Below are 57671 nucleotides of genomic sequence, written 5' to 3'. Positions count from 1 at the left end.
AAGTAAGCGCTGCTGAAGGTGAGTTACCAAAGGAAGCCGATAAACCTAAAGTTGTTCAAGCAAGTATTAGCGATAAGCCAATCTTTAGTATCCGTTTGCATGGGGATAAACCGCTTGCTGAACTAACGCGCTTAGCAAAAATTATCAAACATCAGTTCGAACGCGTTTCGGGTGTCAACAAAACCCAAATTACAGGTGATCGTGATGACATCGTTATGGTGCGGTTGATTGGCTCACGTTTGAATGCGCTTGGCATTTCTCCTGTAGATGTTCGTAATGCACTACAAGCGGCTAACTTGGATATGCCATGGGGGCGTTTTGACGGTGAACAAATTGGCGCGACGTTCCGTATTGCGGGACGATTTAGAAGTGTCGAGCAATTACAAGATCTACCAATTAAGCGTTTTGAGCAAAATCGTGTCGTTCTTTTAAAAGAAGTTGCAGAAGTAAAAAGAACACAAGCTGAAGAAAGAACCCGTACATTCTTTAGTACTGGTGGCAAAGATTTCACTCGTGCCGTTGGGGTGTCAATCACTAAGCAACCCGGGACGGATGCGATTGAAATTATCAATGAAACCAAACAAGTTCTTGAAGACCTAAAAACCAGCCCTGAATGGCCCAAAGGTGTTGATGCTTCAATTGTTGTTGATGAGTCAACCAATATTCATCGTGACTTGATGAACGTATTCAACAATGGTTGGCAATCGGTTATTGCTGTATTTGTTGTACTTTTGATTAGCTTAACCTGGCGTGAAGCGTTAATTGCTGGACTTGCAATCCCTGTCTCTTTTGCGGGTGGTTTAATCATCATTGCTGGTTTTGGTTATTCTCTAAACCAGATTGTGATTGTTGGTATGGTTATCGCGCTGGGTTTACTCGTGGATGTATTTATCATGATGATGGAAGGCATGCACGACAATATGTTTGTGAAGGGAAAAAATTTCGGGCAATCTGCACTAGCGACAGTTAAAACCTACGGAATACCGGCATTAACAGGACAATTAACCACAATTCTCGCAATGGCGCCATTACTTGGTATTTCTGGCATCGTTGGTAAATATATCAGTTCAATGCCGATGACTGCAATTGCATGTTTGATTGCTTCTTACGTTGTTGCATTGTTACTTTGCGTACCGTTATCAAAATATTTGCTGCCCAAAGCGGGGACTAAGCTTCAAAAGACCAAAGTTGATGTTATTACTGAGACATACAGCGCTAAGCTAGCGAATTTATTAGAAAGACGTTTCTTGGGTTCGAGAAAAATCGCACTAACTTGGATTGGGATTGCTGTTACTGCTTTCATTGCAAGTGTGGTGGCTTTGAGTACCTTACCTTCAGAAATGATGCCTAAAGCTGATGGCCGTAATATGGGTATTTTGGTTGAGATGGCCCCAACAACTTCTTTACTCGAAGCTCAACAATGTGCCAGGGCTGTAGGTGATAAACTAAGAAAGCAGCCTTATTTTGAAAGTGTAACTCAAAATGTAGGACAAAAGAGTCAGTTTAGTATGACTTCACCATCCGATCAGTTATTACCTTCTAAATCTCTTGGTTTTGTTGGGTTTACCACTATTTTTGTACCTAAGAATGAGCGTGAAAAGTTAGCTTATCAGTATGTACCAGAGATCAGTAAAGCGATTGATAGTGCGATTGATGTGTGCCCTGGAGGTAAAGTATTAATTACACCTGAATTAGGGGGTGCAGGTTCGGAGTCGCCCGTTCAAATTCAAATTGAAGGTGATAATATGGTTGAGCTGAGAACCATAGCGAACCAAGTCATCGAAGATTTGAAGACTATCAAAGGTGCAACTAACGTCCGTCATAACTTAGGTTTGCCAAATATCGAATTTAAAGCGACACCGAAAATGGAAGCTTTAAATTTTTATGGCATTAGTCTAGAAGATTTAGCTAACCAAACTCGCTTGTTAATGACTAGCGATAAGGTGGGTAAATTCGTATTGGGCGGCATTAAAGAAGATATTGATATTTTGATGGGTTACTCATGGCCGAGTCGAAATGGCGAAATTGGTGGGCCGACAAGCTTGTACGAAACCAACTTAATGAATATCACTTTACCTGATGGCCGAAGTGTGCCGCTATCTGAGTTGATCAATATTGAGCTTCGAGAATCTGCCACAGCGATTTTACATAAAGACAGTAAACGTACGGTTACCGTCCTTGCAGATACGGATAACAGAACGGCGAGTGAAATCAATGCTGATTTAGAGTCGATTTTACAGACGCAAATGAAATCTTGGCCAGTAGGTTATAAATACCGTTATGGCGGTGAAGCAGAAAGCAGTAAAGAAGTATTCGGCTCTGCTGGTGTGATGATGGTGCTTGCTCTGTTCTTGGTTTTTGCATTGCTTGTATTGCAATTTGATAGCTTTAAACAACCGGGAATTGTAATGGCTGTAATTCCACTTGCATTAACAGGCACTTTCTTTGGTTTCTACTTACTAAGCATGCCGTTCTCATTTATGGCAATGGTGGGAATTATTGCTTTGATCGGTATCGTAGTTAATGACTCAATCGTAATGATTGACACCATGAATACCTATCGTAAAAATGGCATGTCAGGACTTGAAGCATCAGCAAGAGGTGCAGCAGATAGATTACGTCCAATTTTAACCACATCACTAACAACCATTGCAGGTATGGTTACTTTAGCAATTGGTCAAGAAATGTGGTTACCGCTTTCTTGGGCAATCATCAGCGGCTTGACCTTATCTACTGTCTTGGCCTTGTTCATCGTACCTTGTTTGTATTTCGTCATTCCAAGCGATACTTCTGAGGAAGAAGCTGTTTAAGTGAATGCTAATATCTCATTTCCCCGCCGCAAGCAGCGGGGTATCGTTAGCATTATCGTCACTCCTGAGTATGCAGGAGTCCAGTGACTTTCATTTCTTAACAAAAAGTCACTGGATACCTGCCTTCGCAGGTATGACAAAACCAAAACATTACAAATTCGTTCGCCTCTAGAGGCAGGGTATCAAACCCAAGGTGATTAAATGAAGTCCACCGCTACAATGCGGTGGACAATTTAACCTAAAAACATCAGTTCAACGCTAAGCTAGGTATTAACCTTATCAAAGATAAAGAAATGTCTTTTTTGTTGGTTCACCCATTAGGTGAATCACTTCACGCTCACTGGCTTGCTAAAATCACCCCTAACGGCGTTGAGGCTTTTGCAAGTAGCACAACTACTTGCTACAAGTTTCGCCTTGTTATCAACAAACAAAGTAACAACAGCTTTGTTTGTCGCAATTTTATCTAAGCCTGAGAATGTGCCCAACTGATATTTTTAGGTTTAAGCCATATTACACACATTTGAATTATAGAATTGTTGGTTTACCTTTCATCATTTTAATTCCTTCCCTTTTTATACATTCGATGAGTGGATTTTCAGTCATATCTTTACGCCAGATAAATGAAAGGGTTCTTACCATGTTAAGTTCAGGGACATTAAGCGCTACTAGATGACCACTTTCAATAAAGCGTTCAACGTCAAGATATGGTAAACAGCTTAAATATGACCCACGTTCCACCATACTTCGAATAACCGGCACGTGTTCGTATTCCTTCCAGACATTCAAGTTTTCAAGTTTGTGATGAATAGAACTATCAAATGTTTTTCTAGTTCCACTGCCATGCTCTCTTAAAACCCATTTAGCCTGTTCGAGTTGTGCCATTGTGACGCTATCTTGTTTTGCATAAGGGTGATGTGCAGAAGCGATAACAATCAAATGATCTTGACACCAGGTTTTTTGATTGAGCCTGTTGTCATCACAGCGTCCCTCGATGATACCCAAATCAAAGTTATAGTTAACGATATCGTTAATTACGTTATCACTACTTTTCACATTTAAAGAGATCCGTAACTCAGGAAAAGCGTTATCAATAATACTTATGAGTTCAGGCACTAAATGTTCGGCGGGCGTTTGACTGGCACACAGGTTTATTTGGCCACAGAGTAAATGCTGATCTTGAATCCCCATTTCGATCTGTTCTGCATCTTGCAGTAATCTTTTGGCTTTAGGCCTTAACCATACTCCCCAATGTGTAAGAGCCATGAGCTTTCCTTGTCTCTCAAACAGTGGGTGTCCAAGCATTTTTTCTAACTGAGCCAGTGACATGCTTGTTGCCGATTGCGTTAATGCCAACTTATCTGCCGCTTGGCTGACACTTCCGAACTCAGCAACGGCATTAAACACTGCAAGTTGTTTTAATGAATAACGCATCTTAATCCTAATATTCTGTTATTTCTGGATTTTTCTATTTTCCTTATATGCTCTAACAACTGCAAAACCACTATCAATTTATTGAAAAATTATCGCACGTTTTATGGCATTACCAATATCATATTGTATGGGTTCCTAAGTATCGATTTAGAATACTTAAAGGGCAGGTAGCACATGAAGTGTTCAACTGCATTCAGATATATTGTGGTAGGTTAGATTGCCAAGTAGTCGAGCTGAATGTTCAAGAAGATCATGTTCACCTTTTAGTAAAAGTACCACCTAAATGCTCGGTATCAGACTTACTTGGAGCAGTGAAGGGTAGAACAGCGATAAGGATTTTTAAACAGTTCCCATACTTACGAAAGAAGCCCTATTGGGGTAATCACTTTTGGGCTAAGGGCTACTGTGTAGAAACCGTAGGTATAGATGCAGAAATGATAAGAAAGTACGTCAAATATCAGGAAAAGCTTGAAAACCGACAAGAAGGTTTTGATTCTTAATTCGTAAACTATCGGGGACAACAGCTTGTCTTCTATGAGGGTAAGCACCTCCTTATTAGGGGGCAAAAGCAAAGCCACCTTCTAAGAAGGTGGATTCTTTAACTGTTAAGTTCAAAAGCGATATACAAATTGTCAAATTTTGCGTTATCTTTTACTCGAAGGACAGTGCTCATAATATTACCCCTGTGTGATGATAACTAAAGGGTAGTTGAGTTACTGTCCTTCATAGTTTCTAGTAGTGCTCCTCGAACTAACTTGTTCAGAGATTCTTTAAAAGTAAGATTTGTCTCGAATATGCTTCAGCGTGTAATCTTTTATAATCATGAACTGAAAGCAAGATTACAATTACCCATAATGAATAACTCTAAATCAATTGAGCAACCCAATATCACTCGCCTAGGTCTAAGGGGCTTATTAATATCAATTTTAGTGATGATTGCTCTCATTCCATTTTCTAGTTTTTTACCGTTTTCTGGTTATTTTATTAGTTTCTGCATGAGTGTATTTTTACTGTTTTCAGTGTATACCGTAAGTCAAGAAAAACGCTCTCTTTGGATTGGGATATTTTTAGCTGTTCCAACGTTTATCAGTAGTTGGGCCTTGAATATAACTAATAATCCAACAACAGTATTAGTTGATAACATAACCAATATTTTGTTTGTTGGCTTCATAACTCTAGTATTGATGCAGGCCGTTTTTAAAGCGAAAAGAATTACCGGAGATATTATTGCTGGGAGCATCTGCATCTATTTACTGCTTGGTTTTCTATGGAGTTTTATCTATATCCTGTGTGACCTTATTTTACCTAACTCGTTTTCGATGAGTGTTGATACGGTTGAGTCTCAATTTAATTATTTTTATTTTAGTTTCGTAACTCTGACATCGTTGGGATATGGCGATATCTCTCCAACAAACGTATTTTCTGAAACATTTGCAATGCTAGAGGCCATTGTCGGACAAATCTATTTAACCGTAATGGTGGCGTGGCTGGTAGGGGTCCATGTTAGTCAACAGGGAGTCATCAAAGAGTAGGTTTTCCCCCAAAATTCGATATGCCTTCTCTCAATGCATAAGAAAAATAAATACTTTTCTTTTAATAAAGGTTTACAGTTTTATATTCATTTGTTCAAATATAAGAAAAACATGATAAATCAGGTAACTCGCTATGAAGCTAGATATTTACCGTTATGCGCTCCTTCCTTTAATTCTTTCTGTTCTGCTCTCTGGTTGTGGTAAGCAACCTGAGCAGAATCAGATTGCTGAAGTCTCAAGACCAGTTCAAGTTTATACTGTTAAAGAAGCCTCTAATCAGCAAAGCTGGACATTTCCTGCAACCATTTCAGCCTATAAATCAACCGAGCTAGCGTTTAACTCTGGTGGCAAACTGACCAGCTTTAATGTCACTAAAGGTGAGGAAGTTAAAAAAGGGCAGTTATTGGCAGGTATTGATGATAGAGATTTTCAGCTCAAATTAAATTCCGCTAAAGCTAGCTTTCAGACGGCCAAACTCAGTTATGAACGTGGTAAAAAATTAGTTAAGAAAAATATCATATCCCGCAGTGACTTTGACACTTTAGAGTCACAGTTTAAAGTTGCTCAATCTCAGTATGACAGTGCAAAAAAAGCATTAAAAGATACTAAGATTTATGCGCCTTATGATGGACTTATTGCAAGTAAACAAGCTGCCAATCATGACAATGTAGGTGGTGGTCAAACGGTGTTATCGTTAATCGATGCGAGTAAGTTTAGTGCAGATTTTGATATTCCACCGGCAAGACTGAATTACATAAATGAGAACCATCCTGATGCAGTTTATGTGGTATTTAAACAGTTTGATAATGCAAAAGCGGCAGCGGATTTTAAAGAGATTTCTTTGTTACCGAGTAAATCGTCGCAATCATATCAAGTGACCATGTCGTTTACGCCACCTAAAGATGTAGTGGTTTTACCGGGAATGAGCGCCGAAGTTCAAATTGACAATAAACTCAATGCGCAGCAATTAGATCTATTGATCCCAATCAAAGCGGTGCTCAGCATTGGTAATGATAAATTTGTCTGGAAGGTTGATCCGAAAACCATGACAACAATAAAAATACCAGTGAGTATCAAACAAGGTATCGGTGAATTTGTTGCAGTTAAAGCTGGCGTAAATACCGGCGATCAAATCATTACCAGTGGTGTTTCTCAAGCCGTTGAAGGAATGAAAGTTTCTATTTGGCAACCAAAATAATCGCAGGACAATGACATGAATATCGCAGAATTATCGATTCGCAATAAGGTCATTTGTACGCTTGCGATCATTATCACCTTAATCACGGGCTGGAATGCGTTCAAAACCATGGTGCGCTTAGAAGACCCTGAGTTCACCATTCGTCAAGCGCAAGTGATTACTTATTACCCCGGGGCGACGGCTAAACAAGTAGCACAGGAAGTCACTGATCCTATTGAAACGGCCATTCAGCAAATGGCCGAAGTCAAAACGATTCAATCAGTTTCTAGTCCTGGAAAGTCAGAAATTTCGGTAGAAATAAAATATAAGTTTTCTAAAAATAAACAACAACTGCAATCCATGTGGAGCAAGTTGCGCAACAAAGTGGACGATGCTAAATCCAAGTTGCCTCCAGGAGTTAGTTCGCCTTATGTGGCGGATGATTTCGGTGACTTATTTGGCATGTACTACTTTGTCTATGGTGACGATTACTCCATTCAAGAACTTAGGGATTATACCAAGACACTGAGAGACCAATTATTACAAGTTCCTGGTGTTGCGAGAGTTGGGTTAACTGGTGAATCTCAGCCAGCCATTTATATTGCTATTTCTCGTGCCAAAACCTTGGCTTTAGGTGTGTCATTAAATCAAATATATCAAAGCTTAAAACAACGCAATTTGATTGTTGATGCAGGCAATACTCGTGTCGGTGATCTCAGAATGACCATTACACCTTCGGGCGGCGTGGATTCTGTAACCGACATAAAAAACACGTTAATTAGTACATCTCAAGCTGGAAACCTTGTTCATTTAAGTGATATCGCTACTGTGACTCGTGGCGAGAAAACACCGGCAGAAAAATACGTTTATTTTAACGGTCAACGTGCAATTGGCATTGGCATCTCTGCTGCCAGTGGTGAAAATGTGGTTAAACTCGGTGAGCGGGTGACTCAAAAATTAACTGAGTCGGTGAATACTCGTCCGTTGGGTATCGAGATAGGCAAGTTTTATCAACAAGGTGAAGAAGTAAAAGCATCTATCGATAACTTTGTTTCTAACGTGATTGCCGCTTTGGCTATTGTTATTGTTACGCTTCTTATCTTTATGGGGTTACGGTCGGCAATAGTCATAGGTGCCATTCTGATCCTCACTATTTCAGCCACTCTGGCGGTGATGGATATCAGTGGCATTCCAATGCATCGAATCTCGTTAGGGGCGTTAATTATTGCGTTAGGGATGATGGTAGATAACGCCATTGTTGTTGCCGAAGGTATGCTGATTAGTATTAGCAAAGGCGAGAATAAACTGGCCGCTGCAAAGCGAATTGTTGGACAAACTATCTGGCCATTATTGGGTGGTACGCTGGTAGGGTGTTTGGCTTTTGCACCGATTGGATTTGCACCGGGCAGTACGGCTGAATTTACCGGAAGCTTGTTCTGGGTGATCTTTATTTCACTCATGTTTAGCTGGGTATTTGCCGTAACGCTAACACCGCTTTTCTGTCATGAACTATTCAAAGCTAAAGTAATAGGGAATGGTGAGGTACAAGAAAGTAAACTGACTCAAGGCTACAAAGGCTTTATTCGAACAGCAGTAAGACATCGCTGGAAAGTAGTAACTTTAACAGTCAGTTTATTTTTGGCTGCGGGTTACGGCTTTAGCTTTGTGAAGAGTGGTTTCTTTCCTGCATCTACAACGCCACAAATTGTAGTCGATTTTTGGTTGCCAGAAGGGACAGACATCAGTGATACCAAGTCACAAATGGGCAAGCTTGAGCAGTATTTACAAAAATTGAAGCATGTCAAAACAGTAGAAAGTTCTGTTGGTAGCGGTGGATTGAGATACATGTTGGTGTACTCACCACAGTCGCCGAATTCATCATATGGTCAAGCGTTGGTTATTGTGGATGATTATAAGCAAATTGATCATTTGATCCCAACGATTCAGCAGCATATTAACGATGAGTATCCAGCTGCACAATCAAAAGTCTGGCGTTTTCAACTTGGGCCTGGTGGTGGTTCTAAAATTGAAGTGGAGTTCAGTGGTCCTAACCCAGAAGTACTTCGAGATTTGGCGAACCAAGCTAAGGCAATTATGCATGAAAATGGTGAAGCTATTTCGATCAAAGATGATTGGCGCCAGCAAGTGGCGGCTATCGAGCCTATGTTTTCGGAGCAAAAAGCCAGTCAAGTTGGGATAACTCGCCAAGATATTGCAATGGCGCTGAAGCAAGTCTATACCGGACGTGATATTGGTGTTTACCGAGAAGGCAATCAACTTATACCGCTTATTGCTATCGCACCGGATTCTGAGAAGGTCGATATTCACTCGATTGGTCAAACACAGGTGGTCAGTAGTGCAACGGGTGCTGTTGTGAGTCTTGATTCTGTGGTTAATGGCTATAAAACCGTATGGCGTGATAACTTAATGCGTCGTGAAAATCGTAGCTGGATGATAAAAGCGCAAGCGGATCCGAAGCAGGGAGTATTAGCCTCTGAGCTTAGATTAAGTCTACTGCCTAAAATTGAAGCGATTAAATTGCCTGTTGGCTACAAAATGGAATGGGGAGGTGAGTATAAAGATTCAAAAGAATCAAACGATAACCTTGCTAGTACCTTACCACTTGGTTTAGCTTCCATGGTGTTAGTTGTGTTCTTATTATTTGGAACCGTTAGGCAACCAGTGCTTATTTGGTTAGTGGTTCCACTGGCGATAATAGGTGTTGTTATTGGCTTACTTGTGACTGGCTTGCCGATGGAGTTTATGGCAATCCTAGGTTTGTTATCCCTTTCTGGTCTTTTAATCAAAAATGCCATTGTTTTGGTGGATCAAATTGATTTAGAAATCAAAGAAGGAAAACCAAGACTTGATGCAATCGTCGATGCGGCGACTAGCCGTGTAAGACCTGTGTCTATGGGCGCTTTGACGACTGTATTGGGTATCATTCCATTGTTTTATGATGCCTTCTTTAAGGCAATGTCAGTTGTGCTTGGTTTTGGGTTAACTTTTGCAACGATATTGACTTTAGTCATCGTGCCTGTTTTCTATAGTATTTTCTTTAATGTGAAGAATGACGAAAGCAAGTTAGAAGTGTAGACAATATTGATTGAAGTGATGTTCATGCGAGCATCACTTCATTATTATGGTCAGTTACACGGATATTTGAATTATAGAATTGTTGGTTTACCTTTCATCATTTTAATTCCTTCCCTTTTTATACATTCGATGAGTGGATTTTCAGTCATATCTTTACGCCAGATAAATGAGAGGGTTCTTACCATATTAAGTTCAGGAACATTAAGCGCCACTAGATGACCACTTTCAATAAAGCGTTCAACGTCAAGATATGGTAAACAGCTTAAATATGACCCACGTTCCACCATACTTCGAATAACCGGCACGTGTTCGTATTCCTTCCAGACATTCAAGTTTTCAAGTTTGTGATGAATAGAACTATCAAATGTTTTTCTGGTTCCACTGCCATGCTCTCTTAAAACCCATTTAGCCTGTTCAAGTTGTGCCATTGTGACGCTATCTTGTTTTGCATAAGGGTGATGTGCAGAAGCGATAACAATCAAATGATCTTGACACCAGGTTTTTTGATTGAGCCTGTTGTCATCACAGCGTCCCTCGATGATACCCAAATCAAAGTTATAGTTAACGATATCGTTAATTACGTTATCACTACTTTTCACATTTAAAGAGATCCGTAACTCAGGAAAAGCGTTATCAATAATACTTATGAGTTCAGGTACTAAATGTTCGGCGGGCGTTTGACTGGCACACAGGTTTATTTGGCCACAGAGTAAATGCTGATCTTGAATCCCCATTTCGATCTGTTCTGCATCTTGTAGTAATCTTTTGGCTTTAGGCCTTAACCATACTCCCCAATGTGTAAGAGCCATGAGCTTTCCTTGTCTCTCAAACAGTGGGTGTCCAAGCATTTTTTCTAACTGAGCCAGTGACATGCTTGTTGCCGATTGCGTTAATGCCAACTTATCTGCCGCTTGGCTGACACTTCCGAACTCAGCAACGGCATTAAACACTGCAAGTTGTTTTAATGAATAACGCATCTTAATCCTAATATTCTGTTATTTCTGGATTTTTCTATTTTCCTTATATGCTCTAACAACTGCAAAACCACTATCAATTTATTTGATATCCCTCGTAAAAATTACCCATTTTACTATCAAGCAAGGGCTAATCATTATGACCAGCTTAAGAAATACTTTTCATTAAATAGGAGAAAAGAAAAATGAAATTTTTAGGTAGGAGTATTGATGCGTCAGTCTTTTCAGAGTCATAGCGATTTTACTCCGACTCAACTGCTACACGAAGCCGAAATATATGCTTTAAGTAAAGTAAATAAAAACAAAAAGACCACGCTTAGTCTGGCTGTCATGGCTGGTGTATTTATTGGTCTTGCTTTTATGTTTTACATAACGATTACGACGGGGAGTTCTGAAGTCAGTTGGGGCTTTAATCGTTTAATTGGCGGCATAGTATTCAGCATGGGACTAATTTTAACTGTTGTGTGTGGAGGCGAGTTGTTTACCAGTTCAGTGCTTTCAAGCATTCTCTGGGCAAAAAAGAAAATAGCGTTAACCCAAATGTTGTCTTACTGGTGTCGAGTTTATTTAGGCAATTTCTGTGGCGCTTTAGTACTTGTGCTCTTGGTTTTTGCTGCTGGCCTATACCAATTGGACAAGGGGAATTGGGGGTTAAATGCACTTGCTATTGCACAACATAAGCTAGAGCACTCTGTATTTGAGGCATTTGCTTTAGGTGTTTTATGCAACGTAATGGTGTGCTTGGCCGTTTGGCTAACCTTCAGCAGTCGAAATGTCCTCACTAAATCGGTGTTGATGATCTTACCTGTTGCAATGTTTGTATCCAGTGGTTTTGAACACTGCGTTGCTAATATGTTTCTGATCTCATTTGGAATTCTCATTTACAACTTTGCACCAGACAGTTACTGGCTAGAACTGGGCATTCAAGCAAGCCAATTCTCACATTTGACCATACAGCAGTTTTTCATATCCAACTTAATACCCGTCACATTGGGAAATATTGTCGGTGGAGCGATCTTTATTGGGTTGGGGAATTACTACGTTTATGGAAACCAAATAACGGACAACGATTCTCACGCAGATCCTGCACTCACCAACTCACTTCAAAACAATATGGATAATAAAATGAATATCAACTTAACAACTAAAAATATTATGGATACCAATCCGTTAACATTAAATTCTAAGATGAAGGTTTCAGAAGCAATTGATAAGCTTATATCGTGTAATGAATATGGAGCAGCCGTTTGTGATGAACATGGCAAGTTAATAGGCTTCTTTTCTACACATGATGTTATGGTTGATTTTTGGGGCGAGGATTATTTACCAAACAGAGAATCAGTAGTTGAAGAACTTATGTCGAAAGATGTAATTTCTGTTGGTATGAATGATCGATTAACCGATGTTTGGGAGTACCTGTGTATTGATAAATCTCAACTTTATCCTGTAACTGCCTCAGGAATAGCTACGTCACTCAATTCTCTGTCTGTAAAGGAAAAAGCAAAGAATATGAGAGTGAGCAGACCGCATGTGCTTCCCGTTGTCCATAATGAGCAACTGGTTGGGGTTTTGACCCGCAACTGTTTTCTTAAATCTCTTAGTAATACTTATGGTAATTAATTCTCTCTGAAATCAGGAATCTTGATCAACACAGTTAATTAACGCAAATAACGGTTAGCCTTATATCGAGAAGGGTGTGGGGCTTTCTAATCGTGTCATAAATTTTCTGAAATTAAATCGGCCATGAAAGTGTCTTTTAAATAAGTTACATTTTTGTAAATTAGAATTGGACATTTCATGGCTATGATTAAACCAATAATAATGGCAGGGGGCTTTGGTACTCGACTGTGGCCACTGTCTCGCCAATTATTCCCGAAACAATTTTTAGCGTTAGATGGTCAAAATTCACTATTACAGTCGACCATAAAAAGACTGCAAAACATTCCTCATGAAACGCCAACTATTATCTGTAATGAGCAACACCGATTTGTCGTTGCCGAGCAATTGAGAACATCTGATAGTTTATCCGTTAATATTCTGCTAGAACCTAAGGCGAGAAATACCGCTCCAGCAATAGCTTTAGCTGCTTTTGACGCTATACAAAATGGTGATGATCCGATTTTATTGGTTTTGGCTTCTGATCACATAATGAAAAATGAAGCTGCTTTTGTATCTGGAGTTGAGCAGGCAAAGCATTTAGCAGAACAAGGCAAATTGGTGACCTTTGGTGTCGTGCCAACACAAGCTGAAACAGGTTTTGGCTATATTAAGTCAGGTCAAGCTGTTGTTGGTGGTTTTGAAGTCGCACATTTTGTAGAAAAGCCTGATTTAGAAACGGCACAGCAGTACTTTGAGAGTAAACAATATTACTGGAATAGCGGTATGTTTATGTTCAAAGCCAGTGTTTATCTAAATGAACTCGAATCTTTTCGTCCTGAAATTTTTCAAGTGTGTAAAGCGGCATTTGAAACACAAAAAACGGATGTTGATTTTCACCGATACGACAGTGCCGTTTTTGAGACTTGCCCTGATGAATCTATTGATTATGCCGTCATGGAAAACACCAATGATGCTGTTGTTGTGCCATTAGATGCACAATGGAGTGACGTAGGTAGTTGGTCATCGCTTTGGGATATACAAAGCAAAGATGAGCATGGCAATGTATGCAAAGGCGATGTATTAACGCTTGATACTAATAACTCACTGATTTTTTCTGAAGATAGGTTAGTGACCACCATTGGTTTAGATGATTTAGTGATAGTGGATACTAAAGATGCTTTGTTAGTGTCTAAACGCAGTGAAGTTCAGAAGGTGAAGAGCATTGTCGCGGAATTAAATGCTCAAGATCGTAAAGAAGTGAAACATAACCGTGAGGTATATCGACCTTGGGGTAAATATGACTGCATTGATGTAGGAGAACGTTTTCAAGTTAAACGGATCACGGTAAAGCCCGGAGCAAAACTTTCATTGCAAATGCACCACCATAGAGCCGAGCATTGGGTCGTCGTTAAAGGTACCGCGAAAGTGACGAAAGATGATGAAGAGATCCTACTTACAGAAAATCAATCAACCTATATTCCTGTAGGCACTGTTCACGCACTCGAAAATCCGGGATTGGTAAATCTTGAATTGATTGAAGTTCAGTCTGGTTCTTATCTTGGGGAAGATGATATTGTCCGTTACAAAGATGATTATGGAAGAGCTTGAGGTATATGAAGTCATTAACTTGCTTTAAAAGCTATGATATTCGTGGTCGATTAGGCACAGAATTAAATGAAGACATCGCTCATGACATTGGTAGAGCTTATGCGAGAGAAATTAAGCCTAAAACGGTTGTCATCGGAGGTGACGCTAGAGCGACCAGTGAGTCGTTAAAGTTAGCTTTAGCTCAAGGTTTACAAGTTGAGGGGGTTGATACTATAGATATTGGCCTTGTAGGTACTGAAGAAATCTATTTCGCCACGCCATTTTTAAATGCAGATGGTGGAATAATGGTGACAGCGTCTCATAATCCTATCGATTATAACGGTATGAAGTTGGTACGAGAGCAAAGTATTCCTGTTTCTGGTGATACTGGGCTGTTATCCATTAAAGCCTTAGCTGAGTCAAAGCCTTGGATTGAAGAGGGTTTAAGCTCGAATCAATTGGGGAATTATCAAGTACAATCTATTTTACAGCCTTATGTACAACACCTTTTAACCTATGTTGATGCAGCCAAAATTAGTCCTCTTAAACTGGTTGTTAACTCAGGTAATGGCGCTGCGGGTCATGTGATTGACGCTCTTGAAGTTGAATTCAAAAAGCTAAACGTGCCTATTGAATTTATTAAGGTCTTTCATGAGCCTGATGAAACTTTTCCAAATGGTATTCCAAACCCAATATTAATCCAGAACCGTCAAGCTACGATTGATGCTGTTTTGGCTCACAAAGCCGATTTTGGCATTGCATGGGACGGAGACTTTGATCGCTGCTTTTTATTTGATGAAACAGGCCAGTTTATCGAAGGGTATTATATTGTCGGGCTTCTTGCTGAGATGTTCTTACTCAAGCAAAAGGGTGAGAAAATCATTCACGACCCAAGGCTCATTTGGAATACCCAAGATATTGTAACAAATGCTGGTGGCCACCCGATAATGAGCCAAACTGGCCATGCGTATATTAAAGAGCGAATGCGCGCAGAAAATGCAATATATGGTGGCGAAATGTCAGCTCACCATTATTTTAGAGATTTTCACTATTGTGACTCAGGCATGATCCCATGGTTACTTGTTGCAGAGTTAATATCGATTTCTGGTAAGTCCTTGTCAGAGCTGATATCTGAACGCATCTCGCTATATCCTGCTTCTGGTGAAATTAATTTAAAAATCACAGATCATGTATTAGCAAAGCGAGCTTTATTAGCTAAATATGGCTCTCAAGCTATTGAAATTGATAACACAGATGGTATCTCTTTAACTTTTGCTCACGCAGAGCAGAAATGGCGCTTTAATCTAAGATGTTCAAATACAGAGCCATTAGTTCGACTTAACCTTGAATCAAAAGGCGATAAAAGGTTAATGGAAGAAAAGACCAACGAATTACTGAATTTCCTTGCTCAATTTTCTACAAATAAGGAGTGCTAAGCCAATCACCAACGGCTTGGATGGCTTTGCCTTTGTATTCTACCCAAGCTAACCAAGCCAATTTTGGGGCTTGCTTAGATGATGTAGGAACTTTATCTAACTGACCAGAAAAGCTCAGATTATCACTTGAGTTAAAGCTTTTTAGCGATAGTGCGACGAAATCTTGTTGTAGCGTTTTATTGCGGTTTTCACCACGTGTAATTGGTGTATGGTAGCCACTGCCAATCAATGAAATGTACAATTTGTAATCTTCATGCTTATCGGTTTTTTTATTTGTTGGAGTGAACTGCGCATTTATAGTATTTCCATTTATCGTCACTTTTAACTTACCAACTTGGTTGCTAGGCAACTCTGTTATTTGCTTGGTATTCCTATCAAACCAACCGCGCCACTCGTGTCCGTTAACGACAAATTCGGGTGTATAAACTTGTCTTATATTGAGTGCATTAAGGTGCTTATATTGACGTTTACTAAATTGACGTTGAGAAAATGGATCTTTCCAACCTAAATAATTCCAATAGGTGACATGAAAGGCGATAGGGAAGTAGCGCTGCCATAATTGCTTGTTGTCGACAAAAGAAGATATCCAAGTTTCAGCTGGTGGGCAGCTGTTACAGCCTTGAGAAGTATATAGCTCCATAAACACAGGGGACTTAAGGCTGCTTTCTTTACTAAATTGCGATAGTGTTTGGCTGCTTGCCATACTACTCATACATAAGAGTGTCGCTAAAACTATCCACTTCATCATTATTTCTCGCTAAGACTTTCGTTATAAGACCTATGGAACTAGCAATAAATTTCCTGTTTCTGTACTTTATAGTTCGCAGAACAATATTAACCAAAGGATATAAAGATGCTAAAAAAAATATCAATAGGGATCTTAATACTTCTCGCCATTCCATTTGTTGCCGCATTATTTATCAAAACGAGCTATGAAGTAGAACGCAGTGTGATTATTGATAAGCCTGTCGAGCAAGTGTTTTCATACGTAAAAATGCTTAAAAACCAAAATCACTACGCAACATGGGGAATGAAAGACCCAAATATCAAACGTACCTATTCAGGTGTAGATGGCACAGTGGGTTTTATTTCTAAATGGTCTAGCGAAGATCCAGAAGTTGGCGTAGGCGAACAAGAAATTAAGGCTATTACGCCAAATAAACGAATCGAGTTTGAATTACGTTTTCTGAAACCGTTTGAAGCCACCGAACCTGCTTATATGCTGACTTCATCAAGTGGAGAAAATGTCACGAAAGTTAGCTGGGGATTTAAAGGGCATCTTGATTACCCAATGAACTTGATGTTCCTGTTCATTGATTTTGAAGCTCAAATTGGTAATGACTTACAAAATGGACTGAATAACCTAAAAAATATTCTTGATAAGCAATAGCTTGCGTTATAAGTTCGAGTCAATTTATAAGGAAAGGGCAGTTTTTTGACTGTCTTTTTGCTTTTACTGTGAATAATTCACCATAACTCATTAAGATATTGAAATAATCCTGCTTTTTTTCTGAAAAGTAAATTTTGTTAACTGATGTGTGTAACTTTGTATGTAGAATGTATTTGATTTAAAGGCCAGCCCTGAAGAGAGCTGGCCTTATTTTTACAATGGATTGAGGTTCGCAATGCGGTTTAGAAGAAGTTATTTAGCAGTAGTTATGATGCCTATGTTTGTTGGGTGTGGGGGCGGAAGTTCAGAACCTGAGCCTCCTAAAGCTCCTGAAAGTATAGATAAACCCAGTACTCCACCGGTGGAGACTAAGCTACCAGAGGTTGTCAGGGCATCAGGTGTTATTGAAGGTAACCAAGCAAAGCTAACTTGGACTCTACCAAATGATGATAGAGTCAAGAATATATTGCTAAACCGAAAAGAAGGAGTTGTGGCACCCGAAACATGTCAGCAAAATCATGGAGATGCTTTTGTTCGTTTAGATAAAAGCGATCAATACACATTTGCCTCATTAACCCCGGGTAAACAGTATAGTTTTAGGATTTGTACATCAGATGGCAATAAAGTCAGTGAAGGAGTAGCTGCTGATTTAACTGGCTTAAGAGTGGGTGTTGAAGATGTTACTAGTTTAAAAGCTGATGTAGATATCAATTCGGCAAATTTAACTTGGGCAACACCAGCTGCTGACCGCTACTCATCATTTAAGCTTGCTTATAGTAAAGGAAATGAAGCTCCTGCCACATGTAATATAAGTTCGTCTATTAACTTAGCTCACGGGAGCAAAAACCATAAATTAAGTAATTTAGAAGCTGACACGAGTTACAGTATTCGGTTGTGTTCTGTAGGTGCGGATGACTTTTCTAGTGAAGGTCAAACGATAAAATTCAAGACATTGCCCATTTTTGTAGTAACCCCTTTAGCTGAGGTTGCAAATGCTACAGTTGTAAATAATGGTAATGCAGCTAACTTAACATGGGATTTACCAAACGATGATCGAATCAAGCACGTTCTAATCAATCAAAAAGTAGGCTCAGTTTCACCGCTTAGCTGTGGCCAAAGTCAGCAAGAAATCTACGTTAAACTAGGGAAAGATAGTCAATATACTTTTAATGATTTAATTCCGGGTCAGCAATATAGCTATAGAATTTGTACGTCCGATAATGAAACCACAACTGCCGGTGTCACAACAAAATTAAGTGGTTCACGAATAAGTGTGGAAAATGTTAGTGATGTACAAACCGAAGTTGGTGAGGGCTTTATTAATTTGTCTTGGAGCGTTCCAACAGCTGAACGCTATCTGGCATTGAAGCTGGCTTATGCTAAAGGTGATGACGTGCCAACTGGGTGCAGTACAGATAACTCTATCAGGTTGGATAAAGGGACCAATAGTCACAATCTCAGTAATCTAGAAGGTAACACTAATTATACTGTTCGTATTTGCTCACTAGGTGCAGATGATTTTTCAACTGATGGTGTTGCGGCCCAAGCTACAACATTACCTATCCCACCAGATCAAGATAATGATGGTGTAATTGATGCTGAAGATGTAGATGATGATAATGACGGTTTGATTGAAATATCATCAATCGCAATGCTAAACAACATTCGAAACAATCTCAATGGCACTGGTTATGATGATGGAAATACCAACAACACTAATGGATGCGTATCTTCAGGCTGCAAAGGCTACGAATTAATTAACAATCTGGATTTTGCTGGTTCAGAATTCGCTGAAGGTGGATCTCAAACACAAGGCTGGCCTCCAATTGGGAATCATGCCATAAAAGCTGTGTTTAATAGTGTTTTTGAAGGTAATAACCATACTATTTCAAACCTTTATATTAACAGCTCAGAAAGTGCATTAGGGTTGTTTGGTTATATTAGAGATACCAAGATTACCAATATATCCATTATAAATGTCAATGTGAGCGGTTTTACTAATGAAAATGATCCAAGCGATAGAGCTCGTTATGTTGGAGGGCTCGTAGGACGAGTATTAACTCCTGATGATGAATCTGTAAAAGGGTTTGCAAGGATAGAGAAAGTATCTGTAAATGGTCAAGTAAAGAGTCAGTCTGGCGCCGCTGGTGGTTTGGTTGGTCAGATCAATCCGTCTTATTATTCGTGCGGGCAAACGCTATGTGATGATATTCCAAGAGTTTTTAAGTCTCCAGTGACGATTGCATTATCCAATACTAAAGGCAGCGTTTCATCATCTAGAGCAGGTGGTTTGGTTGGCATGATGTCGGGTGGAAATATTGTATCTTCATTTAGCGTGAGTCAAGTGACGGGTAGCCTTAATCCGGACTCAGGGCTAAAAACTGGGAGGCTTGGAGGGCTAGTAGGAATTCTAGAGAAAGGTACGGTTAAAGATATTAACGAGCAAGCTCCTGTACCTGCTAATATGATTATTAGCAGCTTTGCATCAGGTGAAATAAAAGAGGGGAGTTTAGCAGGTGGCCTTGTAGGTGAACAAAATGCTAAAACTTCAATTATTGCTAGCTATGCTGCAAATCCCAAAGTTAGTGCCAGAAATACTGCTGCAGGTTTGGTGGCGCAATGGAATTTAAAATCAGGTTTTGCGGAAGAGAAGCCCGTGGTAACTAATAGCTATACCCGAAGTAGTCAAGTCAGTGGGGGTAGCTTTCATCATGGGTTAGTCGCCAATAAACCTACTCGCGGTATTCCTGCTCAAGTAACTAATAGTCATTGGGATAGAAACACCACACAAGATGGCACAGTAAAATCTGGTGATGTATATGTAGTAAGAAGTATTGGTGGTTCAGGCTATACGAGTAATCAACTAAAAGGAAATGAAGTCGTAACAAATGAAAACCCTGGTTATCTCCCTGGTCCATCTTACAAAAATAACCTAACCACTGATTCCCCTTTTGGTGGCTGGTTACCTGTTCAAGACCAAAATTACAGCAATGAGCAAAAGCTAATGCTTTTCTGTGATGATAATGCAGATGGTGAGATTCAAGCTACTGAAACAACGCCAATTTGGAATATGGGCACGGTTAATGAGTACCCAGTAATTAACTGTATTCCCAAAGATGTGCAGATGTAATTAGTATTCTCTTCAAGTTTCAAACAGTCGCCGAGGCGACTGTTTTTTCTTTACTGGCTATAAGGAAATAAATTGAAACTCTTGTCATTATAAGGGTATAGCTTGCTTGAAATTGCTGTTGTCTCTATTTAGCTTTTTAACACAATATCTGGATGTTTCTCTATTAGCCAAATTATAAAGTTAGCAAATTCTGCATTCGCCCAAGCGAAATTCTCCCTTGTTATGTCTTGATAGTTTGATGATGAGTAACTCTCGTAAATCAATCCATTTTTTTGAGATGAATTGATGAGAGCCGAGAGCAATTGTTTAATTTCGTTTTCGTCAGTACTACTTTCTGCTCGGCTGATTAATGATAATGGCCAGATCCTGTTTTGGCCTGTATGCGGACTGCCAACTCCACTTTGAACTGAGTTACTGCCATCAAAAAAATATGGGTTGGTAGAAGCGTTTAAGATTTGCTTTCGAGTTTGCAAGTAAATATTGGCGTCGTATAAATCAGGGGCAATTACGGGTAATGATAATAGAGAGGGAATATTACCATCATCCATAAATTTTCTATTACCGAAACCATCTAACTCATACGAGTATCTAGTGTCTGTACCACTGACGTCTGCTGCGTTTGTTTTAAGGGATTGCAAAATTTTGTTCGATAAAGCAATTAACTCAGAAGTAACTTGAGTATTCATATTTGTAATAGAAGTATATTGAGTTGCAAGACGTTTTAACTCACTTGCTATCATGAAGTTAACTGGGACATTAAATGGAAGTGAGGTGGCATCGTCACTTGGTCTAAATAAAGTTCTTACTAACCCCGTTGTTTTACTTGGTTTTCCTACACCATTTTCAAGTGTGTTCAATGCGTTCGCACCCGGCCTAGAAAAGTAGTAATAGTACTGATTAGTCGGGTTTGTAAGGTTATCAAAATCACCTGTCCAAGCGCTGAACAAATTAACAATGGTATTGTCAGCTAATAACCAGTTCTTTTTTATGTCATCTGTTAGCTGTTGCTTTTGTTGAGTGCTTGCATTTTCAAGGATGATTCGTTGCAGCTTCAGCACAGCGGCCAGAGAATCTGGCTCAAACTTACGTTCAAATACAGGTGGATTCATAGCGTCTTGCTGATACTGCTTAAAAGTTTGATCACTATTATGTGTTGATTGAGGCCCATTAGGGACAATAAAGGCATTGGCAAAGCTATCTTTTAAAACAAATTCAGCTTGAGAGTTTGCAAGGCCAACTAATAGCTTGAACAATCGATCATCTTTCGAGATTAAGAACGCATACGGTGCAAGCTGATTGGAACTGTCCCTGAGCCACATAGCCTGTAAGTCGGAACCTGTAACTACATATGTCCTTAGGGAGCTTATGTCTGTTGCAGTATCAATGTTTTGTTGGAATACGGTGTTATCAAGTGAGTAAGGAAAGGTATGTGCAAATAAGGATGATAGCTCTGGAGAAGTAAATCTTTGCTGTTGTGATTTTATGTAAGCTTCAACTGCTTCTGATTTAAATTTTGGTGTTGTTGGTCTTTGATATGGCGTGTCAGCCTTTGCTGTCAAACTTATTATAAGTACAGTCATAAGCAGTATTACACATGAGAAAACCTTTTTTTCCATCGATTTAAAGACTCAGTAAATGTTGCTCTTATTATTTACTTATTTAACCTATGAGGATAGATAAAGTATAAAATGTGAACGACTCTTCATTTCTTATTCATGGTATTTCAATGAATACTTTTGAGTTTCTATTTTAACGTCGAAGCTATTCCTATCACTTTTATGCCTGAAACCTGTTTAGTTTTATAGAGCTATATAAGTTGCTAATCGACGAATGCAAAGAATATACATAAATTATTTAGTAGTTACACAACAGCCTTGTTAAAGCGAAAAAACAGTGTTAAATATATCCTATGAGTCAAACTAATTTGAGTGGCCTACATACAGCCACCTCTACGACAACTAAATGACTCGGAGGATAGTTGTTTGCACGTTCAATTAAAACCTCTGAGCTAAGCGGTCAGAGGTTTTTTTATGCCTCTATATCGCAAAAATAGCCCAAGTTAACAGCCTGCAAAAACCTAAATTCTTATCAAAATAAAAAAACACTATGTAAAAGAATGCGTTAAAAATGATAGAAACAGAAAGACTAATTTTGCGAGAAGTAGATGATAATGACTCTAGCGAGCTATCAAAAGTGTTGTCTGATTACGAGGTAATGGAATATTCTTTAAAGGGAGTTCATTCAGAAAAGCAGTTACTTGAATATATTGTAAGTTGCAAAGAATCATACAAATTCAATGGATTCGGGCATTGGTTAGTTAAACACAAATTATCTGGTGAATTCATTGGAATTTGTGGTTTGAATAAGCACAAAATAGACAATGAATCTATTAATCATATAGTTTATCGACTCGCCTTAAAACAACAAAGAAATGGTTATGCGACAGAAGCTATTGAAGGTGTTTTGAGGTACTCAAAGATGGTTCTATCACTGACTAAAGTAAATGCGTTGATTGAGCCTGATAATACCAACTCAATAAAGGTAGCGCAGCGCACAGGTTTTAAATTTAAAAGAAAATCAACATTTGGTGGTGTCAATGTTGAAATCTTTGAAGTGATTTTGTAAAGCATTTTTGTATGGTTTCAGATGTAGTAATTCAGACTTGATGTGCCAGTGTTGACCACTGGCAAAACTATCTTTGCCTATTTATGTGCATACGGTGCTCTCTGGCAAACACAAAAATACCCCAAAATGAGTTGTTAAATTCTTGCCAGCGCTATAAATACACTTTAGATTAGAGAATAACGCTATGCTCGGCGCACAAGCGATAAAAAAGCAGCCAATTTAGGCCGCTTTTTATTAAGGTTTTAAGAAATGCTTAAAGCTTATAGATATTATCTTTAGAATCTCTATCAACCAGCTTAACAAATGGATCGACACCTAAGAATTTAGGCGCTGAATCCGCTTTAATCTCAAAGCTCAGTTTATTTTCACCAGATTTAATGTGGTGTTTCTCTAAAAGTAAAACTTGAGCATCATCAGTCAGCTTTTCTGGGTCATGGCTGAAGATACCGATATCAATAAGATTATCTAATTGCTCTTCGGTTTCTTCACCTTTTCCAGATGCCGATTTACGAGATGCAAACACAGTCATGTCTACTTGGTAATTACCATTGTCTAACTTGGAGATTTGAGCGTCTTGTACTCGTAAGTCGTAAATGGAGATTTCATTAAACGAATTATCTACCAGGCGTGCTTGCTCTTCGCTTAATCCAGTTTTGATGTAGCTGACTAAATCGAGCGTGGTCGGATACGGATCATTACGATATTTATAACGCTGTAAAAAGGCTTTAAGATTTGCATTTAAGCGCGCTTCACCTAATGCATCTTTTAGCGCCATCATAATGACAGAGCCTTTCTGGTAATGAATATAACTTTGATTTTCACTACGCAGCAGTGGCATCTCTTTGATACGTTCATTTGACCGACCACGCAGGTATCTATCCAGTTCATGCTTCATAAACTTACGGAGCATGTTCTTACCATACTTTTTCTCAAGCACCATTAACGCAGCATATTGAGAGAGAGACTCTGAAATTACTGCACTACCTTGAACGTCAGCTGCACCTACTTGATGTCCCCACCATTGGTGAGCGACTTCGTGTGCTGTAACGTAATAAACAGGGTCGATATTTTCAGGGTCACGTAAGTCGGTGATAAAACCAATACCTTCTGAGTACGGCACTGTATTAGCGAAACTCTGTGCAAACGAGCGATAGGCCGGGAACTCCATAATCCGCATTTGTTTATGTTGATAAGGGCCAAAGTTTTCAGAGAAATAATCAATTGAATCTTTGACCGATTCTATCATGCGATCAATGTTCCAAGCATGAGAAGGGTGATGGTAAACCTCAATGCTAATGCCATTGTATTGCTCTTTTTTCACTTCATATTTAGCAGAAATAAAGGCGTAGAAGTTAACCATAGGCTTATCCATTTTGTAATGGAAATAATTACGGCCATCTTGTTGCCATTCTTTTTGCAAATATCCAGGTGCGAGCGCAATTTGGTTACCTGAAGTTGAAACCGTAGTTTCGAACTCAATGAAATTACCGTCAACGCCAAAGAAGTTTTGATGATGGAAATTTTCATCTTCAAGTTTGTTACTGCGTGCTTTATCTTCTAGACCACGCTTGGTACGTTCATGGCGATCGGAAAGCTCGGCATTTTCGTTATAACCAAAACTCGGCAGTAAACTGGCGTTATTAATAAAGGTACCATTTTGCAGTACAGCATAATCAATACCGCCTTCTTCAATACCGACTGTTTTACGAGTCAGTTGAATATTACCCTGTACCGTTTCTGCAGATTCGACAGGCTTACTAAAAGTTAACCAAGCCGTGTCGTATTTTGATTCAAACTCACCCAAAGATGCATTTGGAATCGAAATCGCTAAATCTTCAACTCGTGTATGAGAAGGAAGGCTGACAAGGATTTTATCAATCGCTTGATCTGAACGATTCTGCCACGTGATATCAAAGTTTGCTTTTATCATTCTCTCTTCAGGGAAGATATTAACGTTCGCATTGACTTTAGTTGTAGTCAGCAAAGGCAATGACTGGAACTGTTTAAAGTCTTTTTCATAGTCCGCACGTAAGTCTAAGCTTTCATCATTTGTTTGATAACTGTTCACCACATTAGTTTGGTAATGCAAAAAACTCCCGGTTGAGATGAACACGATTAAACTAGCCGCTATCGTTGCTTTACCGGTAAACCCGATTTGATAGCCCAGTGATTTAAAACGTGCTTTTAGAGATTGTTTAGGACCACGATGATATAAACCAAAGCCGATAACAAACAGGATGGTGCTGAATGCGCCCCAATACAGCATATACCAACTGTGCGATGCCAGACTGATCCCGTATTGGTTTAGGTCTGAATAAGAAATGGTAGGTGATGCCGCAAAGTTATATAAGCTATGACCTAAGCCCCAACTTGCCATAATAAATGTCGTTAAGAAATAGGCGACAAACAGTGCCATTCCCATGTATTTATTTGGCGATAAAACTTGAAGGAAGAACGCCATTACTGCGCTCATGAATAGCGGCAGTAAATAGAAGTAACTCAAGCGAATCGCATATTGCGATAGCTCCAAATGTCCTTGACCTTTAAGCAACTGGAACAGAATGGTCGTGACCATTGAAATGACATACAAGGATGCCATGACCATAGCAACAGCAAGTAGTTTTGACGTCCAAAAACTGATGTTTTTTACCGGTAAGCTGTCAATGATGTCGCCCATACCAGAACTACGTTCGCGCCATACAATTTCGCCGCTGTAATAGATCAAGATGATGACCATCAGCAAACTCGTAGCACCCGTGATGTCATTGACCATTGCAGCAGTAAGCGGCCAATTTGAAGTACCATACCAACCAAAGTCGTCGAACATTGGCCCAACAAGATTGAAGACAGTAAGCAACCCAAGTACAAGGAAAGGCGCACTAAAAATGACTTGTCGAACTTCAAATTTAACTCGAGTTAAAAACTGTGCCAGATTGTTGGGCGAAGTTGAACGTGCAAGTTCTGTAAGTGGCTTTAACTCAGGTGTGGCTTCAACTTTACCTGTTTTTTTATCTTTCTTTTTGCTCAGGGTAGGTTGTTTTGCAATACCTGACACAAAAAGAATGACGAGAGCTAATGCTAACCAAATTATGCGATTTTGAAGCAATAAGCCTTCAAAAGGTAATACTTGCGTGTTCTTTTCAGCAATTGTCCAATAACGAGTAATTTCAGCAAAAGTAAAGCGACCAAATGGGTCGAGCATTGCTGCCATTTCACGGTATTGAGGTTGGCTAAAGAACTCACCTGCGATGTTGTAGAGTACCAACATAGCGACGGCAGTAAGATATAGCGCCATTAACGAACGAAAACGATTCGCCATTGCATAGAACATCACTGAGATCAGAAATAAGCTTGGTACGGCAATAACAAAGAAAGGCTGAATGTAATAATACAACTCAACCGGACCGAGACGAGTTTGGTCAAGCCAAGGCATGAGCGTGCCAAGCAGTAAGCCTAGTGGAATAAAAGCAAATGTCGTTAACACGACAGCATAACTGCCGAGTAATCTTCCTAATTGGTAAGAAAGAGGGGTTAAAGGTTTACTGTAGACTAACTCTTCCATTTGGTGCTGATGGTTACGAATTGCAGTACTACCAACGAAGTTAACCACAGCAAACATAGCAATGAAAGTCATTACCGTTATAGCTAAAGCGACATTGTAAGCACTGTTTTTCATGACTTCGCCACCACCGCCTATAACCACGCTATTAGATGCGACGGATAAAAAGCTCAGTAGGAAAAAAAGTGAAGCAACGACATAAAAAGAAGGTTGACGGATATAGTACCGCCATTCAAATTTTAAACTTGATAGAAACATGACATCCCCCCCTTTATGCCGCTGATGGATTGCGGTGGTTATGTAAGGTAGAGAAATACAAATCTTCTAAATCAGCTTGTGCAGGAGTGAAGCCATCAGGGCACTGCGAGGCCAATACATTAATGATAGTTTTCCCTGCGAATAAGCGTTTTGAAATGACCGATAGTTGAGACTCTAGTTCCTGTGCCTCTTGTTGGCTACACGTTTTAGTCCAGATCTGGTCGTTCAATGAATGAACAAGTTGTTGCGGATGACCTTCAAGTAAAATTTTACCTGAAGCAAGCACTGCCATGTTCGAACAAAGTTCAGATACATCTTCTACGATATGTGTAGAAAGAATAATTACTTTTTCTTCGCCTAAGCTAACAAGTAAGTTATGGAAACGATTGCGCTCTTCAGGATCGAGCCCAGCTGTTGGCTCATCGACAATCAATAATTGTGGATCACCCAATAAAGCCTGAGCGATACCAAAGCGTTGACGCATTCCCCCAGAGAATCCACTGACAGCTTTATTTTTATGCTGGAAAAGGTTGGTGTGAGCCAATAAGTTTTCAACAACTTCTTTACGCTCTTTCTTTTTATTTAAGCCTTTAAGGATAGCTAAGTGATCTAATAAATCGAAGGCGCTGATTCTTGGGTAAACATTAAAATCTTGCGGTAAATAGCCTAACGTTTTACGCAAAGATTGTGGGTCTGAGAGAACGTCAATACCGTTAAAGTTGATTGAGCCTGCGTCCGCATCTTGCAGTCCGGCGATCGTTCTCATTAAAGATGACTTCCCGGCGCCGTTTGGTCCAAGTAAACCAAACATGCCTTTGTCAATATTAAGGTTTACGCCATCAAGCGCCTTAACACCATTGTCGTAGGTTTTCGTTAGCCCTGTGATTTTAAGCATCTTAATAAATCCATATTGTTGTAAAAGTGTTAAATGCTATCAGTAACAGCCTATTTAATCATTTTTCAATATGTAATTATTTGTGAATTTTTTGTGTTGCATAAAAAACATCCGAGTTATTACTGAACTCGGATGTTCATTTTAGTGTGCATGCAAGGAATTAATCGTCAAGAACATCGAAATGTAAAATTTCAATAAATCATTACGCTGGCAGTTACCAGCACGATCATGAATCGTCATCTCATGTCGTAGAGTAATAAAGTGTCATACCAAGTAATAAAGTATCATATTGAATTACTTTTTGATTGTTGTCTAGCTGACTCACTTCTACCCTGAAGTGAGTCGAAAACTTCTTTTCTAGCGAACATCATTACCTCAACTCATCAAAATCAAGCATTACAAATTGTCGTTTTTGTTCAATCTTCTATCAAATAATCGCACTAATATTTGTGACATCCAAATACGAAGCACTATCTAGATAACCTCAGCTCTGCATAAGCCAACCTCTACAGCACAGCTACTTATGCGTATTTCTGTGTTAGAACAGCCCGAAATAGACTGGCTATTACGAACTGTTCTGCCTTGAACTACACAAAATTAGCAGCACTGTAGATAAAAATTCAAGGTTTGTATTGTAAATCATAAAGTTATTGATTTCGTTATACAGAGCTGAGGTTAGATAGCTTCGACACTGATTAATAGAAATTAGGTAATAAACGATGTTAGAAATTCAACCTATCGAAAATCTAGAAGATATTCATTTACTAAAGCAAGCATACTTTGCTCAATCAACTGCGCCACTTGATGGCATGTGGCATTTTGGTTTTGTTCCATTTTCCACGCATTTCGGATTTTATGAACAAGAGACATTAGTTGGCTATTGCTGTATTAATGCTGATGGCTATTTGCTTCAATTCTATTTATCGACTAAGGCCGAAACAGACGCAAAAGACCTATTTACGTTGATTACAGATAAAAATAGTGGAGTAACGGGCGAAGTCAAAGGCGCATTTGTTAGTACAGCTGAACCGCAGTTCTTATCACTTTGCGCTGATAACTCATCCGTATTTAAAGTTAATGCATTAATGTATAGGCAGGTAACAAGAAATATACTACAAAACCAAAGTGACATTGACTTAACGCTGGCACGGCCTGAACAGCTGAACAAGTTTGTTGATTTTGCTGTAATCAATATTGGTGCGCCAGAGGAATGGTTAACAGGGTACTACGGCAACTTGATCCGTAGAAAAGAGTTATTCGGTTATTGGAATGAAGATGAGTTACTTGCAACGGGCGAATGCCGTTTGTTTGATGAATACCAAACAGAGTACGCTGACCTTGGCATGATTGTGGCTGAGTCTCAGCGTGGAAAAGGCATCGCTACTCAGGTACTTAATTGGTTAGCGAATTCAGCCAACGAGCGAAATTTAACCTCTATCTGTTCTACCGAAAGTACCAATTTGGGAGCACAAAAAGCAATTCAGCGAGCTGGTTTAATACCACAAAATCGCATTCTACAGATTGAGTTCTCACACAAGTAATTTATCCCCCCTTGTTAAACTTTATCAAGGGGATTTTTGTTTTTAACTGTCTACCATATAATATTGGTTTCATTTCTACACAAGCGGGGAACGGAATGCTTCATTGGCTTAAGCCGCCAGAATCTTCTGACGTTGCTAAATATGTAGAATGCTATTGGCTAATAGAAAAGCAAGTTGGCTCAGATAGTTACACGCATCCTAAACTTAATCCTGATCCTTCGGCGCATCTAATTATTTCCCCACAAAATCAACGCTATTGCTACGATATCAACTCCTGCATAGTGACAGGAAATGGAAGTCATTGGCTATATCCCCACAAAAAAACCTTCGTGTTAGACCACTCTAAACCCTTTATCCACCTCGGGATAAAATTTCACACTGGTGCATTGTATTGCTTGCCAGATTTTTCTAAAAAGACAATTGTATTAGATAAAATCTCTTCAGCCAGAGGGTCGAAATTATTTATGCAGTTAGGCATCGATGAAGACGAACTCATTCACTTGGCTCGAACCAGTCCACAAGATTGCTCTAAGCAGTTAGACTCTAAGCTAAGCCCATGGTTAATAAAGTGTGTTGAAGATCAGCACAGTAAATTAACCCATAAAGTACTGCAAAGTCTCGATCAGATGACCGTTTCTGCACTGGGAGAGCACCTGCATTTCTCACAGCGAACGATAGAAAGAAGTTTCCAGCGTGTCACTGGACTGACTCTTAAACAGTGTCAATCCATGAATAGATTAGAGTCGATGTTAGAGTATCTCTATCAGCGACATTCAGCAGAATTAGATTGGGTCGAGATAGCTTTAAAGTTTGGTTTCAGCGACCAACCTCATTTAATACGTCATTTGAAAAAGCAATTAGGCGTTACTCCAAAAACTTATGAAAAAGAGCGTGGATTAACCATTGATGTTTATGGTGGTGTAAATTCGACTACTGGGTAAGGTTGTCAGAAGTTTTCGTCAACTTGTTAATTAATGTATCATTTTCAGTTTCTATCAAATTTCTGCCCCAAAGTTGCACAGAGTATAAATATTATCTTTCTTTAGTCATTTACATTTTAACTGTATAAATATACAGTTTGGCTTGTTTTTACAACAAGGAATGAAAATGAAATACAAAGGTAGTTGTCACTGCAACGCAGTTCAGTTTAAGTTTGAAAGTGAAGAAAGTATCACAGCCCTCCAATGTAATTGTTCAATTTGTATAAGAAAAAACGCAATTATGTCTAAGCAAACATTTGGCAAAGAAAATTTTTCTGTTGTTAAAGGCTATGAGCAGCTTTCCGTTTATCATTGGGGTGATAAGGATGTTAATCATTATTTCTGCAAAATTTGCGGTATATATCCTTTTCATGACACAACTTATGAACCCGAAGTTTATAGAGTAAATTTAGGTTGCGTAGACAATATTGAACCTAGAGATTTAGACATCATGAGTTTTGATGGAAGAAACCAATTATAAGTAAAAATCTACTAAGTTTTATTCACGCCTGCAAAACGATGCGTAGATAGCAGGGCAGTCGCATGAGTGCTTAAGTCCATTGAAGTGCCAGCTTAGTGGCTGGCACTTTTCTGCCCCGAAACGTGTTTAATTTTGCTTAGAGAGAAAAGCAGTCTTTGGAAACTTTCTATTATAAAATGTGATTTGTACCAAAACTAACTGTTAAACAATTTTCAAATCAACAGCAACCCAAAATGAGATCAAACGTTATGCGGGATTTAACGTTTGATCAACGTATCTAGAGTGTTAATCCGATATCTTAGTCTTCTTATCTGCTCGCCAAATTAGAATGCAAAGCATAAGTAAATAAATTGGCATTTCTACAAAAGTATCATAGGTAAGCCACGTATCTTCCGACAATTGTGTAGCAACAGCGTAGTTAATAGCAGCCATGCACAATCCAATAACTGCAAGACCCAACACGAAAAATTGATATTTGATTTGTTTGTTTACATAGCGTTCAATGCGATCTCCAAAATAACAGCCTTTATTGAAAATGCCATCGACGATTAATGCTGAGGCACTAATTACCCCCATAAAGGTACCTTTTAACTGTACTAGGGCTTCGCTTTGGAATCCTATTGAAAACAGAGCAGATATTAAGAGCATGACAGTACCAAATACAGCGAAGCCTCCAAGCAAATCCACTTTTACAAAGCGCTGTATTGCTACGAGTGCCAAGCCTAAGGAAACCCCTGTAAAGGCTGCTAAGGTTAAATCTCCCGTTATTTTGGCTACCATAAAGAATGCTGCGCCAATGCCGATATCAGCAAGAATAGAAGGTTTGTTTTTTTTCCACTGGTCTTTTTGCTGCTGCCTTTTTTCATCAGCTTCAGGAGAGTTGTCAGAAATACCTAAGCTTTCTAGCTTATTGGTTGCAAAGTGAATATCTTTTCCTGGGTGACTTGCATAAACTAAGTTGTCGTTATCTCTTACTTCGATACCGACATTTAACCAATTATAGTACCCCACCGAAACAACAAGCTTTTGTGAATGGCTTGGAGATTGAAATTTATGTTCAACTACTTTGAAGTCACCATCAAACGAATGAGTGCACTCATCAATTAAGGAGCCGTCACAAAATAGTTGTGATGTATAAGTTGTAAGCGAACAGAAGTATTTAACTTCATAATTATTTCCTTCGTAATGAAACGGCCTTTTATAAGTCCATAATCTAAATGCCATCCTGTATATCCTTTCCCTTTTTTATTAATAAGTTCTTATTTGTTCGGTTGGTAAAGTGTCAAAGCAGTTCAAAAATCTCTTCAACAGATACTTCAAAAAACATTGCCAAATTCAATGCAATAACAACAGATGGAGTAAACCGTCCAGTTTCTATCGTGCTTATGGTCTTTCTTGAAACACCAATTTCGTCGGCCAGCTGCTGCTGAGAAAGCTTCCTGCGTGACCGTAATTTTGCAATGTTATTTTCTAATTTGTTACTCACAGTCGATTTCATCTGATTGCTTTAGTTCCCATATAATCGAAGAGCCATAAGTTAGGAAACCAAGCCCCATACTAAGTTTGCTGAATGATTGTATGTTCATAGTAGAAATGGCCTCTGGTAGTATAAAATCCAACCAAATAACAGAACTTAAAAACAACCCTAAAACACTTAATGCGTAATAAGCAGCTTTAAGATTAACTGCATTAAAGTACTCGTCTTGGAAGCGACCTAACCATGCATCTCTAATGTCCCATGAAGACATTACAATATGAGAAAGCAAGTTCAGCACAATGATAATTAAAACGAGGTAAACAACTACACTGAAAATAAAAAATAAAGGATGACTTTCTTTTAATTCACTCCATGAACTATCAAATATTTCAAGAGAAAACAGAGCACTAACTATGATTGAAAGCCATGCAATTTTTTTCAAAAACTTTTCTTCATTTACTGGTGTTGATAGTTTCCACATAATTCTTCCTTAAATCTTCATGGTACCTTCAGGTATCATTTGTAACCCTAGGGTATCTCTTGATACCTTAGGGTGTCAATGTCGGTTTAAAAAATTTTGTGACTTTTGGGTTTAGAGTTCTGAATTATTCAACCCAACTAGAACAGCAAACAATTGTTCTGCCCCGATATGAGACTGCACTTCTAGGTGAAACTTTAATATCTTCAAAGTGCTAAGGTTGTAACTTGAAATTGTTAAAACTGAGGAATTCGATGTCAGCTCGATAATGCTGCGAAATGTGTTACAAATCATGTAAAAGCATTTTTATTTATAGATAAATACAGTTTAATAAAAGCCAAGCATAAAAATTAAAACACCTAAAATGGAGCTTGGTGATGGAGCATAGGATTGATGCAGGTAGGAGATATGATTTAGATTGGTTGAGGGTTATCGTATTTGGCATACTTATTTTTTATCACATTGGAATGTTTTATGTCTCTTGGAGTTTCCATGTAAAAAGTATACATGCTAGTGATGCTATCGAACCCTTAATGAAATTAGTAAACCCTTGGCGCCTTTCTTTACTCTTCTTTATATCAGGTATTGCAATCAGGTTTGCTATTGATAAGAAGCCATTGATTAAAATCACGATAACCAGAACTATATTTTTGTTTGTGCCTATTATTTTCTGTGTTCATACCATCATAGCACCGCAGTCGTGGTTAGAGCTGTTAGAGAAAGGCGAAATAACATCAGGTTTTTGGGCTTTCTATCCAGAATATTTGATAGGGAGTTTTGATAAATACTCAATAATCATACCTACTTGGAATCATCTTTGGTATGTAGTTTATTTATTGTTTTATACCTTAATGCTAATTCCAGTTTCTCGACCACTGATCAAATTTATGGGTGGAGTCGGTCAGAAAATAATGAGCGCTGGGCTAGATAACAAGCTGGGGTTCTTGATTGTTATGCTTGTTCCAACAGTCATTTTTATGATTTACCGCTTTATATTAAAACCAATCTATCCTTCAACACACGCTCTTGTTGATGACTGGGCTAATCATCAGTTGTTTTTTAGTATTTTTATTTTCGGTTTTTTAATTGCGAAGGATAGTAGCTTTTGGAAAGCCGTCAGTAATGCACTGCTCCCTTCTCTTGTAATGGTCTTTGGTATAGCTTCATTGGCATCCATAGTCTGGTATTTAGAAGGACAAAGTTATTGGTCACCTGCTTTTGAAATGACTGAGCACTATTCTGAAATCGTAAGAAAGACAGCTTACCCTTGGTTTTCTATTATCGCTCTGTTAGCGATGGCGCAAAAGTGGTTGAATAAACCGGGTAAGGTGTTGTCATATATGACAGAAGCAGTATTTCCTTGGTATATACTACATCAAACATTAATTGTTATGTTTGGTTATTGGCTAACGAGGCAAAACCTACCTGTTTATACTGAGTTCTTAGCTTTAACACTAGCGACATTTTTGGGTTGTTTACTTATACATGAATTTTGCATACGACGCTGGAAGTGGGTACGACCTCTATTTGGAATAAAATTGAGCCAATCAAACAGAACAGCTCAATAAAATTCTATGTAGGTTTTGTCTATTGATGTACCAGTGGTTATTCACTGGCAAAATCATCTTTGTAAGTTTTCCTGTTAACTAAGGCGTGAAATGCTTGGCAGTATCCAATGATAAAAACAGAACGATTAAAGCTTAGAAAATTTGTTCAGGAAGATCAAAGCGAAGTCATGAAGTTACTACGAGATGATGATTTTATGGCGTTTTCTCCAAATGGTGCAATGACACTTGAACAAGCAAAATTGCGTTTTGAAGAGCTGGTTAATGCATTTCAAAATAAAGGTATCGGAAAGTTTTGTGTTATAGAACGTTCCACAGGTGACCTAATTGGTTATTGTGGAATAGAATCATTTAACTATAAAGGCGAAACAGTAGTTGAACTAGGGTACCGCCTTAAGGTTTCAGCTAGAGGAAAAGGGTATGCATATGAAGCTAGCTCTGCCGTCTTGTCTTTTGCCCGTAATGTTGGTTATGTGAAAATTCTCGCTTTAACTGAGCCGAGAAACATGCCTTCCCAGCACATCCTCCATAAACTTGGGTTCCAAGCTTGTGGTGCTGGTTACTATCAAGACATGCCCATTAAGTATTTCGAAAAGTACATATGAGTGCTTTCACAAAGATGATGTAGTTTTCCTGCTTAAGTGGAATGTAGCCATATTTAATTGGGCTAGTCTTTGTCGAAAAAATCGGAAAAATTTATGTTATATATATTTGGTGGTCTACCTGCTGTAGGTAAAACAGAATTGGCAAAATATCTATCGTCATCGACAGGTGCTATTTACATTCGTATAGATACTATTGAGCAAGAGCTAAAAAATAGCGGTTTAAAAAATCTCTACGACCAAGGTTATAAAATCGCTTTTTCAATTGCTTTAGAAAACTTAAAAAATGGTCTATCTGTAGTAGCAGATTCGACAAACCCTGTATATGAATCACGAAAAGCTTGGGTTGATATCGCCAATAAAGCTTCATCCCTCTTCAAAGAGATAGAGATAATTTGTTCAGACAAAAATGAGCATCGTAGGCGTATTGACAAAAGGCAGAGCGATATCCCTAACCTTATTCTTCCATCTTGGGAGGGTGTAGTTTCAAGAGAATATGAGCCTTGGTGCTCTGCAAAAATTATTTTAGATACTGCAGGTAAAACACCAGAGCAGAGTAAACATGAACTAAGAAATTTGCTTAATAAAGATAATGAAATATAAAAAAGAGTTAAGATTGTAACTCATTTTTGTCCAATAACGTGCTAGTTTCAATAGTTAAATCAAGAAAAGTAAATAAAGAGGAAGTGTTAATCACTTCCTCTTTAGAATATAAGACAATTGGGGTTAAGCTGACAAAACTTCAAATAACTGCTTACCTTCTTCAGATAAGCTTTCAACAGGTGTGAGCACAGCGCTTTCTAATGAATGATTACAGTGACTTTGGCATGCTGCCGGGATACCTTGAATGTAGGTGGCTAATACTAACTTGGCTTTTTCTAAGCTAGCACCATAGCGACTGATCACTTGTTCAACGGTAACGTGATGAGCCGGATCGTCTTGCCAGCAGTCGTAATCAGTGGCAATACCTATGGTGCAGTAACAGATTTGAGCTTCTCTCGCTAAAAACACTTCAGGAACATTGGTCATGCCAACTAAATCGGCATTAACCGCATTTTTTAAAAATAAGCTTTCTGCTTTAGTGCCTAGCCTTGGGCCATCGACACAAGCGTAGGTTTTATTTGTGTGTAATCTAACTTCAGATTTAATCGCTGCTTCTGAAATCTTTTGTGCAAGGGCAGAGCAAGTAGGTCCTGCTGTAGATACATGAGCTACTAGCCCATTTCCAAAAAACGTTTTCTCACGATGGCCTTTTACAAAATCAAAATATTGGTCGGCAATGGCAAGATCGCCTGGTTCTATTTCTTTTTGGAGACTGCCTACAGCTGATAAGCCAATGATTTGCTTTACACCCAAGCTTTTAAGCGCCCAAATATTAGCTTTGTAATTAACTTCTGATGGTAACAGCTGGTGGTTATTACCATGGCGAGGTAAAAATAAAATTTCTTTGCCGTGATAAACGCCTCGAACGATTTCAGCAGAAGGTTTGCCAAATGGGGTGCTGATATCGTGCTTTTCGATAGTGATTAGGCCTTCGATATTGTAAATACCTGTGCCGCCGATAATTGCTAACATTTGTTGTTCCTTTTAATTCAATCTAGTTAAACCAGAAACCCAATTTTGTATTTCATCTCTTACTCGACGGTAATGATTTAATGCTTCTTCGGTAGAGCTTGATTCTTTTGCCAATTTAGGCGGATCGTCAAACTGGCGTTTGATTAGTTGAGTTTCTTGAGTAAAAGTAGGGCAGCTGTTGGCGGCGTGTTCGCAAACCGCAACCACATAGTCAAAATCTTTGTATTGATATTGTTCAAGGGTATTTGACTCATGATTACTGATATCAATACCGACTTCTCGCATCACTTGCACGGCTGATGGATTTAATCCATGGGACTCAATACCAGCCGAGTAACTGACAAATTGATCTGCCAATAATTCATTGGCAAAGCCATGAGCCATCTGACTTCGGCAAGAGTTTCCTGTACATAAAAATAAAATAGATTTCATTACTTCTCTCCCGATAGTATTTATCTACTGTTATCTGACAAGTAGATAATGAGGGTTAAATCATCTAGAGGAGTCATAGTGTAATAAGACAACCGTCCGTGACAGGATGTCACGGTCGTCAGTACATGGATGTACGCTTCAGTTGTCGTTTGCATTATGGCTCCTTTGATATAACAATTGTGCTTGCTATTTTTCCATCACATCTCACTACAGCTGGCGCCGTGGGCAAAGCAGTTGTAGCATCTATGGTGCTTAAGGTTGACCTTTTTAGGCATACTTTCTTGCAGGGTGTTACCCATAAAGTAATCTGGGTCATCATCAACCAAAGTACATGCGTAAACCTCCATTTCATCGCCTTTTTTGATGATCATTTTTGAATTGGAGCACATGTAATTGTTTCTTTGTTCTTCCGTCTGATAAGCCGTCATACAATGAGTCGTAATGTGTGGTACATGAGGCAATGAGTTAGGCGGTAGAAAGTCCGGAAATGCCACAATGGTCAAGTCAGCTGGTAAGCCATTAAGAGCAAATAAATTTTGGAATTGTTTATCAACTTGAATTTGATCTTCACCACTTTCAATATGTCTTGCTAAAGACACTGGAAAACCATGTTCATGTAGTTTTCTCATGCCGATAAAGGCTTTGGAGAAGTTACCATGACCACGACCTAAGTCGTGTTTTTGTTCATCAGGGGAATCAATGCTTATGCGAAACGAAATTGGATGCTGATTTTTCGCTTTTAAAGCAATGAGCGCATCTAATCGCTTGAGTAGAGGTTCTGTACCGTTTGTGAGTACTAAACAAGGCTTGAATCGCGAAGCATAGTCTAAGATGGCGATAATATCTTTGGCTAAGAAAGGCTCACCACCTGTAAACGAAAATTGCTCTACGCCCATTTCTATCGCTTCATCGATTAAAGGGATCACTTCTTCAAGCTTTGGTGACAGCAAGCGTTTGTCTGAAGGGCTTGAGCCCTCCAAGCAAAAATCACACTCTAAGTTACATTTGGTTCCGGTATGAAACCACAATTCTTTTAGGGAGTGAGGCTGTATATAACCTCTCTCATCACCTAAAGGGGTATGAGTCCAAGGGGTGATTTGCGTTGCAATTCCCATTAGCAGCAACTCGTAATGTTGGTTTGTGCTGGGGCGCAACAGCTTGATGAAGCTCCTGTTGAACTTGTTTGGAAGTCGAAGTCTAAACTTGTGCGCAGTTTCTGTGATTGATCAAATCCTAAATGTTCATCACCTTCATTTATAAATTCAAAATGATGGCTAAAACGAGATTGCTTCAAACTTTGCCAAACATTACCGTTTACATGTGTAATTAAGCCTTGAGTAAAGCTTGTTTCAGTATCCAGTTGCCATTTTTTCTCGTGTTCAGAGAGCGTGCCTAAATATATAACCTGTTGGCCATAATCTTGAGGCTGAGGCTCTAATTGCTCTGCTTTGAATAAACGATAGGTAGCCGAAGTAAATCGAATATCATCCAGCTTTGCTGAAAGATCGTCATTATCAATAGTGATCGCACGACTGTTGACTAACCTTGGTTCTGCAAAGCCAACTTGCTTGGCTAGATTCTCAAAGTCGTTCCAGTAGAGGGCTCCACTCAGGCACTCACCATAAAGTAGAGGATCATTCACTAGGTGTTGAGGAACTCGTCTATCTGCATAGACATCAGAGAAATAAATTTCTCCTCCCGGTTTTAGAATTCGGAATACTTCTTTTAAAACAGCATGCTTGTCAGGGCTTAGGTTAATCACGCAGTTGGAAATGACAATATCAATGCTGTTATCAGGAATATTAAGTTCATCAAGCTTTTCAATATAACCTTTTAAAAAGCGGGTGTTTGGTTCAGCGTAGCCAAATTTTTGTTGGTGATATTCAATGTATTTATTTGCAACGGCTAGCTGCTCGTCTGTCATATCGACACCGATAACTGAACCTTGCTCACCCACTAATTGGGCTAAGGCATAACAGTCGCGACCAGCGCCACAGCCTAAGTCTAGAACATGACAACCCTCAAGTGATTCAGGGGTCACCAAACCACAACCGTAGTAACGGGTAAGCACTTCATCGTGAATGTTGGATAACACGGTTTTCATTTGAGGAGATAAGCTGTCATCAGTACAGCAGGCATTAGTTTGTAAGTCTTCTGAACTTTCGAGGACTTTACCGTAGTAGTCTTTTACCGAATCACGAGTAGCGTCATCGGTTTTACTTGTATCTGAGCTAGGGCTACAGCATGAAGAAGTCTGAGTCATCTTGGGTACATCCTGAAAAAATAAATCGGTAATGAGCTTGAGCAAGTTTTGTCGCGCTGAACGTAAGTCGCCTTGGAGATCTTGATAGAGTGTTTTGAAGTCAGCCACATAATCAATATCATAGCCACCAAGAGCTGAAGTCACGGTTAATCCTTGATTCACACAAGCATTTGCAAGTGATTCCCCAAGTTTATCGGTACTCCAAGGTAGATGTTTGATATTCGGCCATGGTGTCCGGTTAGCCATAATCACCACTCCGCCATCTTGTGCGTGACTTAACGCTATATCATGCTCGTTCAGAGCTTCAAGTACTGAAAGAAAATGGGTTTTATCCAACATTGGCGCATCGGTACCAATATAAATAGTTTGGCGATGACCAAGCTTTCTGAGCTGTGAATCAATATAGTTGATGCGTTCGCCTAAATTGCCATCCTGATCAAGAGGTAATTGCGCTATAACAGTGGCATCTGGCAGTTGAGCTTGCATCCAACTTATGTCTTGTTGATGAGCGCAAGCTAAGACGACGTGTCCAGTCCATGCTCTGGCGTCTTCTATAGCGCAAGCCAATAATGCGTTCGCGATTGTTAACGCATTTTCTGAGCTTGTATCTTGTGTTAATCGTTGTTTACCTTGATTGAGCTTAGGCCTTTTACAAAAAACAACGAGTGTTGGCAGTGGATTCTTCATTGACTGTTAAACTATTATTTACCTAATTAACATGACCTGCCAATGGCGAATTTAATTTCCAATCATATTGAAATTCTATCTTGAATGGCTTTTGCTTGGTGATTTCAGCAAGTTTTTCTTTCAACTCTGGCTTTGCGAATTGTGTTATATGTGCCATTAGTTCAGTTTTTTCTTTCAACTCTGGCTTTGCGAATTGTGTTATATGTGCCATTAGTTCAGTTTGGTTTTCCCCAAAATCTTCAGAAAACCAGTTATAAATACTTGAAATTATCAGCTTATCACTTCGAATATCGACGCCTTTACTTTGATTAATAAACCTAACCGCAGCCTGATTTAGCTGAGATTCAATATCACTACTACTCAAGGTCTTAGATGGTAAATCAGGACAACCTAAACTAGCACAATTGATTACATAGTGGATTCTTGGATCTTGCCAAATTGGGCGTAAGATTTTGTGTTCAATTTGGTTCAGGGTAACGGCTTGGCCTGCTATTTCTATGGCTTCGATATTCCAAGGGCCCGTTATTCCATCTCCAATTTCTTTGATAGAAGCGATAGGGTAGTGCTCAATCACTAAATCCACTGTTAATGCATTGTAGAGGTTGACCCAATAGGCTAGTTGCTCGTTGCGGTTAAACTGTCTAGGGTCGATTGAACTCAGTGATTTTAAATAATCTGTGAGTGCTTGTTTATCGGCACTCGAAACAGCCAAATAGTTAAAAACTCGAAAACTTCCCTCGTCTAGTAAATATCTATCGAGCAATATTTGCCAAGCTTGATGGTCGATTATTTGGGTGCTGTTTTCGTTACTTGCTTGCCAGAAGGTATTAGCTTGAGGTGTGATAGCAGAATAGAAGGAATAACCTTTATACACGAGTGCTGCTATCACTAAGCTAAAAATGGAGAATACGACTTTCTTCATATACGGTTTGTACTGCGTTTAAGTTGAGCTTGAGTTAAAAACAGCTTGCCTATCATAGATAAAATGCCGATTCCTGCTTTTACTGACCCCTTTAAAGTGCCGCTTATTTTAGACTCACCAATTCGGACTTTTGAATCTACGGGATACTCGCTCACTTTCATTCCATGAATGATGGCCTTAACTTGCATTTCCACCGTCCAACCAAAGGTTTTATCTTGCATATTGATAGTTTGCAATGCCGAGTATCTAATGGCGCGAAATGGGCCTAGATCGGTAATTTTCTGTCCCCAGAACAAGGTGATGAGATGGCTTGAAAGCCAATTACCAAACATTTGGGTTTGAGTTAGGGCGCCTTTTTCGATTTTCCCTAGGTTGCGTGAACCTATGGCTAAGTCGTCACCATTGACGATGCCCTCAAGCATAGGAATGGCTTGCTCAACAAAACAGGAATCATCTCCATCGACAAATAATACGATGTCACATTGAGGTAAGTTATCTATGGCGGTCAAACAAGCAATGCCATAACCCGGAATATCTTGTCTAACCGTAATCGCTCCCGCTAATTGTGCTACTGACGCTGTGTTATCAGTTGAGCCATTGTCACAGACGACAATGGCATCAATCACTGTTTGGTTTTCAAACTCCAACTCAGTCAGTGCGGATGTAACAACGCCAATGGCGTTTTCTTCATTTAGGGCAGGGATCACTACTGCTACTCTGTAACCCTTATACATTATTAACCTCTATCACTCCGTGAGCTTTCATTTTCTCTGCCATTTGCACTTGGCTAGCTGGGAGAGAATCCGTTTTTATGACTTCAGATGTTACTCTATTGATTTGTGCGAAAGACAAAGTGCCTGTTGGACATGTACTTACGCAGGCTGAACAACGAACACATTGAGGATCAACCATAGGCTTGCCTTTGCTGGCAAACGCCATTACATCGATACCTTGATGGCAGACGCTGGTACATAAGTTACAGCTGATGCATTTTGATTTTTCACTGGCAATAGCAAACTTACTAAAGCGAGCATAAATGTGCATAAGTGCAGCAAGAGGGCAGGCGAAGCGACACCACGTTCTTCCTGAATATTTAAAGTACAAACCAAAACCGAGAACGCCTGCAAATAGAACATCAATGATCCATTTGTAACTGAACCCGTTGACCAGTTGACCACTAGAATTTTCACCTTTGAAAATCAGGTTGAACATGCCATTCATCCAAGTATCAGGATAAATCCAGCCTAAGATTCGAATAACCAGCAGGGTGACTGCGAGTAATAAAATGAACTGCCCAAGCATATTGAGTTTGTTCCATTTTTTCCCATGGGGCATTTTATGGCGTTGAGTATCACCTAAAGTTTCAGCCATAGCACCACAAGAGCAAATCCAACCGCAATATGCGCCTTTACCCCATTTGTAAACAATGAAAGGAAGAATCACTAATACCTGCAATGCAGCAATCACCAACCAAGCAATTTGCGGGGTATCGGTAAATACGGTATAGACACTTAATGGCCAAGCGAGGATTAAACTGTACGCATGCCAATAGGCACGGTGATGTCCCCATACAGGCCAGTTTTGAGCAGCAATGTCTTGTGCCGATATGTAGCTCGGAAATAAAGTATCAGCAAAGGTTTTGCCAAACCCTGCATCATAAACGCCGTTATAACCAAGATATGGCAGAATAATCTCAGGAAGTAAAAACAGAGGCAGTACTTGAACCGAGAATAGCACTATGGTTTGCCGCGTGACGTAAGGCGTTTTGCGCCTTTGAATACGTTGCCAACCAAAGATAGCGATAATGATGGTGTACAGCAAAGTGTAATAAAAAGAACGGCTTTTTAATGAAATCGCTATGGTTCCAATTAAGGTGCTTCGGTCATTAACTTGTGTTTGCCACCATTCTCCCCAACTTGAAATAAGAGTTGGCATTTGATCTGGATGAGAAAAAGTCCCCCAAAATGAATTTAAAAAACCAAAGCCTTTCCAGTCATAAAGGGCAAACATTGCCGCTAAAAATAACACGAAAGCAACCCAGCCTTGCCAAGTGCTTTCACCTTGGATTGTGATTTTAGAACGTCTGAAAAAATCTAAAGGAGCTTCACGGCCTGTAGCCAAAAGAACGTTGTCGTTTTCTAGTGTTTCTGTATCACGATTTTTATCAGTAAGAGTGATATTGTCTTCGGTGATCTCGCTTAAATTGGTGTTAAGCCTTAGCTTAAGTTGGTTGGTATTGGCGAGTTCATATAGCTGTTCAACGTTTTCGCTTTTAGCACGATTAAATTCTCCTTTTCGATAAGAAAGCGTAACTTCGGCTTTTTCATTGGCGGTTGCGATGGCGGCTTCAAGGGCGCTGTCACCACCACCGACAATCAATAACTTTTTATTGGCGTAAACGGCAGGGTCGATTAAACGATTACTAACTTTTCCTAACTCTTCACCCTGAATATTAAGTTTTCGATATCCGCCAGAACGACCAATGGCAATAATGACTCTATGCGCTTTTAATTTGTCACCATTGTCTAGAACAACATCAATGTATTGCGAGCATTTTTCTACATGGCTAACCTTGGCAATGTCCGCTTTGATGTCGAACTTAGTCAGTTGCGCTTTTAATTCAGACAATAAACTTTCTTTGTGGGTGATCTTGTCGGTAAACGCTAATTCACCTTCAGGCTCTAAATCCGTCGGATAAGTATAAATAGGTTTGTTTTTGGGAAAGTTCTCAATAGTTGATAATGGTTGATTCGTTTCAAGCAAAGTGAAACTTAACCCATGTTTTTTTGCTTCAATCGCTGCCGAATAGCCGCTGACTCCACCACCAACAATAATGACGTCTGTAATTTCATCACTTTGTACACGCTTGCTAAAAGCATCGTCATTGATGATCTGACTGATTGCTTTTGCACCAGTATCTGCCGAAAATTTGAGTAATGGTATGCCTGTGAGGTCACCAACGACATAAACGCCTTTTATGTTCGTGGTGCCGTTAATATCAACGAGAGGGAGTTTTTCAGGTGTTCCATCGGGCCACTGTCCATGAAGCCAATGAGCATAGTTTTTGATTGCAGTGATCATAATGTGTTCCTCAAGTACCCGACCATAAGTTTCTTAAGATTTTTTGCGCTCTGCTTCAGCACTATACGGCGTTGCAATTCCGGTTACATAGCTTCGGCTATGCGCCCTTCATTGCGCCTTGTATTGCACTAAACCTGAGCACAACAATTTTCAAAGAACTCATCGACAGGTACTTATTTTTTGGTTGTGATTGCTCAAATGGCTTAATAGTTGTGATTTATTTTGATAAAGCCATTTTGTGAGTTTGATTGTTGTTATTAGATATAGAATTCCGAGAATGATGATTGGCCATTGGGCAGGCTGCCATTGCTGGCAGCATAAAAAGTTACTAATAACTTCATAAGTTAAAGGCATCAATAACGTCCAAGCGATCAGATAAACATTCGGTCTTAATGCCAGTAGAGGAATCAATGGCATCAAATACCAAGGAAATAGCACTGGGCTTAACAATAGCGGTACAGCCAGAGCAAGTTGCAAACACGAGCCCAATTTACTGTCTTTTGATGCTAAATCAGTTGACGATAAGCTAACAAAACCGATTAACAAGCAAATGATCGTTGCAATCGCCATTAGAGTGAAAATCAACGGATAGCCAGATATAAAAGCATCCAGTGAATTAAATAATGGGGAGGCGAATCGCCACTTTTCAAAAAATACACTGATGCTACCAACTGGGTGATAACCGAGTGCAATGGTGAGCGAATAAATACTGATGACGGTTACGATTGTGCTACTCAGTATCATTACAAAGGTTTTGAATTCTTTTTTACCAAGTAAAAAGAATAGAAAGGGCAGCAACAACATCATAGGTAATATCTTTGTCGACATTCCTATTCCAATCATGATCCCAGTCAATACAAATCGCTGCTGTAGCCACAAATATACAGCCACAATCACACTCAATGCTGAAAGTGCATCAAGATGAAGCCCAACACCAGTTTCTAATATCAATAATGGGGATAAGGCGACTAAGGGCAGATGCTTTAGCTTGCCCAGCTTTTGCAATACTCGTGCACAAAAATATAAGGTCAGTAGGCCACTAATTAATAGTATGACGCTCCACGCCAACTGAGCATGTTCAACTCCAGCTGAAGCCGCTAAAGCAAATAAACTTAATGCAACAGGTGGATACAAGGTGACGTATTTTGCATGTTCTTGAGGAGGTTGCCATTGAGCTCTAAGCTCTTGTAATTCTCGTGCATCGTGGCTGATGCGATAAGGATCAAGCCCTTCATAAGCAATTCGACCATCAAACAAGTAGCGATCAACATCATTAGATGTATAAGGATTTACATCAAGTAAGATGACTCTGGCGATCACTGCAGCGAGCAAAATCAGCTTAACATCTTTTAATTGATTGGAACTTGATGTTGTTGCCCAAGCTAAGAGCATGAATAATCCCATCACGCTGAATTGTATGATGATGTAAATGCCCATATCGGCTAAGTGAGGGGAGTTCGATGTACCCTTCACCTCTGATAACCAGTAACTTGCGAGGCTTGAAAGGACGATTCCCGCCAAACTCGCAATGTGTATCCACCTTTGTGTGCGAGGTGATAGGCATTGAATCCAATCATTCTTAAGTTGATTCATTGCAGGATAACCTCATCACTTTGATAGTTGCAGGTGACTATAGAAACTATGAAACGCTGACAGTACAAAACCAACAGCTAATAGCAGTAAAAATGGCAACATAAACCAATGGCCTTGACCTACGGCCCACAGAAATACAGTTGAATAGACAAGGGCAATAGCTAACTCAAAAAATGCGCCTTTAGGAGCAATAGCGCGATATTGTTTTTTCTCTGCTTTGACTTTTATTTGTGGTGAATCCGCTTCATCGCCTAGTTCGCCTGTTTTTGGTGTTCGAACAAACTCGGATCGCATACCAAACAAACCTTCTAAGCCTGCTTTTGAGTTGTTGATGGCGAGTAGAATTCCAAGCACCATTAGGCTGGGAAGTTTAAAAAATGCGTGTGTCTTTGAGCGACCTAAGACTACCTGACCGAAAAACAAGTACGCCAAATGCCCGCCAGAAGACATGGCTAACAATGGAATATCTAGCCACCAAACATTAACGAAGTCATGTTGATCTCTTAGGTATAAACTGGGTACCAAAAAAATTAAGGTATCAATCAACATCACAAAATAAGCTAGGTTATTTGATAGATGAAAAGTTGATTCTAGTTTTTTTGTGAAAGGAATCTTGGCCTTCCAAACCGTTGGAAGCATCTTCATCATGACTTCTACGCCACCTTTTGCCCAACGGAACTGCTGGCTCTTAAATGCATTCATATCGGCAGGTAATTCACCGGGACAAGTGACATCATTAAGATATCGCATCTTCCAACCAGCGAGTTGTGCTCGATAACTTAGATCCAGATCTTCTGTTAAAGTGTCGGCGCTCCAATGACCAGCATCAACAATAGCTTTTGTACGCCAAATACCAGCGGTACCATTAAAGTTGAATAACATACCACTGGCACAACGGACTCGTTGCTCTAGACCAAAATGAGCGTCAAGCATAATGGCTTGAAGTTTGGTTAATAGGCTGCTTCTTCGATTTAAATGCTCCCATCTAAACTGCACCATTGCCATATCTTCTTGAGTAAAATGGTGAATGGTTTTTTGTAGGGTGTCAGGGTGCGGAATAAAATCAGCGTCAAATATGGCAATAAACTCACCAGTGGCTGTCTCCATGGCATCTTTTAATGCCCCAGCTTTAAAACCATAGCGATGGATGCGCTGAACATGCTGAATATCTATGCCTTGCTGCTGGTAGTGTTTTACTCTTTCAGCGATGAGCTCACAAGTTTCGTCGGTTGAGTCATCGACAATTTGAATTTGTAATTTATCTTGTGGATATTCGAGCTTTACGATTGAATCAACAATACGCTTGGCAACTAAGCGTTCGTTATAAAGGGGTATTTGCACCGTTACTTTGGGCAGTGATGAAAATGCTTTAGGTTTTGTTGGTTGATAATGACGGTATTTAAACCAGCGAAATACCATCGAAAGGCGATGAAGACCAAAAAGACATAAAATGCCTAATAAAACAAAATGACTGGTAATAAAAAACCAACTGATCGACGACATGGCTAAACAACCCTTTATGAAAATTTTGTTCGTTAATTTGTAGATTCGAAAAAACACAAAGGGGATATCCCCTTTGTGTTTCGTTAAGGGTTAAAACACTTTGGTTAAAGCCAACTCAAAACGGTTACCTTCTAATACATTCTCACCGTAAATTTCGCGGGTATAGGTAAATTCAATGCCATAACCTTTAAAAGCCTTGTTGCCAAGCTTTAGACCTGTAGTGAGCTCTAGTTTTCCTACGTCAAATTCGAGTGGGTTAGATAGGTTTGAATTAATTGTATTTGGGGTATCTGAGTTTTTTGCACTTAGGGTACCGTCTAATTTAGTGCGGAAGTACCAGCTTTTATTAAAATCAAAACCATATTCAACAAGGTAGCGATATTCATCAGACGGTGCGCCAGCTCTTAAACGATAACCAGCTTCAAGACCAAGGTAACCGTATTCATTTAAGCTCTTGCCAATAAGAGCACGTGCTTCATAATCTACTTGGTGGTTACCTAAGCCGTCTTCTGCTTTATAAAATAGTGGTGCTTTAACTAAAAACGAAGTTGAGAAAACAAACGGGTTAGCTTGCCACTGGTATTTAATGCCTAACTCAGTATCACTTAAACCACTGGCACTGCTTTGGCCTGTATTTGAGTCAGATTGGTCGTATGATTGAAATAATTGAGAACCATATAGAGCAAAATTATTTCCTAGCCCGTACTCGCCATAGAATGAGACATTATCACTTTTGAAGCTCTCAAAAGTAGGGTTGTTCCCCTTATATTTATCTGCGTCATAGCCAGCGTAACCAAGCTTGGCATATCCAGAGCCTTTCTCAGCTACCCAAGCCCCTGCAGAAGCATTGGTTGCGGCAAATAAAAAAGGAGCCGTGATTAACAGCGTTTTAAGGTAGGTATTGTTCACTTTCAGTTTGTTGGTCATAGCGTTCACTCGTCCATTTGAAATGATTTGTTGGCTTTTTGTTAAGACCGAGTGATGCATTGTTGTATTTCAAAAAAAGTAAATTTGTTTACTATTTAGCCCTAATTAACTGTTTTATGAGTAAAAATTTTGACGAATGCTAGAAAATAATTTTATCGACTTAAACCGTCAGAAATATGACTGCTGGAATCTTATAATTAATTGAAAATAAAGGGTATTTGCTCTACTTGCCCTACATTGTTTACAGTACAATTGTTGATGGAGATTCATTTTGAATGTTTTCATGTTTCAAATTTATTTGAATTGATTTACATTGTGACAATCTACCTGTTTAACCTGAACCTGTATAACCCAATCAGTACCGTGTTGTTTATGCAGAGCTCAGGTTATTTAGATAGCAAACAAAGTCAATCAAACGTGGAGTGCGGTATGTTAAAACCGTAATGATCATTATGAAAAAAGCATTAAATAAGAAGTCTAAGGTAAAGCTCATGAAGCAGTATGAAAGAAGTAGTCGCTTTTTAATGCAAGCGACTTTGGGAGCAGACTACAACTTGATCCGTCAAGTACAGGAAGTTGGTGCTGAAAATTGGTTAGAGCAGGAACTACAGCATCAAGCTGAGCCATCGTTGTTTGAATCGAAGACGAATAAAATATGGCAACAGTTCCGACAAAAGCTGGTTTCAACTTACGGTGTAAATGCAATCAATGGAGAAGGCAATAACCCTGCACTTCCCTATAAGTGGTATTTTCGAATGGCATGGTGGGACCATACCTTACAATCAAATTCAGGTTTACTAAGGCAGAGAGTCGCACAAGCATTGAGTGAAATTTTGGTTATCTCAGACAACTCTTTGTTAGAGCTAGATTCCGTCGGTATGGCGAGTTATTACGATTTATTATATAAGCATGCCTTTGGTAACTTTGCCGATCTTTTATACGACGTTTCGTTCCATCCTTGTATGGGTATTTACCTCTCACACATGAACAACCGCAAGGCTGACCCTGCTCAACATATTCATCCAGATGAGAACTATGCGCGTGAAATCATGCAGCTATTTAGTATCGGATTATTTGAATTAAATCCTGACGGCACCCGCAAACAAAACAGTCGTGGTGAAGACATTCCGACTTATGACAACGTCGATATTCGTGCAATGGCAAGAGTATTTACTGGACTAAAAGCAAATAGTTATCAATATGAATGGCAAACCAGTTTTTGGCAGCCCAGTTTTAATGGTTATGAAGTTGGTTTTAATGATGGTGTTGATAAGTCGTATAAAGTTGTGCCATTTGTAAACATGGTTCAACCTATGACTGCCGATGAAAATTACCACGACCGTGAACCTAAGCGTTTGCTAAATGGTCACATTAATCTTCCAGGCAATCAAAGCAGTGAACAAGAAATTAGAAGCGTTACTCGTTCATTAGTTAGCCACCCAAGTGCTGCACCATTTATTGCTACTAAACTGATCAATCAACTGGTGACTTCAAATCCATCTAAAGCTTATGTAAAAGCGGTTGCTGATAAATTTGGTACTCAAGGTGATTTAAGAGCTGCGATTAAAGAGATTTTACTTTATCCACTCAATAACCCGGCAAGCGATGCCAATTTCGCCTCTCATGATGACGGAGTACAATCGCAAAAATTAAAATCACCAGCATTGAGAACCACTCAAATTTTAAGAGCTTTCAATGCCAACAACAATTCAGGCAAGTTGTGGTTTATAGGTGACGATATTAAAGAGCTGACACAGCAGCTACCTATGTCTTCTCCAAGTGTGTTTAACTTTTATAAACCTGATTTTACCCCCCACGGTGAGATTGAAGATCTAGGCTTAGTTGCTCCAGAGTTTGAACTTCATACCTCTGCAACTTCTATTTCTTATACCAACATGATGTATTTCTGGTTCTTCGGAGGCTTTTATCCTGCCGTATCTACAGTCATTAATCGCTCTCCCACGATACAAAACGTACCAGAGCTTAATCCGGATGTATTAAAGAAGAACCAACAAGACGCCTTAAAGTTGAACTTCAATAAAGAAATCCAAATGGCAAAAGATGGTCAGCACGATGAACTCATAAAGCGCATGAGTCTTGTTTTAACGGGCAAGCATAAACTGGATATTCATGAGCAAATAAAATCGTCATTCCAGCTGTTTAAAAATAACCCAGAATGGGTAGTGCAAACAATTGCGTTCATGTTAACGATTTCACCAGAATTTACAGTGCAGGAGGCTTAATCATGTCTACTACAAACATATCTCGACGTCGATTTTTGAAATCCAGTGCTGCGGTAGCTGCAGGTGTCGGTATTACAGGTGTCGCGCCATCGTTTGCGGCGCCTGCAGCGGGAAATCAATCAAATATAAAAAACCAAAAAGCACTGGTTTTCATTATGCTTGATGGTGGTAATGACAGCTATAACATGTTGGTACCATACTCTCAGCGCCATTATGCTGAATACAATAAAACCCGAAGTAACTTAGCTTTAAAGCACCCAAAACTGTTGGCGCTTAATGGTTTTAAAGATCAGGAGAACAGAACTTTTGCTTTGCACCCAAGTATGCCTGAGGTGCAAGATTTATTTGCTAAACAGAAGCTTTCTTTTATTTCAAACATTGGTCCATTAGTTGAGCCTGTTACAAAAGAAAGCTTTAAAAACAACAGTGCGAAATTGCCACTGGGCTTGATGTCTCACTCAGATCAATTCAAGCATTGGCAATCAGCAAGACCTAATGAGCGAATCAATCAAGGTTGGTTTGGGTTTATGGCTGACTCAATTCAACCTAACCCTAGACTGAATCAAGTTCCAATGGGAATTTCACTTGCCGGCCGTAATATCATGCAAGACGGTGTAGAAAGTAGCAGTTATGCGATTACAGAGAAAGGGAGTGTTGGCTTAGTAGTGAAGCCGACTCGCCGACAATCTAGTGAGATGCGTGAGCTAAACCGTATCATCTTAAAGAACTTTGAAGCCTTGCTTAACCACAAATATGACAATGATCCTTTTAAGCAGACGTACTTATCATTAACTCGTAAAGCTCAATCATTACATGAGAAATTTAGAGACTCGATTAAAAGTGTACAAGTGCCGGGGCGTTTTTCGGGTTCACCTCTGTCTCAACAATTGAAAATGGTGGCTCAAAGTATCAAGGCGGCTGATGAACTTGGTACGCCTCAGCAAACTTTCTTTATCCGTTATATGGGCTGGGATCATCATGATGAGCTTTTAGCTAATCAACAACGCATGTTGCGAGTGTTGAGCCGAGGATTAGGTGAGTTCCAAGCTAGTTTGGATCAAATGGGACTTACTGAGCAAGTTGTAACTATGACTGGTTCAGACTTTGGACGGACGTTAACTTCAAACGGAAATGGTACGGACCATGGCTGGGGCGGCAACGTTATGGTTATGGGAGGTCCTGTCGATGGAGGTAAAGTATTCGGTACTTACCCAGGCTTGACGCTAGGTAGTTCAAACTCTCTTGATGTTGGTAATGGAGTGCTTATTCCGACTACGTCCACTGATGTCGCCTATGCTGAATTAGCCATGTGGTTTGGTGTGCAGAAAAATGAATTAGGCAAGCTGTTCCCAAATCTGCATAAGTTCCATGACTTATCTAGTAGTTCTCTGCCGTTAGGCTTGATAAAGCAAGCGTAATTCATATCGTTATGTTGAGGTCAGTGAATTTAACTGGCCTCATTAGCCAGACAATTTTTTCACTTCAGTATATACTTGCGGCCTTATTTTATTGGCTTAACTCAGAGTTCTCCTTATGCCGTATACTTGCCCAATCTGTGAATCTTCTTTGAAGCTGGATAACCGAACATGGCGCTGTTCTCAGAATCATTGCTTTGATATTGCAAAAGAAGGCTATGTAAATTTACTACCTGTTCAAAAGAAAAAATCAAAAGATCCGGGTGATAATCAATTGATGATACAGGCAAGACGAGAGTTCTTGAACCGAGGCCATTATCAATTTTTAAGTGACAGGGTGAATGAACTGCTAGCAGAACACCTAAAAAATCACGATACAATGTTAGATCTAGGCTGCGGAGAAGGCTATTACACCGGACGTTTGGCGGAAGCATTGCAAGCTAAATCACTTCAAATCTATGGTTTGGATATTTCTAAAGTCGCTGTTCGTTATGGAGCGAAGCGTTACCCTGATATTGATTTTTGTGTTGCAAGTGCATTTGACACTCCCTTCGAACCAAACTCCCTTGATGCAGTTTTAAGAATTTATGCACCATCGCAATTAGGTGAATTAAAGAGAGTCATCAAAGCTGGTGGATACCTTTTAACTGTTTCTGCTGGCCCTAAACACCACTGGTTTTTAAAGACAGTCATATACCAACAGCCTAAGCTTCACCCGGAAGAGACTGATAGTTTAGATGGTTTTGAATTAATACATAGTGAAAGACTAGAGAAAAAAATTAATTTAAAACAAACAGGTGACATACAAAACTTTTTGAATATGACACCTTATGCTTGGAAGTTATCTGACTCACAAAAACAACAGTTATGTCAGCAGGGTTTTAGCTGTGAACTGGATTTTAAGATCCAATTACATCGGCGCCAATAATTCTGCTTCGAATTGAATTTAATCAATTTTTAGTCAGTCCTAGTTCAGTTTTAAAACGATTTTGCTAGTAAAAAAATTTGAATATATTTCAATTTCTTTACTGATTTTATTAATTTTTTTTTGAAGTAGGGTTCGTAAGTTGACATCGTTGGAAAATACTATATAGTCTACTCAGCTAGAAAGTTGGACTTATATTTATGTATTCATCACGACCTGTTCGTCCTGTAAAACATAAGTAATACCGGCATTTTCAGCTCCACCGCCGCTAAGGCTTAAATTTAAAATTTACAGGATTTATATCATGGCAAAGACTACTGGTACCGTTAAATGGTTCAACTCTGACAAAGGTTTTGGTTTCATCGAGCAAGAATCAGGTCCAGATGTATTCGTTCACTTCCGCGCTATCCTTTCTGATGGCTTCAAAACTCTTGAAGAAGGCCAAAAAGTTGAGTTCAACGTAACTCAAGGTCAAAAAGGTCCTCAAGCTGAAGAAGTAACTGTAATCGGTTAATACTGATTAGAGCGATAAGAATTTGAAAGCCGTGACTCATTGAGTCGCGGCTTTTTCATGGTTGAAGGAGTGATTCACTTAATATTTTCAATCGAAGAGCACTTTCTTCTGTGTTGAAATGATCAATCTTCGGGTGGACGTGAGTTACTATTGCTCCTGGAGCGACAGAGCTTAAACCTCCTCGGTAATACCTCGAAACCTCTCTACTTTCAATGGGGAATGTTTCCCTAGTGAAACCTGCTCGTTCCACATGTTCGTAAAACTTAGCTCTAGTAACGTCTCTGTCAGAAATTCTTTCTTGTATTTTTTCCATGCATTCATTGTAGTTTTTTCTGAATTCAGTTGAAATTGGAACTGTCGTATCGACCGTGGGCGAGGAGAGTTGTATAGCGTATTCTCTTTCCGCTTGTTCTTTTGATTCTTGTATCTTATCGGCCAAAAATTTATGGCACTCTCCAATAATCTTGGCCGGTTTGGTTGTGGGGTTATTAAGTATATCCCTAGGGTTGTCGATGTCTAATCTGCCATCCGGACGATGATGAATAAAATTATCTAAGGCATAGCTCATATTTTTATTGCCACGATTTAAAAAAGCTCGTAATTCTCGAACATCTTGGTTAGATAACACAACTTGTTCAACTTCAGATAACTGAGTTTCTAGTGGAATTGATGCTGTTGCTGCAGAGACTGGGCCGTTTGTTTGATACATACCCGGATAAAGGCGAACAAGTTCTGCCTGCATAACTAGGTGCCCAGCTAGCCTGATAGCATTTTGTTCTTGCGGGGTGAATTGATCTTGCGGACGAAGGCTTGACGAATCTAAAGCTTGAGAAACTGCTCGTTTACTCATTCTCACATCCTGATGATTAGCAATTGAATCCAGATCTATCCACGAGTAATCTTTTTGTAAATCTTGTACGGCATCATCAAAAGTGGGGGTTTCATTTAACTTAGGCTCGTTATGGTAGTGTGAACTGTTATTTACCTTTTGCTCAAGTTGGGAAATAATAGGTGGCTGGGGAGGTTTTGAGTGTGCATTAACAATTGGCCTCCGGGTTACTGGTTCATGAAATGATGAAATCGGTGTTGATGGTCTTACGGTTTTAGGTTGGTATTGCTGAAGAGCAAATTGCTTTACTGCTGCTAATCTTTCGTTGTTCATTTCTTGAACGTCATTGTTACCTGAAATCGAGTCTTTCAGATCCAGAAAGAAGCTGATCAAAGAGTCTAAAAACCCTTGTTTTATTTGAACTTCACCTTGATCTCCTGCAACTCGAGGGTTAATTATTGTCACAGTGTATGTTCTGCCACAGTCAAGAGTTACCTTGATAGGATCAGACTTAGAAGTTTCAGCATTGCTTAGTGTAGCCTGAGTAACTGAAGTACTACCATGTATTGTCATACTCAAATCCATTTAAATTAGTTACAACTTATCCTTAAAGTCTGACTAAATTAAGGTAAGTTGCAACTTAAATTTCATGAGAATAATGTACTTTCCAATCGCTTACCTTTATAAATGCTTTGGTAGTGCCACTGTTGTTTATGTAAACAAGTCAATAACTGTATTTCAAAATCTAGGCTATGCTCTGAATCATATCGTATAGCCAGTTCATTTGATTGTGTTTGCTCAACAGTGATAACCAGAGGAAGATTTTTGATTCCTTCTACGATTGGCTTTAGGTTTTCTGAACCTTTTAAAGTCAAGGTTAAAAACTCACAAGAGTCAGAATGCTGATGAATAGATAAAGATTGTTGCAAGTGTCCTTTGTCTAAGTACAGAACTTGATCGCACAGTTTTTCTAATTCATCAAGATTATGGGAGCTGATGAGGAACTTACTTTTTACTCTTTGTTCCGAAATTAAAGTACGAATCGTTTTTGCGTTAGAAGGATCAATACCCGCAGTAGGTTCGTCTAATAAAATCAATTCAGGTTCACTAATCAATGATTGAGCAATAGCAACACGTTTAGCCATGCCGTGACTTAATGCCGTCGGTTTTTCCTTCGAAGCGTCATTGAGCTCTACAACTTCTAATACTCTTAAAGCTTCTCGCTTAGCATGAGAAGCACTTAAGCCTTGTAATTGACCGTATTGTGTTAATTGGGCGGCAATTGAGAGGTTGGGATCTAGCAAGCAATCTTGAGGCAGGGCAGACACCTTGCCAATCAATTTATTATTTCCTGGCTTGTGACCTAAAATTTGAATCTGACCAGAGGTAGGTGTCATAAAACCACATATCAATTTAAATAATGTCGTTTTACCCGCGCCATTTGGACCAACCAATGCGGTTGGCAATCCATGTTCAATTTCAAAGCTCACATCATCGAGTGCTTTGTTTGCTCCGTAATGTTTACTGAGTGATTTAGCAATAATTATGCTCATAGCGCACTCCTTTGCATGTAGGTTCTACCCAGTGCCAATAAGATAACCGCTTGGATCAAAGGAATAACAGAATAACTCAGCACACCTGAGTCTTGGGTATTTAGCATGTCAGAAATTTGAATTCCGGGTTTAATAAATTGCAAAAATTCGGTTTGCGGGATGAAGTAGTTGAGCAGAGCAAGCCCTAAACTTGTTATCATCCAAAAAAGAACCGCGTATAAAGTCGCTTGCCTAGCACTATTGGCATGCAGTGATAATAGCGCCATTAATGCGGTGTAAGGCAGTAAGTTAATAATGAGAGCTAATGCTATAAAAACACTAGCAGAAAGAGCGGGTAGTAATAAATCTGCTTCACGATAGATTGCCAGAATTATTGTGGCCAAAAGTGAGATAGCTATCAAAATGCCTTGTATTGCAATTTGTGCCAGAAAGCGTCCAAAAAACAGGCTGTCTCTGTTGGTTCTTAATAATAAAAATCGCAATGTGCCTCTTTGTTTATCAGAAGCAAATTGATCCGCGGTAATGATAATACTGAACATTGGGTATAGGTACAGCGCAATTACCCAGTAAACGGTAAGCTCAGGCACTTGCCAGTTTAGTAATTTTTCGGCTTGGCTCATCTGGGCAAAACCAATAATGAAATCTTTGAAATTAGGGTTATTTAACAGTTCAACTGCACCATGGATAGGATAAATAAGGAGAAAAAGCCAGACCAATGAAAAACAGCTTATGGCAATGATGCCACGACGTTGAAAAAAGAGCTTTTGAACATCAAAAGCTGTGATCAGCAATGTATTTCTTAAGGTGCTCGGCTCGGAAGTTTGAAGCATTCTCATATTCCAATTTTTTTGATTAACTCCACAATACCTGCTGAATACGATTAACCACAAGAGTTTTAACACTTTTTTACAATATGTTACGGCCTCTATCATTATTATGAACAAAGGTTAACCAGCTTTTGGGGGCAACATATTGTATAAAATGAATAAGTTTTAGATAAATTAGAATAGTATGTTCCGACACTACGGAGTTATATCTGCACTGAACCAAGGGGGGAACCCTGTAAGTGTTAACGGTAGTGTAAATGGTCAGCCGCCTCAAGTCTTCAGTCCCACTTATTCTGATGAACGTTCGTTAGGATATCGTCTTCGTACTTATACGTTATCCATACCTTCTTCTAGTTATCGTTTCGTTACTGGTTTTTGGGGGATTTTGAATACATGTAGTACTCCCACGATAAGAGGGACTGACGTGGTTGCAGCTGCAATATCTGTTTCTCAGCTTCCATTAAATAACGATGATGTGATGGTGTTAAATTTTAACGATCGGCATGTGGCGTTACTTTTAAAATTTGAATATAAATTACATTATTTATCATTTGAAGGGAAATTTGAGCCTCATGAGAATAGGTTCTATATCGCATTATATAGAACCAGAGAGTTTAATCAGATAAAACAGCAATTTGATGATCCAATGCAAATGGACTATTTGGCTAATAGTATTTGTCGCTGGGGCTGTGAATTAAAAGACAGTAAGTTCAAAGTGACACTAAGTGGCTTGGATACTAAATTGATGCTAGAAGTATGGGAAAGACATTATAAAGATAATTCTTCATATAGTTTGAGAACAAATAATGGTGCTCATGCAGCGTTGAATTTACTCAAAATTGGCCTCAGGGAGGGGGAAATGGAAGATAGATCAAAACGGCAAAGTTTTCTGCCAAGTATTAGTGTGTTTGAATATGCCTATAAAATGAGAAACGAACAATCCCATTATCGTGCTTCAGAGGGTTGTTCAGGGGTAGTTTGAAACACGCCCTAATTCTTTTAGTGGAGTTTTACGCGGCTGCTATAAATGTTTTTTCATAAATGTTTAATTGCTCACTCATAACACTTCTTCACAAATTTGCTAGCCTGCTCTGTCTACCAAAAATTTTAGGAAACATTTTATGAAAAAAGTCGAGTTGTCAGTTCAGGTTTATTAGCCCTGCTTTTTAGTTTTATTTTCATACCATTAAATGCTTCTGCTGAGACGGTAACGGCTATTTGTTTCATGTCAGGTGCAAATTTATTTGGTAAAGATAATCTGCCCAATATACCAATTAACTGTTATAGCAAGGATGGTGAAAACGATTATGCAACTTTAACTGAAGCACTAAAAGATGGCTGGAAGCCGCTGTCTGTGGGAGTTGGACATGGTGATGCAACAATAAAAAGTTACCTTGGGCAAGGTAGCATTTCAACTTATGATCATAGTGATGTTCAATCTGCAGGGATCATCATGGAAAAGTCTAGCGAATAACGACTCATAAACGTTCCGTCTTATTAATAAATTAATACTCTAAAGCATTGCTTTTCTCCTTGTTACGATATACGTGGTAAATCACTTTATATGTGAGGTGAATTGTGATGTATCTACGTAAATATAAAAGGCTATTTACCATAGCCCTGACTTTGTTTTGTATTCTCGGGATTCAAAACTTGGTAAAGGCTGAGCCCAGAAAAGTTGATAGATTGATCATTCTAGGAGACAGTCTATCCGATGATGGGGGGGACAACTCTACGCTCTATTTGCTAAAAACCGTGA

47 protein-coding genes (2 of these 47 only partly in view) are annotated in these 57671 nt (G+C 39.2%); 24 read left to right on the top strand and 23 right to left on the bottom strand.

Features of this window, described 5'->3' with window-relative positions:
- A protein-coding gene (locus tag AC1EU0_RS09910; RefSeq protein WP_480302233.1) for an efflux RND transporter permease subunit crosses the window boundary here: on the top strand, window positions 1-2810 show its 3' portion. Its footprint begins 361 nt before the window's first position; only the last 2810 of its 3171 coding nucleotides appear in the window; its start codon lies off the left edge, out of view; it ends in the stop codon at window positions 2808-2810.
- Window positions 2811-3335: 525 nt separating this feature from the next.
- Here the strand turns inward: AC1EU0_RS09910 and AC1EU0_RS09905 are convergent.
- Window positions 3336-4241: a LysR substrate-binding domain-containing protein gene (locus AC1EU0_RS09905; RefSeq protein WP_480302229.1), complete on the bottom strand. Its 906-nt coding sequence runs from the start codon at window positions 4239-4241 to the stop codon at window positions 3336-3338.
- Between the two features lie 80 nt (window positions 4242-4321).
- On the opposite strand from AC1EU0_RS09905, the gene tnpA reads away from it, so the two are divergent.
- The 4 genes from tnpA (at window position 4322) to AC1EU0_RS09885 (ending at window position 10046) form a co-directional block, all read left to right on the top strand.
- Complete coding sequence (gene tnpA, locus AC1EU0_RS09900; RefSeq protein WP_480302319.1) at window positions 4322-4741, top strand: IS200/IS605 family transposase; 420 nt, start codon at window positions 4322-4324, stop codon at window positions 4739-4741.
- A 354-nt stretch (window positions 4742-5095) separates the two neighbouring features.
- Window positions 5096-5773, top strand: a complete 678-nt coding sequence (locus AC1EU0_RS09895) for an ion channel (protein WP_480302232.1) — start codon at window positions 5096-5098, stop codon at window positions 5771-5773.
- Window positions 5774-5906: 133 nt separating this feature from the next.
- The gene (locus AC1EU0_RS09890; RefSeq protein WP_480302231.1) at window positions 5907-6971 is read left to right on the top strand and encodes an efflux RND transporter periplasmic adaptor subunit; all 1065 of its coding nucleotides are present in this window, start codon (window positions 5907-5909) and stop codon (window positions 6969-6971) included.
- A gap of 15 nt (window positions 6972-6986) precedes the next feature.
- Window positions 6987-10046, top strand: coding sequence for an efflux RND transporter permease subunit (locus AC1EU0_RS09885; protein WP_480302230.1), 3060 nt, complete (start codon window positions 6987-6989; stop codon window positions 10044-10046).
- Between the two features lie 71 nt (window positions 10047-10117).
- Here the strand turns inward: AC1EU0_RS09885 and AC1EU0_RS09880 are convergent, their stop codons facing one another.
- Complete coding sequence (locus AC1EU0_RS09880) at window positions 10118-11023, bottom strand: LysR substrate-binding domain-containing protein (protein WP_480302229.1); 906 nt, start codon at window positions 11021-11023, stop codon at window positions 10118-10120.
- 207 nt (window positions 11024-11230) lie between these two features.
- Between AC1EU0_RS09880 and focA the strand changes: the two genes are divergently transcribed.
- From focA to AC1EU0_RS09865, 3 genes are all read left to right on the top strand, one after another.
- On the top strand, window positions 11231-12640 hold the full coding sequence (gene focA / locus AC1EU0_RS09875) for a formate transporter FocA (protein ID WP_480302228.1): 1410 nt from the start codon (window positions 11231-11233) through the stop codon (window positions 12638-12640).
- A 183-nt stretch (window positions 12641-12823) separates the two neighbouring features.
- Window positions 12824-14227, top strand: a complete 1404-nt coding sequence (locus tag AC1EU0_RS09870) for a mannose-1-phosphate guanylyltransferase/mannose-6-phosphate isomerase (RefSeq protein WP_480302318.1) — start codon at window positions 12824-12826, stop codon at window positions 14225-14227.
- A 5-nt stretch (window positions 14228-14232) separates the two neighbouring features.
- Complete coding sequence (locus tag AC1EU0_RS09865; protein ID WP_480302227.1) at window positions 14233-15642, top strand: phosphohexomutase domain-containing protein; 1410 nt, start codon at window positions 14233-14235, stop codon at window positions 15640-15642.
- Here the strand turns inward: AC1EU0_RS09865 and AC1EU0_RS09860 are convergent.
- Window positions 15623-16345 (bottom strand): DUF1223 domain-containing protein, encoded by a 723-nt coding sequence (locus tag AC1EU0_RS09860; RefSeq protein WP_480302226.1) that lies wholly within the window; start codon window positions 16343-16345, stop codon window positions 15623-15625. The genes AC1EU0_RS09865 and AC1EU0_RS09860 overlap by 20 nt on opposite strands.
- 150 nt (window positions 16346-16495) lie before the next feature.
- On the opposite strand from AC1EU0_RS09860, the gene AC1EU0_RS09855 reads away from it, so the two are divergent.
- Window positions 16496-17032 carry an SRPBCC family protein gene (locus AC1EU0_RS09855; protein WP_480302225.1) on the top strand — a complete coding sequence of 179 codons (537 nt, stop codon included), beginning with the start codon at window positions 16496-16498 and terminating at the stop codon, window positions 17030-17032.
- A gap of 268 nt (window positions 17033-17300) precedes the next feature.
- On the top strand, window positions 17301-20162 hold the full coding sequence (locus AC1EU0_RS09850) for a fibronectin type III domain-containing protein (RefSeq protein WP_480302224.1): 2862 nt from the start codon (window positions 17301-17303) through the stop codon (window positions 20160-20162).
- A 128-nt stretch (window positions 20163-20290) separates the two neighbouring features.
- Here the strand turns inward: AC1EU0_RS09850 and AC1EU0_RS09845 are convergent, their stop codons facing one another.
- Window positions 20291-21742 carry a glycoside hydrolase family 125 protein gene (locus AC1EU0_RS09845; protein WP_480302223.1) on the bottom strand — a complete coding sequence of 484 codons (1452 nt, stop codon included), beginning with the start codon at window positions 21740-21742 and terminating at the stop codon, window positions 20291-20293.
- Window positions 21743-22289: 547 nt separating this feature from the next.
- On the opposite strand from AC1EU0_RS09845, the gene AC1EU0_RS09840 reads away from it, so the two are divergent.
- Window positions 22290-22787: a GNAT family N-acetyltransferase gene (locus AC1EU0_RS09840; RefSeq protein ID WP_480302222.1), complete on the top strand. Its 498-nt coding sequence runs from the start codon at window positions 22290-22292 to the stop codon at window positions 22785-22787.
- Between the two features lie 253 nt (window positions 22788-23040).
- On the opposite strand, the gene AC1EU0_RS09835 is transcribed toward AC1EU0_RS09840, so the two are convergent.
- Both AC1EU0_RS09835 and AC1EU0_RS09830 read right to left on the bottom strand, forming a co-directional pair.
- A complete protein-coding gene (locus AC1EU0_RS09835) occupies window positions 23041-26604 on the bottom strand; it encodes an ABC transporter permease/M1 family aminopeptidase (protein ID WP_480302221.1) in 3564 nt (1187 codons plus the stop codon).
- A gap of 13 nt (window positions 26605-26617) precedes the next feature.
- The gene (locus tag AC1EU0_RS09830; protein WP_480302220.1) at window positions 26618-27499 is read right to left on the bottom strand and encodes an ABC transporter ATP-binding protein; all 882 of its coding nucleotides are present in this window, start codon (window positions 27497-27499) and stop codon (window positions 26618-26620) included.
- A gap of 719 nt (window positions 27500-28218) precedes the next feature.
- Here AC1EU0_RS09830 and AC1EU0_RS09825 point away from each other — a divergent pair.
- The 3 genes from AC1EU0_RS09825 to AC1EU0_RS09815 all read left to right on the top strand — a co-directional run bounded on the left by AC1EU0_RS09825 (window position 28219) and on the right by AC1EU0_RS09815 (window position 30501).
- Window positions 28219-29040 (top strand): GNAT family N-acetyltransferase, encoded by an 822-nt coding sequence (locus AC1EU0_RS09825; RefSeq protein WP_480302219.1) that lies wholly within the window; start codon window positions 28219-28221, stop codon window positions 29038-29040.
- Window positions 29041-29135: 95 nt separating this feature from the next.
- Window positions 29136-29981, top strand: coding sequence for a helix-turn-helix domain-containing protein (locus tag AC1EU0_RS09820; protein WP_480302218.1), 846 nt, complete (start codon window positions 29136-29138; stop codon window positions 29979-29981).
- 166 nt (window positions 29982-30147) lie between these two features.
- Window positions 30148-30501 (top strand): GFA family protein, encoded by a 354-nt coding sequence (locus tag AC1EU0_RS09815; RefSeq protein WP_480302217.1) that lies wholly within the window; start codon window positions 30148-30150, stop codon window positions 30499-30501.
- 285 nt (window positions 30502-30786) lie between these two features.
- On the opposite strand, the gene AC1EU0_RS09810 is transcribed toward AC1EU0_RS09815, so the two are convergent.
- The 3 genes from AC1EU0_RS09810 to AC1EU0_RS09800 are packed head-to-tail and all read right to left on the bottom strand — an operon-like array spanning window position 30787 to window position 32459.
- Window positions 30787-31725 (bottom strand): septation protein IspZ, encoded by a 939-nt coding sequence (locus tag AC1EU0_RS09810; RefSeq protein ID WP_480302216.1) that lies wholly within the window; start codon window positions 31723-31725, stop codon window positions 30787-30789.
- A gap of 58 nt (window positions 31726-31783) precedes the next feature.
- Window positions 31784-31987 carry a helix-turn-helix transcriptional regulator gene (locus AC1EU0_RS09805; protein WP_480302215.1) on the bottom strand — a complete coding sequence of 68 codons (204 nt, stop codon included), beginning with the start codon at window positions 31985-31987 and terminating at the stop codon, window positions 31784-31786.
- Window positions 31980-32459: a hypothetical protein gene (locus tag AC1EU0_RS09800; protein WP_480302214.1), complete on the bottom strand. Its 480-nt coding sequence runs from the start codon at window positions 32457-32459 to the stop codon at window positions 31980-31982. The genes AC1EU0_RS09805 and AC1EU0_RS09800 overlap by 8 nt, the downstream gene beginning before the upstream one ends.
- A gap of 374 nt (window positions 32460-32833) precedes the next feature.
- On the opposite strand from AC1EU0_RS09800, the gene AC1EU0_RS09795 reads away from it, so the two are divergent.
- The 3 genes from AC1EU0_RS09795 to AC1EU0_RS09785 all read left to right on the top strand — a co-directional run bounded on the left by AC1EU0_RS09795 (window position 32834) and on the right by AC1EU0_RS09785 (window position 35226).
- On the top strand, window positions 32834-34024 hold the full coding sequence (locus tag AC1EU0_RS09795; RefSeq protein WP_480302213.1) for an acyltransferase family protein: 1191 nt from the start codon (window positions 32834-32836) through the stop codon (window positions 34022-34024).
- Between the two features lie 107 nt (window positions 34025-34131).
- A complete protein-coding gene (locus AC1EU0_RS09790) occupies window positions 34132-34626 on the top strand; it encodes a GNAT family N-acetyltransferase (protein WP_480302212.1) in 495 nt (164 codons plus the stop codon).
- A 93-nt stretch (window positions 34627-34719) separates the two neighbouring features.
- Window positions 34720-35226 (top strand): P-loop nucleotide/nucleoside kinase family protein, encoded by a 507-nt coding sequence (locus AC1EU0_RS09785; RefSeq protein ID WP_480302211.1) that lies wholly within the window; start codon window positions 34720-34722, stop codon window positions 35224-35226.
- A gap of 123 nt (window positions 35227-35349) precedes the next feature.
- Here the strand turns inward: AC1EU0_RS09785 and mtnP are convergent, their stop codons facing one another.
- The 11 genes from mtnP to AC1EU0_RS09730 all read right to left on the bottom strand — a co-directional run bounded on the left by mtnP (window position 35350) and on the right by AC1EU0_RS09730 (window position 47666).
- The gene (gene mtnP, locus AC1EU0_RS09780) at window positions 35350-36198 is read right to left on the bottom strand and encodes an S-methyl-5'-thioadenosine phosphorylase (RefSeq protein ID WP_480302210.1); all 849 of its coding nucleotides are present in this window, start codon (window positions 36196-36198) and stop codon (window positions 35350-35352) included.
- Between the two features lie 12 nt (window positions 36199-36210).
- Window positions 36211-36630: an arsenate reductase ArsC gene (locus AC1EU0_RS09775; protein ID WP_480302209.1), complete on the bottom strand. Its 420-nt coding sequence runs from the start codon at window positions 36628-36630 to the stop codon at window positions 36211-36213.
- Between the two features lie 20 nt (window positions 36631-36650).
- Window positions 36651-36785, bottom strand: coding sequence for a hypothetical protein (locus tag AC1EU0_RS09770; RefSeq protein ID WP_480302208.1), 135 nt, complete (start codon window positions 36783-36785; stop codon window positions 36651-36653).
- A gap of 42 nt (window positions 36786-36827) precedes the next feature.
- Window positions 36828-37745 carry a radical SAM protein gene (locus AC1EU0_RS09765; RefSeq protein WP_480302207.1) on the bottom strand — a complete coding sequence of 306 codons (918 nt, stop codon included), beginning with the start codon at window positions 37743-37745 and terminating at the stop codon, window positions 36828-36830.
- Window positions 37745-39580 (bottom strand): DUF2064 domain-containing protein, encoded by a 1836-nt coding sequence (locus tag AC1EU0_RS09760; protein ID WP_480302206.1) that lies wholly within the window; start codon window positions 39578-39580, stop codon window positions 37745-37747. Before AC1EU0_RS09760 ends, AC1EU0_RS09765 begins: the two co-directional genes overlap by 1 nt.
- 22 nt (window positions 39581-39602) lie before the next feature.
- The gene (locus tag AC1EU0_RS09755) at window positions 39603-40502 is read right to left on the bottom strand and encodes a DUF547 domain-containing protein (protein WP_480302205.1); all 900 of its coding nucleotides are present in this window, start codon (window positions 40500-40502) and stop codon (window positions 39603-39605) included.
- The gene (locus tag AC1EU0_RS09750) at window positions 40499-41236 is read right to left on the bottom strand and encodes a glycosyltransferase family 2 protein (protein WP_480302204.1); all 738 of its coding nucleotides are present in this window, start codon (window positions 41234-41236) and stop codon (window positions 40499-40501) included. The genes AC1EU0_RS09755 and AC1EU0_RS09750 overlap by 4 nt, the downstream gene beginning before the upstream one ends.
- Entirely contained in the window at window positions 41229-43583 is a 2355-nt protein-coding gene (locus tag AC1EU0_RS09745) for an NAD(P)-binding domain-containing protein (protein ID WP_480302203.1), read from the bottom strand. The genes AC1EU0_RS09750 and AC1EU0_RS09745 overlap by 8 nt, the downstream gene beginning before the upstream one ends.
- 159 nt (window positions 43584-43742) lie before the next feature.
- On the bottom strand, window positions 43743-45176 hold the full coding sequence (locus AC1EU0_RS09740) for an MptA/MptB family glycosyltransferase (RefSeq protein WP_480302202.1): 1434 nt from the start codon (window positions 45174-45176) through the stop codon (window positions 43743-43745).
- Window positions 45177-45191: 15 nt separating this feature from the next.
- On the bottom strand, window positions 45192-46679 hold the full coding sequence (locus tag AC1EU0_RS09735) for a glycosyltransferase (protein ID WP_480302201.1): 1488 nt from the start codon (window positions 46677-46679) through the stop codon (window positions 45192-45194).
- 90 nt (window positions 46680-46769) lie between these two features.
- Window positions 46770-47666 carry a hypothetical protein gene (locus tag AC1EU0_RS09730; RefSeq protein WP_480302200.1) on the bottom strand — a complete coding sequence of 299 codons (897 nt, stop codon included), beginning with the start codon at window positions 47664-47666 and terminating at the stop codon, window positions 46770-46772.
- A gap of 431 nt (window positions 47667-48097) precedes the next feature.
- On the opposite strand from AC1EU0_RS09730, the gene AC1EU0_RS09725 reads away from it, so the two are divergent.
- From AC1EU0_RS09725 to AC1EU0_RS09710, 4 genes are all read left to right on the top strand, one after another.
- Window positions 48098-49849, top strand: a complete 1752-nt coding sequence (locus AC1EU0_RS09725) for a DUF1800 family protein (protein WP_480302199.1) — start codon at window positions 48098-48100, stop codon at window positions 49847-49849.
- A 2-nt stretch (window positions 49850-49851) separates the two neighbouring features.
- On the top strand, window positions 49852-51267 hold the full coding sequence (locus AC1EU0_RS09720) for a DUF1501 domain-containing protein (RefSeq protein WP_480302198.1): 1416 nt from the start codon (window positions 49852-49854) through the stop codon (window positions 51265-51267).
- A 115-nt stretch (window positions 51268-51382) separates the two neighbouring features.
- Window positions 51383-52192 carry a 23S rRNA (guanine(745)-N(1))-methyltransferase gene (gene rlmA / locus AC1EU0_RS09715; protein WP_480302197.1) on the top strand — a complete coding sequence of 270 codons (810 nt, stop codon included), beginning with the start codon at window positions 51383-51385 and terminating at the stop codon, window positions 52190-52192.
- 301 nt (window positions 52193-52493) lie between these two features.
- Window positions 52494-52703, top strand: coding sequence for a cold-shock protein (locus tag AC1EU0_RS09710; protein WP_480302196.1), 210 nt, complete (start codon window positions 52494-52496; stop codon window positions 52701-52703).
- Window positions 52704-52758: 55 nt separating this feature from the next.
- Here AC1EU0_RS09710 and AC1EU0_RS09705 read toward each other — a convergent pair whose 3' ends face one another.
- The 3 genes from AC1EU0_RS09705 to AC1EU0_RS09695 all read right to left on the bottom strand — a co-directional run bounded on the left by AC1EU0_RS09705 (window position 52759) and on the right by AC1EU0_RS09695 (window position 55915).
- Window positions 52759-54105 carry a hypothetical protein gene (locus AC1EU0_RS09705; protein WP_480302195.1) on the bottom strand — a complete coding sequence of 449 codons (1347 nt, stop codon included), beginning with the start codon at window positions 54103-54105 and terminating at the stop codon, window positions 52759-52761.
- Window positions 54106-54179: 74 nt separating this feature from the next.
- A complete protein-coding gene (locus tag AC1EU0_RS09700) occupies window positions 54180-55085 on the bottom strand; it encodes an ABC transporter ATP-binding protein (protein WP_480302194.1) in 906 nt (301 codons plus the stop codon).
- Window positions 55082-55915: an ABC transporter permease subunit gene (locus AC1EU0_RS09695; protein ID WP_480302193.1), complete on the bottom strand. Its 834-nt coding sequence runs from the start codon at window positions 55913-55915 to the stop codon at window positions 55082-55084. Before AC1EU0_RS09695 ends, AC1EU0_RS09700 begins: the two co-directional genes overlap by 4 nt.
- 181 nt (window positions 55916-56096) lie before the next feature.
- Between AC1EU0_RS09695 and AC1EU0_RS09690 the strand changes: the two genes are divergently transcribed.
- From AC1EU0_RS09690 to AC1EU0_RS09680, 3 genes are all read left to right on the top strand, one after another.
- Window positions 56097-56894 carry a hypothetical protein gene (locus AC1EU0_RS09690; RefSeq protein WP_480302192.1) on the top strand — a complete coding sequence of 266 codons (798 nt, stop codon included), beginning with the start codon at window positions 56097-56099 and terminating at the stop codon, window positions 56892-56894.
- 243 nt (window positions 56895-57137) lie between these two features.
- Window positions 57138-57386 carry a hypothetical protein gene (locus AC1EU0_RS09685; protein ID WP_480302191.1) on the top strand — a complete coding sequence of 83 codons (249 nt, stop codon included), beginning with the start codon at window positions 57138-57140 and terminating at the stop codon, window positions 57384-57386.
- A 107-nt stretch (window positions 57387-57493) separates the two neighbouring features.
- On the top strand, window positions 57494-57671 hold the 5' end (the start) of the coding sequence (locus tag AC1EU0_RS09680) for an SGNH/GDSL hydrolase family protein (RefSeq protein WP_480302190.1). It continues 1064 nt past the right edge of the window; 178 of the gene's 1242 nt are visible here — the first part of the coding sequence; it begins with the start codon at window positions 57494-57496; the stop codon falls past the right edge of the window.

The organism is Parashewanella sp. 2210YD4-3, from assembly GCF_056591735.1.
This window is presented reverse-complemented; position numbering and strand designations above follow the sequence as displayed.

Bases quoted from the DNA above. Each gene is read 5' to 3' on its own strand.
- AC1EU0_RS09905 (WP_480302229.1), bottom strand. From the start codon at position 4,241: ATGCGTTATTCATTAAAACAACTTGCAGTGTTTAATGCCGTTGCTGAG.
- AC1EU0_RS09895 (WP_480302232.1), top strand. From the start codon at position 5,096: ATGAATAACTCTAAATCAATTGAGCAACCCAATATCACTCGCCTAGGT.
- AC1EU0_RS09890 (WP_480302231.1), top strand. From the start codon at position 5,907: ATGAAGCTAGATATTTACCGTTATGCGCTCCTTCCTTTAATTCTTTCT.
- AC1EU0_RS09885 (WP_480302230.1), top strand. From the start codon at position 6,987: ATGAATATCGCAGAATTATCGATTCGCAATAAGGTCATTTGTACGCTT.
- AC1EU0_RS09880 (WP_480302229.1), bottom strand. From the start codon at position 11,023: ATGCGTTATTCATTAAAACAACTTGCAGTGTTTAATGCCGTTGCTGAG.
- focA (WP_480302228.1), top strand. From the start codon at position 11,231: ATGCGTCAGTCTTTTCAGAGTCATAGCGATTTTACTCCGACTCAACTG.
- AC1EU0_RS09870 (WP_480302318.1), top strand. From the start codon at position 12,824: ATGATTAAACCAATAATAATGGCAGGGGGCTTTGGTACTCGACTGTGG.
- AC1EU0_RS09865 (WP_480302227.1), top strand. From the start codon at position 14,233: ATGAAGTCATTAACTTGCTTTAAAAGCTATGATATTCGTGGTCGATTA.
- AC1EU0_RS09860 (WP_480302226.1), bottom strand. From the start codon at position 16,345: ATGGCAAGCAGCCAAACACTATCGCAATTTAGTAAAGAAAGCAGCCTT.
- AC1EU0_RS09855 (WP_480302225.1), top strand. From the start codon at position 16,496: ATGCTAAAAAAAATATCAATAGGGATCTTAATACTTCTCGCCATTCCA.
- AC1EU0_RS09850 (WP_480302224.1), top strand. From the start codon at position 17,301: ATGATGCCTATGTTTGTTGGGTGTGGGGGCGGAAGTTCAGAACCTGAG.
- AC1EU0_RS09845 (WP_480302223.1), bottom strand. From the start codon at position 21,742: ATGACTGTACTTATAATAAGTTTGACAGCAAAGGCTGACACGCCATAT.
- AC1EU0_RS09840 (WP_480302222.1), top strand. From the start codon at position 22,290: ATGATAGAAACAGAAAGACTAATTTTGCGAGAAGTAGATGATAATGAC.
- AC1EU0_RS09835 (WP_480302221.1), bottom strand. From the start codon at position 26,604: ATGTTTCTATCAAGTTTAAAATTTGAATGGCGGTACTATATCCGTCAA.
- AC1EU0_RS09830 (WP_480302220.1), bottom strand. From the start codon at position 27,499: ATGCTTAAAATCACAGGGCTAACGAAAACCTACGACAATGGTGTTAAG.
- AC1EU0_RS09825 (WP_480302219.1), top strand. From the start codon at position 28,219: ATGTTAGAAATTCAACCTATCGAAAATCTAGAAGATATTCATTTACTA.
- AC1EU0_RS09820 (WP_480302218.1), top strand. From the start codon at position 29,136: ATGCTTCATTGGCTTAAGCCGCCAGAATCTTCTGACGTTGCTAAATAT.
- AC1EU0_RS09815 (WP_480302217.1), top strand. From the start codon at position 30,148: ATGAAATACAAAGGTAGTTGTCACTGCAACGCAGTTCAGTTTAAGTTT.
- AC1EU0_RS09810 (WP_480302216.1), bottom strand. From the start codon at position 31,725: ATGGCATTTAGATTATGGACTTATAAAAGGCCGTTTCATTACGAAGGA.
- AC1EU0_RS09800 (WP_480302214.1), bottom strand. From the start codon at position 32,459: ATGTGGAAACTATCAACACCAGTAAATGAAGAAAAGTTTTTGAAAAAA.
- AC1EU0_RS09795 (WP_480302213.1), top strand. From the start codon at position 32,834: ATGGAGCATAGGATTGATGCAGGTAGGAGATATGATTTAGATTGGTTG.
- AC1EU0_RS09790 (WP_480302212.1), top strand. From the start codon at position 34,132: ATGATAAAAACAGAACGATTAAAGCTTAGAAAATTTGTTCAGGAAGAT.
- AC1EU0_RS09785 (WP_480302211.1), top strand. From the start codon at position 34,720: ATGTTATATATATTTGGTGGTCTACCTGCTGTAGGTAAAACAGAATTG.
- mtnP (WP_480302210.1), bottom strand. From the start codon at position 36,198: ATGTTAGCAATTATCGGCGGCACAGGTATTTACAATATCGAAGGCCTA.
- AC1EU0_RS09775 (WP_480302209.1), bottom strand. From the start codon at position 36,630: ATGAAATCTATTTTATTTTTATGTACAGGAAACTCTTGCCGAAGTCAG.
- AC1EU0_RS09770 (WP_480302208.1), bottom strand. From the start codon at position 36,785: ATGCAAACGACAACTGAAGCGTACATCCATGTACTGACGACCGTGACA.
- AC1EU0_RS09765 (WP_480302207.1), bottom strand. From the start codon at position 37,745: ATGGGAATTGCAACGCAAATCACCCCTTGGACTCATACCCCTTTAGGT.
- AC1EU0_RS09760 (WP_480302206.1), bottom strand. From the start codon at position 39,580: ATGAAGAATCCACTGCCAACACTCGTTGTTTTTTGTAAAAGGCCTAAG.
- AC1EU0_RS09755 (WP_480302205.1), bottom strand. From the start codon at position 40,502: ATGAAGAAAGTCGTATTCTCCATTTTTAGCTTAGTGATAGCAGCACTC.
- AC1EU0_RS09750 (WP_480302204.1), bottom strand. From the start codon at position 41,236: ATGTATAAGGGTTACAGAGTAGCAGTAGTGATCCCTGCCCTAAATGAA.
- AC1EU0_RS09745 (WP_480302203.1), bottom strand. From the start codon at position 43,583: ATGATCACTGCAATCAAAAACTATGCTCATTGGCTTCATGGACAGTGG.
- AC1EU0_RS09740 (WP_480302202.1), bottom strand. From the start codon at position 45,176: ATGAATCAACTTAAGAATGATTGGATTCAATGCCTATCACCTCGCACA.
- AC1EU0_RS09735 (WP_480302201.1), bottom strand. From the start codon at position 46,679: ATGTCGTCGATCAGTTGGTTTTTTATTACCAGTCATTTTGTTTTATTA.
- AC1EU0_RS09730 (WP_480302200.1), bottom strand. From the start codon at position 47,666: ATGCATCACTCGGTCTTAACAAAAAGCCAACAAATCATTTCAAATGGA.
- AC1EU0_RS09725 (WP_480302199.1), top strand. From the start codon at position 48,098: ATGAAGCAGTATGAAAGAAGTAGTCGCTTTTTAATGCAAGCGACTTTG.
- AC1EU0_RS09720 (WP_480302198.1), top strand. From the start codon at position 49,852: ATGTCTACTACAAACATATCTCGACGTCGATTTTTGAAATCCAGTGCT.
- rlmA (WP_480302197.1), top strand. From the start codon at position 51,383: ATGCCGTATACTTGCCCAATCTGTGAATCTTCTTTGAAGCTGGATAAC.
- AC1EU0_RS09710 (WP_480302196.1), top strand. From the start codon at position 52,494: ATGGCAAAGACTACTGGTACCGTTAAATGGTTCAACTCTGACAAAGGT.
- AC1EU0_RS09705 (WP_480302195.1), bottom strand. From the start codon at position 54,105: ATGACAATACATGGTAGTACTTCAGTTACTCAGGCTACACTAAGCAAT.
- AC1EU0_RS09700 (WP_480302194.1), bottom strand. From the start codon at position 55,085: ATGAGCATAATTATTGCTAAATCACTCAGTAAACATTACGGAGCAAAC.
- AC1EU0_RS09695 (WP_480302193.1), bottom strand. From the start codon at position 55,915: ATGCTTCAAACTTCCGAGCCGAGCACCTTAAGAAATACATTGCTGATC.
- AC1EU0_RS09690 (WP_480302192.1), top strand. From the start codon at position 56,097: ATGTTCCGACACTACGGAGTTATATCTGCACTGAACCAAGGGGGGAAC.
- AC1EU0_RS09685 (WP_480302191.1), top strand. From the start codon at position 57,138: ATGTCAGGTGCAAATTTATTTGGTAAAGATAATCTGCCCAATATACCA.